Annotated in this window: 52 protein-coding genes (1 of these 52 running past the window's edge); 27 read left to right on the forward strand and 25 right to left on the reverse strand. The window is 75.4% G+C overall.

The window, feature by feature from the left end; all coding sequences use genetic code 11:
- Window positions 1-112 precede the first annotated feature (112 nt).
- From BD833_RS15210 to BD833_RS15230, 5 genes are all read right to left on the reverse strand, one after another.
- A complete protein-coding gene (locus BD833_RS15210; protein WP_166534004.1) occupies window positions 113-466 on the reverse strand; it encodes a VOC family protein in 354 nt (117 codons plus the stop codon).
- Between the two features lie 28 nt (window positions 467-494).
- Complete coding sequence (locus tag BD833_RS15215; RefSeq protein WP_166534005.1) at window positions 495-2,285, reverse strand: DEAD/DEAH box helicase; 1,791 nt, start codon at window positions 2,283-2,285, stop codon at window positions 495-497.
- Window positions 2,286-2,483: 198 nt separating this feature from the next.
- Complete coding sequence (locus BD833_RS15220) at window positions 2,484-4,571, reverse strand: xanthine dehydrogenase family protein molybdopterin-binding subunit (RefSeq protein ID WP_166534006.1); 2,088 nt, start codon at window positions 4,569-4,571, stop codon at window positions 2,484-2,486.
- The gene (locus BD833_RS15225; protein WP_166534007.1) at window positions 4,568-5,581 is read right to left on the reverse strand and encodes an FAD binding domain-containing protein; all 1,014 of its coding nucleotides are present in this window, start codon (window positions 5,579-5,581) and stop codon (window positions 4,568-4,570) included. The genes BD833_RS15220 and BD833_RS15225 overlap by 4 nt, the downstream gene beginning before the upstream one ends.
- Complete coding sequence (locus tag BD833_RS15230; RefSeq protein WP_166534008.1) at window positions 5,578-6,087, reverse strand: 2Fe-2S iron-sulfur cluster-binding protein; 510 nt, start codon at window positions 6,085-6,087, stop codon at window positions 5,578-5,580. The genes BD833_RS15225 and BD833_RS15230 overlap by 4 nt, the downstream gene beginning before the upstream one ends.
- 63 nt (window positions 6,088-6,150) lie before the next feature.
- Here BD833_RS15230 and BD833_RS15235 point away from each other — a divergent pair, with 63 nt between their 5' ends.
- The 4 genes from BD833_RS15235 (at window position 6,151) to BD833_RS15250 (ending at window position 10,680) form a co-directional block, all read left to right on the forward strand.
- Window positions 6,151-6,708, forward strand: coding sequence for a GNAT family N-acetyltransferase (locus tag BD833_RS15235; protein ID WP_166534009.1), 558 nt, complete (start codon window positions 6,151-6,153; stop codon window positions 6,706-6,708).
- Window positions 6,709-6,817: 109 nt separating this feature from the next.
- Window positions 6,818-8,017: an aminotransferase-like domain-containing protein gene (locus tag BD833_RS15240; RefSeq protein ID WP_208092693.1), complete on the forward strand. Its 1,200-nt coding sequence runs from the start codon at window positions 6,818-6,820 to the stop codon at window positions 8,015-8,017.
- Window positions 8,018-8,105: 88 nt separating this feature from the next.
- Entirely contained in the window at window positions 8,106-10,250 is a 2,145-nt protein-coding gene (locus BD833_RS23290; RefSeq protein ID WP_166534010.1) for a DUF222 domain-containing protein, read from the forward strand.
- A gap of 28 nt (window positions 10,251-10,278) precedes the next feature.
- Window positions 10,279-10,680: a type II toxin-antitoxin system VapC family toxin gene (locus BD833_RS15250; protein ID WP_166534011.1), complete on the forward strand. Its 402-nt coding sequence runs from the start codon at window positions 10,279-10,281 to the stop codon at window positions 10,678-10,680.
- On the opposite strand, the gene BD833_RS15255 is transcribed toward BD833_RS15250, so the two are convergent.
- Both BD833_RS15255 and BD833_RS15260 read right to left on the reverse strand, forming a co-directional pair.
- Entirely contained in the window at window positions 10,681-12,366 is a 1,686-nt protein-coding gene (locus BD833_RS15255; protein ID WP_166534012.1) for a DNA repair helicase XPB, read from the reverse strand. It abuts the gene before it with no gap.
- Between the two features lie 251 nt (window positions 12,367-12,617).
- Entirely contained in the window at window positions 12,618-13,652 is a 1,035-nt protein-coding gene (locus BD833_RS15260) for a DUF4037 domain-containing protein (RefSeq protein WP_208092694.1), read from the reverse strand.
- Between the two features lie 132 nt (window positions 13,653-13,784).
- On the opposite strand from BD833_RS15260, the gene BD833_RS15265 reads away from it, so the two are divergent.
- A complete protein-coding gene (locus BD833_RS15265) occupies window positions 13,785-14,285 on the forward strand; it encodes a DUF1648 domain-containing protein (protein ID WP_166534014.1) in 501 nt (166 codons plus the stop codon).
- Window positions 14,286-14,290: 5 nt separating this feature from the next.
- Here the strand turns inward: BD833_RS15265 and BD833_RS15270 are convergent, their stop codons facing one another.
- Window positions 14,291-16,540, reverse strand: coding sequence for a helicase C-terminal domain-containing protein (locus tag BD833_RS15270; RefSeq protein ID WP_166534015.1), 2,250 nt, complete (start codon window positions 16,538-16,540; stop codon window positions 14,291-14,293).
- Window positions 16,541-16,592: 52 nt separating this feature from the next.
- Between BD833_RS15270 and BD833_RS15275 the strand changes: the two genes are divergently transcribed.
- The 3 genes from BD833_RS15275 to BD833_RS15285 are packed head-to-tail and all read left to right on the forward strand — an operon-like array spanning window position 16,593 to window position 19,082.
- Window positions 16,593-17,150, forward strand: coding sequence for a hypothetical protein (locus BD833_RS15275; protein ID WP_166534016.1), 558 nt, complete (start codon window positions 16,593-16,595; stop codon window positions 17,148-17,150).
- Window positions 17,151-17,199: 49 nt separating this feature from the next.
- Window positions 17,200-17,430, forward strand: a complete 231-nt coding sequence (locus tag BD833_RS15280) for a hypothetical protein (RefSeq protein WP_166534017.1) — start codon at window positions 17,200-17,202, stop codon at window positions 17,428-17,430.
- Complete coding sequence (locus BD833_RS15285; protein ID WP_166534018.1) at window positions 17,427-19,082, forward strand: AMP-binding protein; 1,656 nt, start codon at window positions 17,427-17,429, stop codon at window positions 19,080-19,082. Before BD833_RS15280 ends, BD833_RS15285 begins: the two co-directional genes overlap by 4 nt.
- Before the next feature lie 3 nt (window positions 19,083-19,085).
- Here the strand turns inward: BD833_RS15285 and BD833_RS15290 are convergent, their stop codons facing one another.
- Window positions 19,086-19,853 (reverse strand): endonuclease/exonuclease/phosphatase family protein, encoded by a 768-nt coding sequence (locus tag BD833_RS15290; protein WP_166534019.1) that lies wholly within the window; start codon window positions 19,851-19,853, stop codon window positions 19,086-19,088.
- 75 nt (window positions 19,854-19,928) lie between these two features.
- Here BD833_RS15290 and BD833_RS15295 point away from each other — a divergent pair, with 75 nt between their 5' ends.
- Window positions 19,929-20,495, forward strand: a complete 567-nt coding sequence (locus BD833_RS15295; protein ID WP_166534020.1) for a nucleotidyltransferase family protein — start codon at window positions 19,929-19,931, stop codon at window positions 20,493-20,495.
- Here BD833_RS15295 and BD833_RS23480 read toward each other — a convergent pair.
- Both BD833_RS23480 and BD833_RS15305 read right to left on the reverse strand, forming a co-directional pair.
- A complete protein-coding gene (locus tag BD833_RS23480) occupies window positions 20,482-20,727 on the reverse strand; it encodes a hypothetical protein (protein ID WP_424945174.1) in 246 nt (81 codons plus the stop codon). The genes BD833_RS15295 and BD833_RS23480 overlap by 14 nt on opposite strands.
- Window positions 20,728-20,804: 77 nt before the next feature.
- Window positions 20,805-21,161: a YidH family protein gene (locus BD833_RS15305; RefSeq protein ID WP_166534021.1), complete on the reverse strand. Its 357-nt coding sequence runs from the start codon at window positions 21,159-21,161 to the stop codon at window positions 20,805-20,807.
- 120 nt (window positions 21,162-21,281) lie between these two features.
- On the opposite strand from BD833_RS15305, the gene BD833_RS23545 reads away from it, so the two are divergent.
- On the forward strand, window positions 21,282-21,674 hold the full coding sequence (locus tag BD833_RS23545; protein WP_166534022.1) for a cold-shock protein: 393 nt from the start codon (window positions 21,282-21,284) through the stop codon (window positions 21,672-21,674).
- Here the strand turns inward: BD833_RS23545 and BD833_RS15315 are convergent.
- Both BD833_RS15315 and BD833_RS15320 read right to left on the reverse strand, forming a co-directional pair.
- Window positions 21,671-22,123: a DUF2771 family protein gene (locus BD833_RS15315; protein ID WP_243737692.1), complete on the reverse strand. Its 453-nt coding sequence runs from the start codon at window positions 22,121-22,123 to the stop codon at window positions 21,671-21,673. The two genes, BD833_RS23545 and BD833_RS15315, sit on opposite strands and share 4 nt — an antisense overlap.
- Entirely contained in the window at window positions 22,120-23,568 is a 1,449-nt protein-coding gene (locus BD833_RS15320) for an MFS transporter (protein ID WP_243737693.1), read from the reverse strand. The genes BD833_RS15315 and BD833_RS15320 overlap by 4 nt, the downstream gene beginning before the upstream one ends.
- 190 nt (window positions 23,569-23,758) lie before the next feature.
- Between BD833_RS15320 and BD833_RS15325 the strand changes: the two genes are divergently transcribed.
- Window positions 23,759-24,511 (forward strand): DUF3027 domain-containing protein, encoded by a 753-nt coding sequence (locus BD833_RS15325; protein WP_166534024.1) that lies wholly within the window; start codon window positions 23,759-23,761, stop codon window positions 24,509-24,511.
- Between the two features lie 9 nt (window positions 24,512-24,520).
- Here BD833_RS15325 and BD833_RS15330 read toward each other — a convergent pair whose 3' ends face one another.
- Window positions 24,521-24,736 (reverse strand): DUF2530 domain-containing protein, encoded by a 216-nt coding sequence (locus BD833_RS15330; RefSeq protein ID WP_166534025.1) that lies wholly within the window; start codon window positions 24,734-24,736, stop codon window positions 24,521-24,523.
- Between the two features lie 104 nt (window positions 24,737-24,840).
- Here BD833_RS15330 and BD833_RS15335 point away from each other — a divergent pair, with 104 nt between their 5' ends.
- The 5 genes from BD833_RS15335 to thpR are packed head-to-tail and all read left to right on the forward strand — an operon-like array spanning window position 24,841 to window position 29,291.
- Complete coding sequence (locus BD833_RS15335; protein WP_208092695.1) at window positions 24,841-26,409, forward strand: NCS2 family permease; 1,569 nt, start codon at window positions 24,841-24,843, stop codon at window positions 26,407-26,409.
- Window positions 26,410-26,449: 40 nt separating this feature from the next.
- Window positions 26,450-26,884, forward strand: a complete 435-nt coding sequence (locus tag BD833_RS15340; RefSeq protein ID WP_166534026.1) for a MarR family winged helix-turn-helix transcriptional regulator — start codon at window positions 26,450-26,452, stop codon at window positions 26,882-26,884.
- A 47-nt stretch (window positions 26,885-26,931) separates the two neighbouring features.
- On the forward strand, window positions 26,932-28,266 hold the full coding sequence (locus tag BD833_RS15345; RefSeq protein ID WP_166534027.1) for an MFS transporter: 1,335 nt from the start codon (window positions 26,932-26,934) through the stop codon (window positions 28,264-28,266).
- Between the two features lie 57 nt (window positions 28,267-28,323).
- Complete coding sequence (locus tag BD833_RS15350) at window positions 28,324-28,710, forward strand: hypothetical protein (protein WP_166534002.1); 387 nt, start codon at window positions 28,324-28,326, stop codon at window positions 28,708-28,710.
- A gap of 11 nt (window positions 28,711-28,721) precedes the next feature.
- Window positions 28,722-29,291, forward strand: a complete 570-nt coding sequence (thpR, locus tag BD833_RS15355) for an RNA 2',3'-cyclic phosphodiesterase (protein WP_243737718.1) — start codon at window positions 28,722-28,724, stop codon at window positions 29,289-29,291.
- Here thpR and BD833_RS15360 read toward each other — a convergent pair.
- Window positions 29,258-30,226, reverse strand: a complete 969-nt coding sequence (locus BD833_RS15360) for an aldo/keto reductase (protein ID WP_166534028.1) — start codon at window positions 30,224-30,226, stop codon at window positions 29,258-29,260. The genes thpR and BD833_RS15360 overlap by 34 nt on opposite strands.
- A 27-nt stretch (window positions 30,227-30,253) precedes the next feature.
- Between BD833_RS15360 and BD833_RS15365 the strand changes: the two genes are divergently transcribed.
- Complete coding sequence (locus BD833_RS15365; protein WP_166534029.1) at window positions 30,254-31,087, forward strand: thioesterase family protein; 834 nt, start codon at window positions 30,254-30,256, stop codon at window positions 31,085-31,087.
- Window positions 31,088-31,202: 115 nt separating this feature from the next.
- Here the strand turns inward: BD833_RS15365 and BD833_RS15370 are convergent, their stop codons facing one another.
- The 4 genes from BD833_RS15370 to BD833_RS15385 form a co-directional block, all read right to left on the reverse strand.
- Complete coding sequence (locus BD833_RS15370; RefSeq protein ID WP_208092696.1) at window positions 31,203-31,898, reverse strand: TetR/AcrR family transcriptional regulator; 696 nt, start codon at window positions 31,896-31,898, stop codon at window positions 31,203-31,205.
- Window positions 31,814-32,614 carry an ABC transporter permease gene (locus BD833_RS15375; protein ID WP_208092697.1) on the reverse strand — a complete coding sequence of 267 codons (801 nt, stop codon included), beginning with the start codon at window positions 32,612-32,614 and terminating at the stop codon, window positions 31,814-31,816. Before BD833_RS15375 ends, BD833_RS15370 begins: the two co-directional genes overlap by 85 nt.
- The gene (locus BD833_RS15380; protein WP_166534030.1) at window positions 32,611-33,330 is read right to left on the reverse strand and encodes an ABC transporter ATP-binding protein; all 720 of its coding nucleotides are present in this window, start codon (window positions 33,328-33,330) and stop codon (window positions 32,611-32,613) included. The genes BD833_RS15375 and BD833_RS15380 overlap by 4 nt, the downstream gene beginning before the upstream one ends.
- 88 nt (window positions 33,331-33,418) lie before the next feature.
- Window positions 33,419-35,449, reverse strand: a complete 2,031-nt coding sequence (locus BD833_RS15385; RefSeq protein WP_166534031.1) for a putative bifunctional diguanylate cyclase/phosphodiesterase — start codon at window positions 35,447-35,449, stop codon at window positions 33,419-33,421.
- 97 nt (window positions 35,450-35,546) lie between these two features.
- Between BD833_RS15385 and BD833_RS15390 the strand changes: the two genes are divergently transcribed.
- On the forward strand, window positions 35,547-36,353 hold the full coding sequence (locus BD833_RS15390) for a TrmH family RNA methyltransferase (protein ID WP_166534032.1): 807 nt from the start codon (window positions 35,547-35,549) through the stop codon (window positions 36,351-36,353).
- On the opposite strand, the gene BD833_RS15395 is transcribed toward BD833_RS15390, so the two are convergent.
- Both BD833_RS15395 and sepH read right to left on the reverse strand, forming a co-directional pair.
- Window positions 36,354-36,809 carry a YflT domain-containing protein gene (locus BD833_RS15395; RefSeq protein WP_243737719.1) on the reverse strand — a complete coding sequence of 152 codons (456 nt, stop codon included), beginning with the start codon at window positions 36,807-36,809 and terminating at the stop codon, window positions 36,354-36,356.
- 59 nt (window positions 36,810-36,868) lie between these two features.
- Window positions 36,869-37,774: a septation protein SepH gene (sepH, locus tag BD833_RS15400; RefSeq protein ID WP_166534034.1), complete on the reverse strand. Its 906-nt coding sequence runs from the start codon at window positions 37,772-37,774 to the stop codon at window positions 36,869-36,871.
- Between the two features lie 250 nt (window positions 37,775-38,024).
- On the opposite strand from sepH, the gene BD833_RS15405 reads away from it, so the two are divergent.
- Together BD833_RS15405 and BD833_RS15410 are read left to right on the forward strand one after the other, a co-directional pair.
- Window positions 38,025-39,920, forward strand: coding sequence for a S9 family peptidase (locus BD833_RS15405; RefSeq protein ID WP_166534035.1), 1,896 nt, complete (start codon window positions 38,025-38,027; stop codon window positions 39,918-39,920).
- Complete coding sequence (locus BD833_RS15410; RefSeq protein WP_166534036.1) at window positions 39,917-41,392, forward strand: circularly permuted type 2 ATP-grasp protein; 1,476 nt, start codon at window positions 39,917-39,919, stop codon at window positions 41,390-41,392. The genes BD833_RS15405 and BD833_RS15410 overlap by 4 nt, the downstream gene beginning before the upstream one ends.
- A 12-nt stretch (window positions 41,393-41,404) precedes the next feature.
- On the opposite strand, the gene BD833_RS15415 is transcribed toward BD833_RS15410, so the two are convergent.
- From BD833_RS15415 to BD833_RS15425, 3 genes are all read right to left on the reverse strand, one after another.
- On the reverse strand, window positions 41,405-44,065 hold the full coding sequence (locus tag BD833_RS15415) for an ATP-binding protein (RefSeq protein ID WP_243737694.1): 2,661 nt from the start codon (window positions 44,063-44,065) through the stop codon (window positions 41,405-41,407).
- A gap of 83 nt (window positions 44,066-44,148) precedes the next feature.
- Entirely contained in the window at window positions 44,149-45,261 is a 1,113-nt protein-coding gene (serC, locus tag BD833_RS15420) for a phosphoserine transaminase (protein WP_166534037.1), read from the reverse strand.
- A gap of 22 nt (window positions 45,262-45,283) precedes the next feature.
- Window positions 45,284-46,402, reverse strand: coding sequence for a citrate synthase 2 (locus BD833_RS15425; protein ID WP_166534038.1), 1,119 nt, complete (start codon window positions 46,400-46,402; stop codon window positions 45,284-45,286).
- 153 nt (window positions 46,403-46,555) lie between these two features.
- Here BD833_RS15425 and pdxH point away from each other — a divergent pair, with 153 nt between their 5' ends.
- Window positions 46,556-47,200: a pyridoxamine 5'-phosphate oxidase gene (pdxH, locus tag BD833_RS15430; protein WP_166534039.1), complete on the forward strand. Its 645-nt coding sequence runs from the start codon at window positions 46,556-46,558 to the stop codon at window positions 47,198-47,200.
- Window positions 47,197-48,522, forward strand: coding sequence for an MFS transporter (locus BD833_RS15435; protein WP_166534040.1), 1,326 nt, complete (start codon window positions 47,197-47,199; stop codon window positions 48,520-48,522). Before pdxH ends, BD833_RS15435 begins: the two co-directional genes overlap by 4 nt.
- A 128-nt stretch (window positions 48,523-48,650) precedes the next feature.
- Here BD833_RS15435 and BD833_RS15440 read toward each other — a convergent pair whose 3' ends face one another.
- Window positions 48,651-49,319 (reverse strand): UdgX family uracil-DNA binding protein, encoded by a 669-nt coding sequence (locus tag BD833_RS15440; protein WP_166534041.1) that lies wholly within the window; start codon window positions 49,317-49,319, stop codon window positions 48,651-48,653.
- A 111-nt stretch (window positions 49,320-49,430) separates the two neighbouring features.
- On the opposite strand from BD833_RS15440, the gene BD833_RS15445 reads away from it, so the two are divergent.
- The 5 genes from BD833_RS15445 to ppc form a co-directional block, all read left to right on the forward strand.
- Window positions 49,431-50,348 carry an ABC transporter ATP-binding protein gene (locus tag BD833_RS15445; RefSeq protein WP_166534042.1) on the forward strand — a complete coding sequence of 306 codons (918 nt, stop codon included), beginning with the start codon at window positions 49,431-49,433 and terminating at the stop codon, window positions 50,346-50,348.
- A complete protein-coding gene (locus BD833_RS15450; RefSeq protein ID WP_166534043.1) occupies window positions 50,345-51,577 on the forward strand; it encodes an ABC transporter permease in 1,233 nt (410 codons plus the stop codon). Before BD833_RS15445 ends, BD833_RS15450 begins: the two co-directional genes overlap by 4 nt.
- A gap of 49 nt (window positions 51,578-51,626) precedes the next feature.
- Window positions 51,627-52,607 carry a TIGR03557 family F420-dependent LLM class oxidoreductase gene (locus tag BD833_RS15455; protein ID WP_208092698.1) on the forward strand — a complete coding sequence of 327 codons (981 nt, stop codon included), beginning with the start codon at window positions 51,627-51,629 and terminating at the stop codon, window positions 52,605-52,607.
- Window positions 52,608-52,722: 115 nt separating this feature from the next.
- Window positions 52,723-53,583, forward strand: a complete 861-nt coding sequence (locus BD833_RS15460; RefSeq protein ID WP_166534044.1) for a tetratricopeptide repeat protein — start codon at window positions 52,723-52,725, stop codon at window positions 53,581-53,583.
- Window positions 53,584-53,656: 73 nt separating this feature from the next.
- On the forward strand, window positions 53,657-56,204 hold the 5' portion of the coding sequence (gene ppc / locus BD833_RS15465; RefSeq protein ID WP_166534045.1) for a phosphoenolpyruvate carboxylase. Its footprint extends 254 nt past the window's final position; only the first 2,548 of its 2,802 coding nucleotides appear in the window; its start codon is at window positions 53,657-53,659; its stop codon lies beyond the right edge, outside the window.

Here is a 56,204-nt window from a genome sequence, read left to right on the forward strand (position 1 = left end):
CCGGGCGGATGTGGGCCTTAGACAAGCCACACCCCACTCGGAGGTTCTCCTGCGTTCAAGCCCGACCGCCGTCACCAACGTCATGGCCGGGTACACCTAGGCCCGGGTCGCCTCAGTCGCGGTGGCGGACGACGTTGATCACCGTGCCGTCCGGGGCCCGGACGAAGAACCGGCGCACGCCCCACGGCTCCGTCGTGAGGGGGTGCACGATCTCGTAGCCGAGCTGCTGGGCCTCGGCGTAGGCCGCGTCGACGTCGTCGGTGGACACGGAGATGGCCGGGACCTCGGGCGCCGAGGCGTCCCGGGAGACCAGCTGGAGGGTCGCGCCGGTGTCCGGGGAGGTGTACCGGGCGACCCAGCCCAGGTCGAACTCCTCGGTGCCCAGGCCCAGGTAGCCGGTGTAGAAGCCCTTCGCCGCCTGGACGTCGGCGACCGGGAGGTCGGCGATGATGCGGGTGACTCGCATGCGGTCCTCCTGGGAGCGGGTCCGGTGCTCAGAGCATCGTGCGCAGCCGCTCCCGGCGCGCGCGGAGGACGTCGACCGACGCCGACGCCGACGGCGGTCCGGGCACCGACTGGCGCAGCTGGGTGTGCACCACGGCCTGCGGCTGCGCCGTCCGCGCCGCCACCCGGTTCACCAGCCGGTTGATCTCCCGGCGCAGCTCGGCGGCGTCGCGCCAGGAACGGCCGGTGTCGTCCTCGTCGGGGTGGTCCTCGACGACCATGAAGTCGTCGGCGTCGTTCCGGTGGCTCGCCGCGATGCGCAGCCGCAGCTCGTCGTCCCGCTTGGCCAGCAGCGACGCGGTCTGCTCCGGGGTGAGCAGCCCCGGGATGCCGAGGAAGTCCTCCTCCTCGGGCGCCGCGACCGCGATACCGCCACCCGACCCGCCCGAGCCCTCGCCGGTGTGCGCCGTCCCGCCGTGCAGGACGTGCGCGAAGCGGGCGTCGGCCTCCAGGGCCTCCCACTGCTTCAGCTCGCCCTCGCGCGGCTCGCGCGGCGGCAGGTCCAGCGCCTCGAGCTCCTCGTCGGGCTGGCTCCGCGGCGGCGGCATGACGTGGTTGCGCTGCTCCTCCATGGAGGCGGCCAGCGACAGCAGCGGCCGGACAGCGGGCAGGAACACCGTCGCCGACTCGTGCGAGGCCCGGGAGCGGACCACGCGGCCGACGGCCTGCGCGAAGAACAGCGGCGTCCGGTAGGAGGTCATCCAGGCCAGGACGGCGGCCCGCGGGACGTCGACGCCCTCGGAGATCATGCGGACGCAGACCGCGATCCGCGCCGACCCGGTGGCGAACTTCTCGATCTTCTTCGACGCCTTCGGGTCGTCGGAGAGGATCAGCTCCGGCGACTTGCCGGTCACCCGGCGGACGATCTTGGCGTAGTCCCGGGCGTCGTCCTGGTCGCTGGCGAGGATCAGGCCGGCGGCGTCGGGCATGCCGCCCTCCTCGCGCAGGTGGGTGATCCGGTCGTCCATCGCGGCGATGACGTGCGGCACCCACTGGCCCTTGGGGTCCAGGGCGGTGCGCCAGGCCTGCATCTCGACCGACTTCGTCCCGGCGTCGGACAGCGAGGCGGCGACGACCTCACCGGCGGAGTTCCGCCAGCGGGAGGTGCCGGTGTAGGCGGCGAAGACGACGGGGCGGACGACGTTGTCGGCCAGCGCCTCCTTGTAGCCGTAGGTGTAGTCGGCCCGGCTGACCAGCCCGCCGGCCTCGCCCTCGAAGGTGTCCTCCTCGTACCGGACGAAGGGGATGCGCTCGTCGGGCTTGGTGCGGAACGGCGTCCCGGTCAGGCACAGCCGCCGGGCGGCCATGCCGTAGGCCTCCTCGACCGCCTCGCCCCAGGAGAGCCCGTCGCCGGCGTGGTGCACCTCGTCGAGGATCACCAGCGACTTCACGGCGGTCGCGCGGGCGGCGTGCAGCATCGGCTTGCCGGCGACCTGCGCGTACGTCGTCACGTAGCCCTGCGTGCCGGCGCGCACCGGCCCGACGGCGTTGGTGAGGTTCGGGTCGAGGACGATCCCCATCGCGTCGGCGGCCTCGGCCCACTGCAGGCGCAGGTGGTCGGTCGGGGCCACGACCACGACGCGGGCGACCTCGCGGCGGGCCAGCAGCCGGGCGGCCAGCGTCAGGGCGAAGGTGGTCTTCCCGGCGCCCGGCGTCGCGGTGACGAGGAAGTCCTTGGGGGAGGCCTCCTCGTACTGGGCGAGGGCGGCCTGCTGCCATGCCCGGAGCGGTCGGCTGGTCGTCTGCGGGGCCCGGGCCGCCGCTGCTGCTGCAGTCGCCATGTCGGGGCCCATTCTGGTCGGCGGCGGGGCAACACGCCCAACGGGGTCCTCCCGCGCGCCTCCGCCGTCCCGACGTATGGGCGCCGGCGGGCGAGCCACTGACCTGCGTGTTCACCGGAGGGGGCCGCGCCTGTGGGATGCGTCATGCCCGTGCCGGACCGACCCGTCACGCCCCGTCGGTCACGCCCGCCGCAGGAGTCAGGGCAGCCCCGGGAGGAGCTTGTCCAGCGTCACGGGGAGGTCGCGCACCCGCACGCCGGTGGCGGCGTGGACGGCGTTGACGACGGCGGCCGCCGTGCCGGTGATGCCGATCTCGCCGATGCCCTTGGTGCCCATCACGTTGACGTACGGGTCGTGCTCGTCGATCCACAGCGCCTCGATCTCGCCGACGTCGGCGTTGACCGTGATGTGGTACTCGGCGAGGTCGTGGTTGGCCACCTGGCCGATCCGCGGGTCCCAGACGCTGTTCTCGTGCAGCGCCATCGACAGCCCCATCGTCATGCCGCCGATGAGCTGCGACCGTGCGGTGCGCGGGTTGACCACCCGGCCGACGCCGAAGACGCCGAGCAGCCGGGGAAGGCGGATCTCGCCGGTGTCGGCGTGCACCCGCGCCTCGACGAACTGGGCGCCGAACGCGTAGGGCGCGTGCGCGTCGTCCTTCGCCGCCTGGTCGACGTCGCCGGAGACCTCGTCGCCGTCGGCCGGGGAGCCGCCGAACTTGTCGCGGAACGCGCGGGCGGCCACCACCAGGGCGGAGCCCCAGGTGTTGGTGCCCGAGGAGCCGCCGGCCACCGAGGCGGTGGGGTAGCGGGTGTCGCCGATCCGCACCTCCACGTCGGCGACGTCGACGTCGAGGGCGTCGGCGGTGATCTGCGGCAGGATCGTCCACGCGCCGGTGCCGAGGTCCGCGGCGCCGATCTCGGCGACGTAGCGGCCGTCCTCGAACCGCAGGGTCGCGGTCGAGGTGGCCTGGCGCATCGTCGGGTAGACCGACGACGCGACGCCGTACCCGACCAGCCAGTCGCCGTCGCGGCGGCCGCGGGGGCGGTCGGCCCAGCCGAACCGTTCGGCGCCCTCGCGCAGGCAGCGCACCAGGTTCCGGCTGGACCAGGGCTTCTTGGTCTCCGGGTCGACCTCGGGCTCGTTGCGGATGCGCAGCTCCACCGGGTCGATGCCGAGCTCCTCGGCGAGCTCGTCCATCGCCACCTCGGGGCCGAACATGCCGGGGCACTCCCCGGGCGCGCGGAACCACGAGGGCACCGGGACGTCGAGGGCGGCCAGCCGGTGGGTCGAGCGCCGGTTCGGGGCGGCGTACATCATCCGGGTCGGGACGCCGGTCTGCTCCGCGAATTCCTTGATCCGCGAGGTCTGCTCGACCACGTCGATCGCGATCGCCTGGAGCCGGCCGCGCCGGTCGGCGGCCAGCTGCAGCTGCTGGATCGTCGGTGTGCGGTAGCCGGCCAGGAAGAACATCTGCTGCCGGGTGAGCGCCAGCTTCACCGGCCGGCCGGGCAGCGCGCGGGCGGCCATCGCCGCGAGCATCACGTTGGCGTGCGGCCGGCCCTTGGAGCCGAACCCGCCACCGACGTAGGGGCAGACCACCCGGACCTGTTCCTGGTCCAGGCCGAACACCTCGCAGACCGCGGCGCGGTCGGGGTGGACGCCCTGGGTGGAGTCCCAGAGGGTGAGGAACTGCGCGTCGGCGTCCCAGAGCGCCGTCGTCGCGTGCGGCTCGAGGGGGTTGTTGTGGTACATCGCCGTGGAGTAGGTGCGCTCGATGCTCACCTCGGCGGTGGCCATGGCGGCGGCGACGTCGCCCTCGGCGGTGTCCGTCTCGTGCCCGGCGTTGACCTGCTCGGGCGCGTAGAGGTCGTCCCGGTCGACCGCGAGGGTGGAGTCGTGCTCCTGCTCGGCGTAGGTGACGACGACGGCGTCGGCGGCCTGGCGGGCCACCTCGGAGGTCTCCGCGATCACCACCCCGACCAGCTGCCCGCGGAAGGCGATCTCCGGGCTCTGCAGGACGGCGTACTCGGCGTCCTCGGTGCTCGCCAGCCGCTCGGCGTCGAACGGGGTGAGGATGCGCAGCACGCCGTCCAGCGCAGCGGCGGCGGTGGTGTCGACGGCGGTGACCCGGCCGCGGGCGATCGTCGCCTGCACCGGGTGGCAGTAGGCGGGGTCCTCGACCGGCGTCTCGTAGGCGTAGGTGGCGGTGCCGCGCACCTTGGCCTCGCCGTCGCGACGGACCAGCGCCTGCCCGATCGCGCGCGGCTCCAGCAGGTCGGTCATGGCTGCTCCTCGGTCAGGCCGCGCAGGGTGGCCGCGACGGTGCGGGCGACGAGCGGGATCTTGAAGCCGTTGCCGCTCTCCACCCCGGGCTGCGGCTGCGCGGCCGCCAGCTCGGCGTCCATCGCGGCGCGGACGGCGTGCTCGGTCAGCGGGCCGCCGCGGAGGATCTCCTCGGCGCGGCTCGCCCGCCACGGCTTGTGGGCGACACCGCCGAGGGCGATCCGGACGTCGCCGTCGTCCACCACGGCCGCGACGCTGACCAGCGCGAACGCGTAGGACGCCCGGTCGCGCACCTTCCGGTAGGCGCTCCGCGTCCCCTCCGGCAGAGGGGGCAGGTCGATGGCGGTGATCAGCTCGCCGTGCTCGAGCACGGTGTCCCGCGACGGGTCGTCGCCCGGCAGCCGGTGCAGGTCGACGAACGGGATGGTGCGCACGCCGGCCGGCCCGATGGTGTGCACCCGCGCGTCGAGGGCGGCGAGTGCGACGGCCATGTCGGAGGGGTGGGTGGCGATGCAGGTCTCGGGTGCGGTCGGGTCGGGGAGCGCACCCGGCGTCCCGAGGATCGCGTGGTAGCGGACGTAGCCGCCGACGGCGGAGCACCCGGTGCCGGGCTCGCGTTTGTTGCAGGGCGTCGTGACGTCCTGGAAGTACGGGCAGCGGGTGCGCTGCAGCGGGTTGCCGCCGGTGGTGGCCATGTTCCGCAGCTGCCCGGTCGCGCCGGCCAGCAGCGCCTGGGCGAGCACCGGGTAGCGCTCCCAGACCCGGCGGTCGGCGGCGACCTCGCTGTTGGTGCTGGCGGCACCCAGCCGCAGGCCGCCGTCGTCGAGGTCGGTGATCTCCCGGGAGGTGAGGGTGCGGACGTCGACGACCAGCTCGGGGCGGGCGACGCCCAGCCGCAGGTGGTCGACCAGGTTGGTGCCGCCGGCGAGGAAGACGGCGTTCGGCTCGGCGGCGACCTCGCGGACCGCCTCGGCGACGTCGCCGGGCCGCGCGAAGGCGAACGGCTTCACCGCTGGGCCGCCGCGTCCTGGACGGCGGGGGTGATGTTCACGTAGGCCGCGCAACGGCACAGGTTGCCGCTCATCCGCTCGGCGACCTCGTCGTGCGTCATCTCCGGGTCGGCGGTGAGGTCCTCGGTCACGTGGCTCGGCCAGCCCTGCGCGAACTCCTCGATGACGCCGACCGCCGAGCAGACCTGGCCCGGGGTGCAGTAGCCGCACTGGAAGGCGTCGCGCTCGAGGAAGGCCCGCTGCACCGGGTGCAGCTCGCCGTCGCGGGCCAGCCCGTCGGCGGTGGTGATCTCCGCGCCGTCGTGCGCGACCGCGAGCGCCAGGCAGGACAGCGCCCGCTGCCCGTCGAGCAGGATCGTGCAGGCCCCGCACTGGCCGTGGTCGCAGCCCTTCTTCGGGCTGGTGTTGCCCAGCCGCTCGCGCAGCGCGTCGAGCAGCGAGGTGCGGGTGTCGACGGTCAGCCGGCGGGCCTCGCCGTCGACCCGCAGGGTGATGTCCGCGTCCATGGGCCGCCGGTGCCCGGTCCGGTCGCCGTCCAACCGCCGGTGTCGGCCTGCGAGGCTGCCCCGGTGGCCGCCGCACCGATCCTCCGCTGGTACTCCGCCCCGGAGCAGGTGCCCGCGACGTTGCCCGGGGAGCTCGCCACCTGCTGGCGGGACGTGGCGAACGCCGGGGGAGCGGTGGGGTTCGCGCAGCGGCTGCCGGTGGGCGACGACGTCGTCCGCCCGGTGGTCGACGAACTGGTCGCGGGGCTGGACCCGCGGCTGCGCCGGCTGCTGGTGGCGGTGGGCGACGACGGGCCGGCCGGATGGCTGGTGCTCACCGGAAACGCCGACCCGGTGGTCGCGCACTGGGGCCGGGTGACCCACGTGCAGACCGCGCCCCCCGCCCGCGGTACGGGGGTCGCCCGGCTGCTGATGGCAGAGGTCGCCCGCGCCGCGCGGGACGAGCTCGGGCTCGCGTCGCTCCGGCTCGAGGTGCGCGGCGGGGTGGGGCTGGAGGCCTTCTACGCGCGGTTCGGCTGGGTGGTCACCGGCTGCTGGCCCGGCGCCCTGCAGATCACCGCCGACGACCGCCGCGACGAGGTGCTGATGGGCCTGGACCTGCTGGTGTCGCGCAGGACGTAGGCTCTGCCTGGCCCCTCGACCAGGAGGCCCGATCGGCCCGGCTCCCAGCGGGACACCCCCCGCTGCCCGGCGCCGCCATCCCCGTCGCGTGCTGCCTCCTGGAGTCCTCGTGTCCGCTGCCGTCCTCTCCCGTGTCCTCCCCCCGCTGGCCCAGCGGCTGCGCGGCGTCGCCGGCTCGCCGGTCCGCGAGCTGCTCGCCCTGCAGGACCGGCCCGAGGTCATCTCCTTCGCCGGTGGCCTGCCCGCCCCGGAGCTGTTCGACCTGGACGGGGTCCGGGCCGCCTACGACAGCGTGCTGTGGGGGCCCTACGCCCGCCGCGCGCTCCAGTACGCCCCGACCGAGGGTGACCGCCAGCTGCGGGCGCGGGTGGCCGCCCGGCTGACCGCCCGGGGCATGCTCAGCTTGATCGACGACCTCCTGGTCACCTCCGGCTCGCAGCAGGGCCTCAGCCTGGTCGCCACCGCGCTCCTCGACCCGGGCGCCGTCGTCCTCGTCGAGGACCCGACCTACCTGGCCGCCCTGCAGTGCTTCCAGCTCGCCGGCGCCCGGGTCGTCCCGGTGGCCACCGACGAGCACGGCATGGACCCGGCGGCCCTGGCGGAGACGATCCGGCGGGAGCGGCCGGCGCTGGTCTACCTGGTGCCCACCTTTGCCAACCCGACCGGGCGCACCATGCCCGAGGACCGGCGCGCCGAGGTGGTGGAGCTGACCGCCCGGGAGGGCGTCTGGCTGGTGGAGGACGACCCCTACGGGGAGCTGCGTTACCGGGGTGCCGACGTCGTGCCGCTGGCTGCCCAGCCGGGGGCCGACGAGCACGTCGTCCACCTGGGGAGCTTCTCCAAGATCGCCGCCCCGGGGCTGCGGCTGGGCTGGCTGCGGGCGCCGTCCCGGCTGCTCCCGGCGCTGACCGTCGCCAAGCAGGCGGCGGACCTGCACACCTCGACGGTCGACCAGGCGGCCGCGGCGGCCTGGTTCGCCGCCGCCGACGTGGAAGCCCACCTGCACGGCCTGTGCCGGGCCTACCGGCTGCGCCGGGACGCGATGGTGGCCGCGCTGCCGGCGACGCTGCCGCCGGGCAGCACGTGGACCGAGCCCGACGGTGGGATGTTCCTCTGGGTGCGGCTCCCCGGGGGCGTCGACACCGCCGACCTGCTGCCGCGGGCGCTCGCCGCGGACGTCGCCTTCGTGCCGGGCGCGGCGTTCTACGCCGGGACGCCGGACCGCGCCACGCTCCGCCTCTCGTTCACCACGCACGAGCCGGCGCGTATCCGGGAGGGGCTGGAGCGCTTGCGGACCGCGCTGCGCTGACGCCGGCCGCGGCCGGACCTCTTCCGGAGCCGGGCGGCGTCCCGCTGCAGGCACGGTTCTGTCAGTGGTCGAACATACGATCGACCACATGACGGACGCCGCCCCTCCGACCCGCGCCCGGCCCGGTGCGCCGGCGGCGGGCTGGGCGTCCGGGCCGCTGGGTGCCGTGCAGGCCGCCGGCCGGGAGATCGCCCGGCAGACCGCCCTGCGGGCGCGGGCGGTGGCCGAGTTCGCCGCCAGCCGGCCCGCGTCGGCCGACCGGCAGCCGGGGGAGCCCGGCGCCATGGGCGCCGACCGCCGGGCGGTCCGTCCGGACGTGCTGGCCGGGGTCAGCGAGTGGGCGGTCCAGGAACTGGCCCTCGCCCAGGAGATCTCGTCGCAGGCGGCCGAGGCGCTGCTCACCCGCTCGCTCACCCTCGTGCACCGGCTGCCGCGCACGCTCGACGCCCTGGAGGCCGGCGCGCTCCACGAGGGGCACCTCTGGCCGATGCTCAGCACGGTCGCGCCGATCGCCGACGCGAAGCTCCGCGCCGCGGTCGAGTCCGAGGTGCTCGCGTGGGCCGCCGGGCGGATCACCACGCCCGCGCAGCTGGGGGACAAGGCGCGGCGGGTGGTGCTGAGGCGAGATGCTCGCGACGCCGCAGGACGGCTGGAGCGGGCGCTGCGCGGCCGGGGGGTCTCGGTCCGCCCTGACTCCGAGGACGGGATGGCGGTGCTCAGTGCGCTGCTCACCGTGCCCGAGGCGCAGGCGCTGCTCGATGCGCTCGGCCGGTACGCCGACGCCCTGGCGGCCGATCCGGACGACACGCGGACCCGCGGCCAGCGGATGGCCGACTGCCTGCTCGACCTGGTCCTGCGGCCGGGCGAGAAGGACCACGCACCGGTGCAGGCGCAGCTGACCGTGGTCGCCGGTGTGCGCGCCCTGCTGGGCAGCGATGAGCCGGGCGAGATCGGCGGCCAGGTGGTGCCCGCCGAGCTGGTGCGCGCCCTGGCCCGCGCGCTGGGCCTGTTCCCCGGGGATGCGGCAGCCGAGGTCGGCCCGCCCGCGCCGGGCCCCGCCGACCCGGCCCCCGCACCGCAGCGCCGGTACCCCACCGAGGAGGAGGAGCTCGCCGACTGGTGGGCGGCCACGGAGGCGCTGGTGTTGCGGGAGTGGGGCGGCGAGCCCGACCCGCCACCGGAGGTGGTGGAGCGGCACCGGGCCGAGCAGGCGCGGTTCGACCGCATGCCGACTCCCGTGGAGATGGGGGTGTTCGACGCGCCGCCCGATGGCACGTCCTGGCCGGGCGGAGCGTTCTGGCACGAGAAGTTCTGGGAGGAGGAGTCTGGGCACGACGCCTCCTGGCAGGACGAGTCGCCACCCGACGGATGTCCGTATGACGAGTCGCCGCGTGACGGGTCGCCTTTCGACGGTTCGCGCCTCGACGGGTCTTCGCTCGGGTCCCGGCCCAACGGGGTACCGCCGGCCGGTGCTGGGCCAGCAGTGCACGACGGGCCCGGGCCGGCCCCGGGAACCTGGGCGGCGGCCGACCGTGCCCTCGACGGCGCGGGCACGGCGCTGCTCGATCTGCAGCGAGCGGTGGGCCGGGCCGAGCGCGCGGTCACCGACGCCCAGCGGGCAGACGCCGCCGACGAACAGGCCTGGGAGCGAAGCCCGGCGGGCCGCGTGACCGCCGCCGACGACACGCTGGCAGCCCTCGCCGCCGCCACCGCGGCCCAGCGCACCGCGCTGGCTGACCTGCTGCAGGCAACGGGCGGCGGCGGGCTGGTCGACCGCCCGCGGATCGCCGTCGTCGACGAGCTCACCGGCGCGCTGCTGGCGCTCACCGACGCCCGCGAGCTGCGTCGGCTCGGCACCTGCGGGGCCACCGGCTGCCGCCGGCACCCGGGGTCCTGCACCCACGACCTGACCGGCCGGCCAGGACTGGGTCCGCCACCACCCACGCGGGGCTACCGCCCCGGCGCCGTCCTCGACCGGCGCGTCCGCGCCCGTGACCGCCGCTGCCGGTTCCCCGGTTGCCGCCGGCCGGTGCCCCGCGGCGGCGAGCTCGACCACGACCGCCCGTACCCCGACGGCGAGACCAGCGCGGCCAACCTCGTGGGCTACTGCACGCCGCACCACCGGGGCAAGCACCAGGCACCCGGCTGGCGGAACGAGCTGGCACCCGACGGCGCCCTCACCGTCACCACGCCGAGCCGCATGGTCGCGACCACCACGCCGCCGCCCTACTGACGCGCGGGCGGCACTACGGTCCAGCCGCATGACGCGATTCGTGATCGACGCGCCCACGATGCTGCACCTGGTGGCCGAGGGCATCCCCGTGGCCGCCGGCCACCAGCTGGTCGCGCCGCAGGTGCTCCGCTCCCAGGCGCTGGACCTGCTCTTCGCCGCCGTACGTCGTGGTGAGCTGACCGAGCGGGAGGCCCTGGCGCAGCACGACGCGATGACCCGCGTGAAGATCCGCTCGCTCGGCGACCGCGTCTCCCGTCAGGTCGCCTGGGCGATCGCCCGCGAGCACGGCCTGGACTCGACGGCCGACGCCGAGTACCTCGCCGTCACCCGGCTGCAGGCCGACCTTTTCGTCTCCGTCGACCCGGCCGCCCGGTCGCGCGCCGAGCAGGTCGTCCCGGTGGGAACGGTCGACCAGCTGGCGGCGGTGTGATCAGTCGGCCGGCTCGTCCACCCAGTCGGGGCCGTTGACCTCACCCGGGCCGGCCAGGTCGGCGGCGTCGACGATCGTGTACGCGTAGCCCTGCTCGGCGAGGAAGCGCTGCCGGTGCGCGGCGTACTCGCTGTCGAGGGTGTCCCGGCTGACCACCGTGTAGAAGTGCGCCTGTCGACCGTCGGCCTTGGGGCGCAGCACCCGGCCGAGCCGCTGGGCCTCCTCCTGCCGAGAGCCGAACGTCCCCGACACCTGCACGGCGACCGCGGCCTCGGGCAGGTCGATGGAGAAGTTCGCGACCTTGGAGACGACGAGGGTCTTGACCTCCCCGGCGCGGAAGGCGTCGAAGAGCTTCTCCCGCTCGCGGTTGGTCGTCGAGCCCTGGATCACCGGGGCGTCCAGCGCCGTGCCGAGCTCCTCGAGCTGGTCGAGGTAGGCCCCGATGACCAGCTTCTGCTCGTCGGGGTGGCGCTCCAGCACCCGCCGGATCACCGCCAGCTTCGAGTGCGCGGTGGCCGCGATCCGGTACCGCTCCTCGGGCTCGGCGACGGCGTAGGTCATCCGCTCCTCGTCGTCGAGGGCGACCCGCACCTCCACGCACTCGGCCGGCGCGATGTAGCCCTGGGACTCGATGTCCTTCCAGGGCGCGTCGTAGCGCTTGGGGCCGATGAGGGAGAAGACGTCGTCCTCCCGCCCGTCCTCGCGCACCAGCGTGGCGGTGAGCCCGAGCCGGCGGCGGGACTGCAGGTCGGCGGTGAGCCGGAAGATCGGCGCGGGCAGCAGGTGCACCTCGTCGTAGACGATCAGGCCCCAGTCCTGCGCGTCGAACAGGTCCAGGTGCCGGTACTCGCCCTTCCGGCGGGTGGTGATCACCTGGTAGGTCGCGATGGTGACCGGCCGGATCTCCTTGCGCTCGCCGGAGTACTCGCCGATCTCCTCCTCGGTCAGCGAGGTGCGCGCGATCAGCTCGCGCTTCCACTGCCGGCCGGAGACGGTGTTGGTCACCAGGATCAGCGTGGTCGCCTTCGCCTCGGCCATCGCCGCCGCGCCGACCAGCGTCTTGCCGGCGCCGCAGGGCAGGACGACCACTCCCGAGCCACCGGCCCAGAAGCCCTCGACGGCCTCCTGCTGGTAGTCGCGCAGGTGCCAGCTCGACTGATCGAGCTCGATCGGGTGCGCCTGGCCGTCGACGTAGCCGGCGAGGTCCTCCGCCGGCCAGCCGACCTTCAGCAGCGCCTGCTTGAGCCGGCCGCGCTCGGAGGGGTGGACGACGACGGTGTCCTCGTCGATGCGGGCGCCGAGCATCGGCGCGACCTTCTTGCTGCGCACCACCTCGGCCAGCACGGCCTTGTCGGTGGTGGTGAGCACGAGGCCGTGCACCGGGTTGTTCGCGAGGGTCAGCCGGCCGTAGCGGTCCATCGTGTCGGCGATGTCGACCAGCAGCGCGTGCGGCACCGGGTAGCGCGAGAAGCGCACCAGGGCGTCGACGACCTGCTCGGCGTCGTGCCCGGCGGCGCGGGCGTTCCACAGCGCGAGCGGCGTCACCCGGTAGGTGTGCACGTGCTCCGGCGACCGCTCCAGCTCGGCGAACGGCGCGATCGCCGCCCGGCACTCCCGGGCCAGCGGGTTGTCGACCTCGAGCAGCAGGGTCTTGTCCGACTGCACGATCAGCGGGCCGTCGCTCAACGCGGGAATCCTTCGTTCGGGGATTGGCGGCGCGGCAGGCGCCACCGGACTGTCCACGGTAACGCCGGACGGCGACGGTCCCTTCCGGGTGCGGCACGGTGCTCGTGAGTACGGGTGCCCGCCTCGCTGCTCGTCGGCATGCTCCCCGCGGGGTGGCGGCCGGGCCACTGGTGGTCGTGCGCGGACACCGGGCTGCAGGGTTCGTTGGCCCGTTGGCCGGTTGGCAGCCGACAGGAAGGTGCGTTGAACGGCTACGTGAGCGGGTCGGCCGAGCGCCATAGCGTCGCAAGGCGTCGGTAGTGAGCGGGGGTGCTGAGCACCTCCGCGTGGTCGGTGACGTGGTCGACGCTGCCGATCGGCGGCAGGCCCTGCAGGAACGGGTCGGTGACGGTGGACAGCAGCGCGCCGGTGAATCGGTCGGCCATGAGCACCTGCGCCGGCCGTCGGTGGTACGTGCCGATTCGGACGGGGACCGGTGTGGTCAGCCCTGCGGCGTTGTGCCGGTTACCGAGGGCGACCCAGGCATCGGCCAGGGCGGCCTCCCGATCCGGTGCCGCGTCGGCGGACAGCACCCGGTTCAGGTGCTCGGGCAGTCCGTCGGCGTGCGCTCCGCCGGCGAAGGCGGTGCCCAGCCACTTGTCGTAGGGCGCGTAGCGGCGGTCGAGCAGCAGAGCCAGCCGCATCATCTCGCGTACCAGCCGCGCTGCGACCACCGCGGAGCCGGTGGCGTCGCCGACCTCAGCGGTGCGGGCGACGAACGCCTCGTCCTGGGCCAGGCGGTGCCACTGGCACGCCAGCAGCCACCGCCACACCTGCTCGGGGTACCAGGAGAGCGCACTCCGGACGGCGGCCAGGGAACCGCACCCGTCCGTGTGTCCGGCACCGGAAACCACGCCGAGCAGCCGTTGCTGCGGGGTGAGCAGCCAGTCCAGGGTGCTCATGCCGCCGGTGGCGTCGATGCCGAGGAAGTCGGTCAGCCACCGGTGCAGCGTGGTGACGGTGACGTGATGGCGCGGGGTGACATCGTCCCAGCCGAACCGTACCGGCCAGCCGGCGAAGGACTCCGGGAGTTGGGCGTCGAGCAGGCGTCTGACGTCGGGCGCGTGCTCGCCCTCGGACAGGAACACCAAGAGGCGGGGGCCCCAGCCGTGATCCGTGGAGCGCTCGGTGTCGTATCCGAGCACGTCAGAACCCCAGCCCAGCAGACCGGCTGCGTGCGGCTCCCCGGCGAGCAGCGGCGCAACGGCGTCCCAGTAGAAGGCGGCGGAGAGCTCTGTGGCGGGCACGAACCGGACGGCATCCACCGGGGGAACCCTGCCAGGCAGGACCGGCTGCGCCCGTGGATTTTCCCCTGCGCGTCGCCGTCCACGGTGCCGAGGACGACATCTCTTGCCGGCGAAGGGCGCTAGGTTCGACCTATGGGCAGCCCGCGGGCGTGGTTCACCGTCGCCGCCGGCCTGTACGTCGCCGTCTGGGCGTGGTCGTGGACCAGGCTGCCGGAGCGGGTGCCCGTCCACTTCGGCGCCGGTGGAGAGCCTGACGACTGGAGCAGCCGCGGCGCCGCGCTGCTGACGACCGGGCTCCTGGGCCTGGGCACGGCGCTGCTCTTCGTCGGCTGCGTCCGGCTGGTGCGGCGGACTCGGGGGGAGTGGCTGAACGTCCCCAACCCCCGCTACTGGAAGCATCCCGAGAACCTCGCCCGGCTGCGGGAGCTGGCGGCCGGGGACCTGTGGCTGTTCGGCGCCTGGACGGTGCTGCTGCTCGCCGGCGTCGACTGGCTGATCGTCCGGGCGGCGACGGCGGAGGACCCCGGCCTCGGGTGGTGGCCGCTGGCGCTGGTGGCCGGCTACCTCGCCGGCGTCGTCGGCCGGACGGTGTGGATGTACCGGCGCCGCTACGCGGTGCCCGAGGACGGCTGAACGGGTCAGCCGGCGTCGTCGGTCTCGACCAGGGCCACCGAGGTGATCCGGTGGACGGCGAACGTGCGGTTCTCCCCGCGCCGCTCGTCGTAGCCGGAGAGGAAGCCGCCGGCCAGCGACACCGGCTGCACGACCCGCTGGCTCCCGCTGCCCTGGGCGTCGACGTAGCCCAGCCACACCGGCACGCCCTCGCGGACGGCCCGGGAGAGCAGTTCCAGCGTCGAGGCGGTCGTCACCCCGGGCACCTGCCGCACCGCCTCGCCGCGGCGGGCGGCCAGCGCGGCATCCCCGGCGCGGATCTCGCGCACCGTGGCGGCCACCTCCTCCGGGCCCAGGGGCCGCGGCGGGGGGTGCGACTCGCTGCCCGTGCGCCGGCCGGCGGCCCGCGGCCGCGCGGGCGGCCGGGTCAGGACCGCGCCCCCGGGGTTCTCGCCCGCCGGCGCGTACCCGGCCTCCCGCAGCACGGTGAGCACCTCGTCGGCGCCCAGCCCGCTGACCAGCACCCCGGGCGCCAGCCGGCGCAGCTCCGCCGACGCCGTCCGCCGGTCGTTCTGCACCTGGGACAGCAGCCCGTGGTCGTCCGAGCGCACGTACGACTCGATCGCGCCGACCCGCAGCCGGCCGTGCTGGCGGGCGACGTCGGCGATCAGGTAGTCCAGCGCCTGCGGCACGGGCGTGCGCGACGCCCGGGCGAAGAAGTCGTGCAGCTCCGTCGCCGACCAGCCGGCGTCCAGCGTCCGCCGCACGCTGCCCTCCGACACCCGGAACACCGTCGCCCCACCCGAGGACTCGACGTCGGCGACGACGGCGAGGGTGTCGGCGAGCTCGGCGACCAGCGGCCCCGGTGCGACCAGCGAGAGGTCGGGCTGGGCGAGCACGTGGTCGACCGGCTCGGGCAGCAGCCCGCGCATCCCGTCGGCGGCGCCGTCCTCCCCGGCGGCGAGCAGCCCGCGGCCGGCCGTGGACAGCACGCCGGACACCAGCACACCGAGCCGGGCGGCCTCGGTCAGCATGTCGGGCACCGGCGCCAGCCGGTCGGCCCGCCGGGGGGTGCGCCACCGCAGCAGCGCGGTGAGGTCCTCGGGCGCCAGCCCCGACCCGGCCGGCTGCTCGGCGAGCACGGCCAGCGCCGAGCGGCGGATCGCCGGCGCGGTGTGCCGCACCAGCTCGGGGGAGAGCGGGTTGGTCGACTTCCCCGCCAGGTCCCGGACCCCCACCAGCGAGGGCAGCCGCACCGCCTCCAGCCAGCCCGCGGCCAGCACGGCCCACCGGTCGGCGAGGTCCTGCTCCCGCCACACGTCGTACGCCCGGGTGGGCAGCCACTCGTCGCGGTGCGGGCCACCCACGTCCAGCAGCCCGGCGGTGAACGCCAGCTCCAGCAGCCAGGCCACCTCGGGCTCGGCCACGTGCAGCGCCTTCGCCAGCCGCTTCTGGTCGCGCACGCCCACGCCGCCGCTGCGCAGCAGCCCGGCCGGCTCCTCCTCCAGCAGCACGAGCAGCTCGCCGACCCGGCCCACGCTCTCCAGCGCCGCCCCCGCCGCCCGGCGGTCGAGCGTCGCCGGGTCCTTCGTCACCACCGCCGGCTCGGGGCGGCGCCGCGGCGGGCCGTAGGGGGCGGTGCCGCGCAGGAGCAGCCCGATCTCGCGGGGCAGCTCGACGTTCAGCGCGTCGATGCGGGCCAGCAGGCCGCGCTGCAGCAGCCGCCGGGCCGGGGTCGAGGCGCCGTTCGGGCTGTCGGGCAGGTGGCCGACCGGCCGGTCACCGGCCAGCTTCTCCAGGACGGTGCGCTCCTCCGGGGCGAGCTCGGCGACCGCGACGGGCAGGTCGGCCGGCAGCGGCACCCGCAGGTCGGCGGCGCGGCGGCCCAGCCCGGCCGGGTGCCGGACGGCGCGGCGCACCGGCTCGGGGGCGTGCAGGACCTCGTCCCCCCACAGCAGCGCCCGGGTGGTGAGCCGGTCGACCGCGGCGGTGAGGACGTCGTCGGGCACCCCCGGCAGCGCCGCGACCAGCTCGTCGGGCGGCAGCCCGTCGGTGGGCGCGAGCAGCACGACGTCGAGCACCTGGAGCGTGGCGGCGTCGAGCTCGTCGAGCGCGCGGTCGACCGACACCGGCACCGCCAGCCGGCTGGCCAGCGCCACCACGTCGGACGGCGCGGGGCGGGCGACGTCGGGCCGCGCCGCCAGCAGCGCGGCCAGGTGCTCGTCGCTGCGGGTGCGCAGCCAGGCGGCGAGCGTCGCGGGGGCTTCCGGAGACATCCGGTCCACGCTACGTCGGGGCATCCACCGGCGCTGCTGCCAGCATGGTCGGGTGCACCCAGCGAGTGAGGACCCCGCCACCCGGACCGCCCTGGACGCCCACCAGGTGGGCGCCCTGCGCTGGCTCGGCGGCGGGGTGATCGCCGTCGTCCTCGGCGCCCTGCTGGCCGTCGCGGCCGTGGCGGTGGCCGGGAACGGGGACGGGCGGATCCCGGGGGCCGGGCTGGCCGTGGTCGTCCTGGTCACCGGCGGGCTCGTCGCCGTCGTCGTGGGCACCGGCGCGCTGCTGCGCACCCACCGCTGGCGCCGCGCCCTGGCCGGCACCTCCTGGCGGGTCGGCACGCTGCGGATCGCCGGACCGGGCGCGCTGTCCTTCGAGCCGGCCGGCTACGACGAGCTGACCGGCGACCCGGTCCGGCTGCGCCTGCTCAGCACGGCGGTGTGGCGCACGCGGGCGGTGCAGGCCCTCGACGGCGGCACCGTCCGCGCCGCCCCGGTCGGGGGGAACCGGTGGGTGCTCACCGCCGAGGGCGCGGGCACCGTCTACGGCGCGCGGGAGGTCGCGGCGGGGCGGCGGCGTGCGCCGGGGGAGCCCGATCGGCCAAGATGAGGGGGAACGGTGCGCCGAGCGGTGCACCCGTACCGCAGACGGAGGCGTCATGGCCAAGCGCAACGAGAAGCAGGCGCACCTGGTGGAGCCCACCTGGGGCGAGAGCGAGGACGGCGGCCCGCCGCTGACCGAGCTCTCCGCGTCGGTCGCCGGATCGCTCAACCCGTTCGGGCAGGACCACAGCTTCCCGCTCCCGGCCGACCGGCTGCGCTACGCGCACCCGACCGACAAGCCGAACCGGGCGGGACTGCAGACGCCCGAGGGGCGGCGTCGGCGGTGAGCACCCCCGCGCTGCCGTCCTACAGCAGCGGGACCTCCACGGTCCCCCTCCTCGGTGACACGATCGGGGCCAACCTGGACCGGACGGCAGCGCGGGTCGGCGACCACGAGGCGCTGGTCGAGTGCGCCACCGGCCGCCGCTGGACCTATCCCGAGCTCGTCGCCGACGTCGACGCCTGCGCCCTGGGGCTCGACGGCCTCGGCGTGCGCAAGGGCGACCGGGTCGGCATCTGGGCGCCCAACTGCGCGGAGTGGGTCTTCGTCCAGTACGCGACGGCGAAGCTCGGCGCGATTCTGGTCAACATCAACCCGGCCTACCGCACCCACGAGCTGGCCTACGTGCTGGAGCAGGCCGGCATCTCGGTGCTGGTGTCGGCCCCGGAGTTCAAGACCAGCGACTACCGGGCGATGGTCGCCGAGGTGCGCGGCGACTGCCCGGAGCTGCGCGAGGTGCTGTTCCTCGGCTCGCCGGAGTGGGACGCGCTGATGGGCGCCGGGCGGGCGGCGGACCGCGGGCTGCTGGCCGAGCGCGAGACCGAGCTCTCCGCCGACGACCCGATCAACATCCAGTACACCTCCGGGACGACGGGCTTCCCCAAGGGCGCGACGCTCACCCACCACAACCTGCTCAACAACGGGTTCTTCGTGGGCGAGGGCTGCGGCTACACCGAGGCCGACCGGGTCTGCATCCCGGTGCCCTACTACCACTGCTTCGGCATGGGGATGGGCAACCTCGGCGCCACCTCGCACGGCGCCACCATGGTCATCCCGGCGCCGGGCTTCGACCCCGCGCTGACGCTGAAGGCCGTCCAGGACGAGCGGTGCACGTCGCTCTACGGCGTCCCGACCATGTTCATCGCCGAGCTGGGGCTGCCCGACTTCGCCGAGTACGACCTCTCCAGCCTGCGCACCGGCATCATGGCCGGCTCCCCGTGCCCGGTCGAGGTGATGAAGCGGGTGGTCGCCGAGATGGGCATGACCGAGGTGACCATCTGCTACGGCATGACCGAGACCTCCCCGGTGTCCACCCAGACCGGCGCCGACGACGACCTCGAGCGGCGCACCGCCACCGTCGGGCGGGTGCACCCGCACCTGGAGGTCAAGGTGGTCGACCCGGCCACCGGGCTGACCGTGCCGCGCGGCATCCCGGGGGAGTTCTGCACCCGGGGCTACTCGGTGATGCTCGGCTACTGGGAGGAGCCGGAGAAGACCGCCGAGGTCATCGACCGCGCCCGCTGGATGCACACCGGCGACCTCGCCGTCATGGACGACGCCGGCTACCTCAACATCGTCGGCCGGATCAAGGACATGGTGATCCGCGGCGGCGAGAACGTGTACCCGCGCGAGATCGAGGAGTTCCTCTACACCCACCCCGACGTGGTCGACGCCCAGGTCATCGGCGTCCCCGACGAGCGCTACGGCGAGGAGCTCATGGCCTGGGTGCGGCTGCGGGAGGGGGCGGAGCCGCTCACGACCGAGGCGCTGCGCGAGTTCTGCGCCGGCAAGCTGGCCCACTACAAGGTGCCGCGGTACGTGAAGGTCGTCGACGAGTTCCCGATGACGGTCACCGGCAAGATCCGCAAGGTCGAGATGCGCCAGGTGTCGGTCGAGGAGCTGGGCCTGCAGTCCGCGGCGGCGGTCAGGAACGCCTGAGGGTCAGGCCGCTTCCACGGGGACGACGAGGGCCTGGTGGTCCGACAGCGGCAGCCGCACCGCCTCCGCTGCCGCGGTCGCGCGCAGGCCGCCGCGCACGAGGACGTGGTCGAGCTGCCGGGTCGGCCGGGGCGCCGGGAAGGTGGCCGCGGTGGCGATCGGCCGGAGGCCGCTGTGCCGGGCGGCCGCCCGCTGCTGCATGTTGAGGTCGCCCATCAGCACCAGCGGCTCGCGGGTGCCCTGCAGCGAGCGCACCAGCGTGCGCAGCTGCCGCCCGTTCCAGCCGGGGATGAACGACAGGTGGGTGTTGCACACGGTGAACTGGCCGAACGGCCCGTCCAGGACGGCGGCCACCGCGACCCGCGGCTCGTCCCGCGCGAGGAACGGCCGGCGGGACTGCGGCGACCACAGCGGCACGCTGACCTGCAGCGGCGCCAGGCGGACCACCCGCCACGACACCACCGGGTAGCGCGACAGCAGCGAGATGCCGTAGCTGGCCGACCCCGGCTGCTCCTCGCCGGTGGCGGCCATCCAGGTGCCGCCGGGCGTGCCGGAGAGCGCGGCGACGAACTGCGAGTCCACCGCGCCCATCGCCTCGGCGGCGACCGCGGTCAGGTCGGCACCCAGCGAGCGGGGCTGGTCGCGGTCCACCTCCTGCAGGCCGAGGACGTCGGCGTCCAGGCTCTTCACCGCCGCGGCGAGCCGGTCGACGTCGACCCGGCCGTCGTCGAGCGAGCGTCCGTGCAGGAGGTTGAAGGTCGCGATGCGCACCCGCTCCCTGTGCCCCGCGGCCCGGCGGATCTACCCCTCCGTGTGCCGTCGGCCCGTACGGGTAGCAGGCGCTGGGTGCAGACGTCCCCCCGCGAGCAGGTGCACGACCTCCTCAAGCGCACCGCCGTCGCGCTGAAGCAGGCCGACGTGCCGTTCGCGCTCTGCGGCGGCTACGCCGCCTGGGTGCGCGGCGCCCCCGAGCCCGACCACGACGCCGACTTCCTGGTGCCGGCGGGCGAGGCGGAGCGGGCGGCGAAGGCGCTGGCCGATGCCGGCCTGCAGGTCGTCGACCCGGCGGAGGACTGGCTGCTCAAGGTGGTGCGGGACGACGTCTTCGTCGACGTCATCTGGCGGAGCTGTGGGCGCCCCGCCGAGCCCGACCTGGTCGACCGGGCCGAGGTGCTGCCGGTGCTCTCGGTGCAGATGCCGGTCATGGCGCCGACCGACATCGTCGTCTCCAAGCTGATGGCCCTCGACGAGCACTACTGCGACTTCGGCCGCCTGCTGCCGGTCGCCCGGGCCATGCGCGAGCAGGTGGACTGGGACCTGGTCGCCCGCGAGGTGGACGGCAACGACTTCGCCGTCGCCTTCCTCGTCCTGATCGACCGGCTGGGCATCGTCCCCGGGGTCAGCCGGGGATGAGGACGGCGACCGCGGCGGCCAGCGCGGTGAGCACGACGCCGGCGGTCGCGGCGCCGACCAGCACCGGGCTGGACGCGTCCACCCCCTGAGCGCCGGCGTTCCGGAGCTGCCGGGAGCGCAGCGGCACGAGGGCGCCGAGGATCGCCAGGCCGACGAGGGCCGCCAGTCCCGCGGCGACGACCAGCGCGGGCCGGTCGGCGCTGACCGCACGGAACCCGATGAGCCCGGCCACCGCCAGGACGCCGAGCCCGGTGCGCTGCCACGCCAGGTCGGTGCGCTCGCCCGCGACCCCGGGCGCCTCCTGGCCGGTCAGCGGAGCACCTCCAGCGCCACCAGCACCCCCACCACGACCACCACGGTGGCGACCGACGCGGTCGCGGCGGGCACCACCCAGCCCTGGGGCAGCGGCCGGTCGGCGCGGATGGCCGCCTCGTTGGACCGCCAGCGGTGGTACCCGGCCAGGGCGGCGCCCAGACCGATCAGCACCAGCGCCAGCGCGATCGCCGCGCTGGCCCAGGCGACCCCGAGGTCCGGCGCGTAGGTGGCGACGGCGACCCCGCCGGCGACCAGCGCCAGCCCGGTGCGCAGCCAGGCCAGCAGGGTGCGCTCGTTGGCCAGGGTGAACCGGTAGTCGGGGTGGTCGGGGCCGTCCGCGGGCTCGGGCACCGGGTCAGGGTAGGTGGCGACGCGGAAAAGGCAGGTCCGGGCGGTGGCACCCGGCGGTTAACCTGTGCAGCGAGCGGCGCTCGTGCCGCCGTCGACTTCCAGCGAGGATGAGGATCCACCGTGCCCACCGGCAGAGTGAAGTGGTTCAACGCGGAGAAGGGGTTCGGCTTCCTCTCCCGCGAGGACGGCCCGGACGTCTTCGTGCACAAGGACGCGCTGCCCGGCGGAACTGACCTCAAGCCCGGCCAGCGCGTGGAGTTCGGCATCGTCGCCGGCCGCCGGGGCGACCAGGCGCTGCAGGTGCGGCTGCTGGACCCCCTGCCGTCGGTGGCGGCCACCGTCGCGGCGGCGAGCCGGAAGAAGCCCGACGAGCTGGTGCCGATCATCGAGGACCTGATCAAGCTGCTGGACGACGTCTCCGAGGGGCTGCGCCACGACCGGCACCCCGACCGGGGTCACGCCCGCAAGGTCGCCTCGGTGCTGCGCGCCGTCGCCACCGACCTCGAGGGCTAACCGCCGGCGCGCAGGAAGCCGACCGGCCAGGCGGCGGTGAACTCACCGCACTCGCCGCCGGCGTCCTCCACGACGACCAGGTAGAAGGCCGCCGGGGCGACGTCGGAGGAGTTGATGCCGTCGAAGGTCTCCGTGCCCTCGGGGACGTCGACCTCGCCGATCACCTCCTGCAGCTCGTCGTCGAACACCTGCACCTGCCAGCCGCGCTCGGCGATGCTCTCGGGCACCGTCAACGTGATCGCGGTGTCGGGGGAGACCTCGACGATCGGCGGCGTGGTCTCGTAGCGCTGCCCCTCGCCGTCCAGGCAGTACTGGGTGGGCCGGGCGGTGACGTCCTGGCCGCCGGTCTGCACCCGGACGTCCTCGGCGGTGGCCGGCTCGCCCGCGCACGCGGCCAGCGAGCCGGCCGTGGCGAGGGCGATCAGGAGCGAGGGGGCGGTCGGTCTCACGACCACGACGGTCCCACCGGGGGTGCCGGCGGCTCCGGGGACCCCGTCGCGGCGGCCGGGCGCCGGCTGCGGTAGAGGCTCCAGAGGATCAGCGCCACCGCGAGCCCGAGCAGCGCGGCCGCGACGGTGAAGCCCAGCCAGCCGGTGGGCGGCAGCGCGATGCCGAACGCGCCGCCGACCACCCAGGCCAGCTGCAGCACCGTCTCGGAGCGGGCGAACGCCGAGGCGCGCAGGCGGTCGGGGACCTCCCGCTGGATGATCGCGTCCAGGGACACCTTGCCCAGCGCGTTCGCGACGGCGGCGACCCCGGCCACCAGGATCGCCATCCCGAAGCCGTAGAAGACGGCGGCGACGACCGTGACCGCCGCGGCCGCGCCGGCGGCGTAGAGGACCAGCTGGTCGGGGGCGGCGCTGTGCATCCGGGACCCGACCGCCGTCCCGAGGAAACTGCCCGCGCCGGCCGCCGCGGCGATCGCCCCCAGCGCCAGGGTGGCCTCCCAACCGTCGGAGAAGGTGGCCTGCACGAGGAACGCCGAGAAGATGGTGAGGAAGCCGCCGAGCCCCCGGAGCGCGGCGTTGGCCCGCAGCGCCAGCACGACGTGCGGGCTGACCCGGCGCCGCCGGCGACCGGCCACCGGGAGCTCGGCGGTGCGCAGCACGTCGGCGGGCTCCTCGCCGGCGGGCACGTCGACGTGCGGGGGGAGCCGGACGGCGAGCACCGCGCCGGTCAGGAACACCCCGGCGGTCGCCCACAGCTCCCAGTCGAACCCGATGAGCGCGGCGATCCCGGCGGCCAGGCCGCCGGCCACCCCCGCCGTCGCCAGCCCGAACACCGACAGCCGTGCGTTCGCCGAGGTGAGCGACATCGGGCCCGGCAGCACCCGCGGGACCACCGCCGCCCGCAGCACGTTGTGCGCCTTGGACAGCACGAGGACGCCGAGCGCCGCCGGGTACAGCCAGAGGTCGTCGAAGTGCGCGGCCATGACCAGCGCGAGGACCGCTCGCCCGGTCAGCGAGCCGGCCAGCGCCCAGCGGCGGCCGCGCTGGAGGCGGTCGAGCGCGGGTCCGATGACCGGGGCGAGCAGGGCGAACGGCGCCATCGTCACCAGCAGGTAGAGCGCGACGTTGCCGCGCTGGGCGTCGGTGGTGGCGGCGAAGAACAGGGTGCCGGCCAGCGAGACGGCGATCATGGCGTCCCCGGCCATGTGCAGGGCGTTGACCCACAGCAGCTGGGTCAGCCCGCTCTCACCCGCGCCGTCGGCCCGGCTGGCGGCCCGCACGCGCCGCGCCGCGGCGGCGCTCAGCTCACGGCTGCGCGCGGCGGCGACCCGGGTGACGGTGAGCTTCGGCGGCTGCTGGGGCTGGGCCCGGGGCTGGCCCTGGGGCTCGGTGGGGGGCTCGGGCTGGGGGTCGGCACCCGCCCGGGGCGCCGGCGCGGTGGGCATCGGCCGGGTCTGCGGCCTGGGTACGCCCAGAGGAGTGGTGTCCACCCGGTCGGGCCCCGACGGGGCCGGTCGCCGGGACAGCCGCGTCCGCCGGCGCACACCGGAGGGGCGGCGGGAGGGGGACACGCGCCCATGGTGCCGCACCGACCTGGGAGTGCGGTCGCAGACGTCCGCCCCGGCGTCGGCCACAATGGGGGACGTGTCCGAGTCCATCGCCCGCGCCGCCGCCGTCGAGACCGCCGGGAGCCCCGACCTGGTGGGGGACCACCTGGGCGCCGTCCCCGAGTCCGACGCCGGTCCGGTCCTGGGCGAGGTGCGCACGCACACCTTCGCCAGCCGGCTCCCCGGCTACGTCGGGTGGCACTGGGCGGTGACCGTCGCGGCGGTGCCCGGCGAGGACCGGGTGACCGTCGACGAGGTGGTCCTGCTCCCCGGTGACCAGGCGATCCTGGCGCCGGCCTGGGTGCCGTGGCACGAGCGGCTGCGCCCCGGCGACCTGTCGGTGGGCGACGTGCTCCCGGCCACCGAGGACGATCCCCGGCTGGTCCCGACCTACACGGTCGACGACGACTCCGCCGACGACCCGGAGGGGCGGGTCGTGGCCCGCGAGATCGGGCTGGGCCGGGAGCGGGTCATGTCCCTCGAGGGACGCTCGGAGGCGGTGGCGCGCTGGAACGCCGGTGAGTTCGGGCCCTCGTCGCCGATGGCGCGCCAGGCCCCCGGCCCCTGCGCGACCTGCGGCTTCTACCTGCCGCTGGCCGGCTCGCTGCGGCAGACGCTGGGCGCCTGCGGCAACGCCTACGCCCCCGGCGACGGGCGCGTGGTCGCCGCCGACTACGGCTGCGGGGCGCACAGCCAGGCCACGCTCGTGACGGTGGAGGAGACCGAGGTGGTCACCTCCGCCCGCTACGACACCTCGGAGTACGACGTCCTCACCGACTGACCCCACCGGTCAGTCGTGGCGCCCCCTGCGGTCCTGCAGGCGCATGACGCCCAGCCCGAGGACGGCCAGCCCGATGGCGGCGACGCAGGTCCAGGTCCACATCCGGTCGACCCGGTCGCCGAGCAGCAGCAGGACGACCAGGGCCACCGCCCACAGCGCCATCCCCGCCAGCACGACGCGGACGGTGTCGACCTGCAACGGGGGCGGGGCCTGCTTCTGTGGCACGGGGGCACCCTAGGCGTGCGGTTGGTCACGAGCGAGCCCGGCAGGCCCGCGCATGTGGCACGCTGTCGCCGCTCGTTGGCCGCCCGCACCTCCGGAGAGTCCGCATGCCGCAGAAGTCCCGTCCCTCCGGTGGCGCCACCGCCGCGGGCGCCGCTCCGGCCGCTGACGGTGGCACCCCGGCCGACGTCTCGGCCGGGACGCCCGGGCCGCGGCGCAGCGAGGGCCCCCGGGTGCGGCCGAAGAACGGCCTGGACCGCTACTTCGAGATCAGCGCCCGGCGGTCGACGGTCGGCCGCGAGGTGCGCGGTGGGCTCACCACCTTCTTCACGATGGCCTACATCGTGGTGCTCAACCCGATCATCCTGACCAGCATCGCCGGCCCCGACGGCACGCCGGGCGCCGACGTCGAGGGCACCGTGCTGCCGTTCGGCTCGATCGCCGCGGTGACCGCGCTGCTCGCCGGCGCGCTCACGCTGCTCATGGGCGTCGTCGGCCGCTACCCGTTCGCGCTCGCCACCGGACTGGGCATCAACGCGCTGGTCGCCGTCTTCGCCGCCACGCAGCTGACCTGGCCGGAGGTCATGGGCCTGGTCGTGCTCGAGGGCCTGCTGATCACCGTGCTGGTGCTCACCGGCTTCCGCCGGGCGGTGTTCGAGGCCATCCCGGCCCAGCTGAAGACGGCGATCGCCGTCGGCATCGGCTTCTTCCTCGCCATCATCGGCCTGGCCGACGCCGGCATCATCCGGCCGGGCAACCCGCTGATCAGCTTCGGCATCGGCGGCCAGCTGGCGGGCTGGCCGATGCTGGTCTTCGTCGTCGGCCTGCTGCTGTCCAGCCTGCTGGTCGTCCGCAAGGTCAAGGGCGCGCTGCTCATCGGGATCGTGGTCACGACCGTGCTGGCCATCGTCGTCGAGGCGATCGCCGAGGTCGGCCCGCGGTTCGGTGCCGACGGCGCGGAGAACGCGCGCGGCTGGGCGCTGCAGGTGCCGGCCCTGCCCGAGGACGTCGTGGGCAGCCCCGACTTCTCGCTGCTGGGCAACTTCTCTCTGTTCGGCGGGTTCGAGCGGATCGGCGTCCTCGCCGCACTGCTCATCGTCTTCTCGATCATGATCGCCGACTTCTTCGACACCGTCGGCACGGTGACCGCCGTCGGTGCCGAGGGCGGCATGCTCGACGAGAACCGGAACCTGCCCCGGTCGCAGCCGGTGCTGCTGGTCGACTCCCTGGCCGCCGCCGCGGGTGGCGCGGGCAGCGTCTCGTCGAACACCACCTACATCGAGAGCACCGCCGGGGTGGCCGACGGCGCCCGGACCGGGCTGGCCAGCATCGTCACCGGCCTGCTGTTCCTGGTCGCGGTCTTCTTCACGCCGCTGGTCGCCGTGGTGCCCTCGGAGGCCGCCGCCCCGGCGCTGGTCATCGTCGGCGCGCTGATGATCAGCCAGATCAAGTACCTCACCTGGGACGACATGTCCCTGGTCATCCCGGCGTTCCTCACCATCGCGCTCATGCCGTTCACCTACTCGATCACCAACGGCATCGGAGCGGGCGTCATCAGCTTCGTGCTGCTGCGGGTGGCGGTCGGCCGGCGCCGGGAGATCCACCCGCTCATGTGGGTGGTGGCCGCGATGTTCCTCGTCTACTTCGCCCTCGAGCCGCTGCAGCAGCTGTTCTGAGCCGACGGGCCGCGGCCGAAGGTTAGGTAGGCTAGCGATCGTGGGTCGGACGACGCTCGACACCGCCGCGCTCGCGCACGAGCTGCGGCTGGCCGTCATGCGCTTCTCGCGCCGGCTGCGCAACCAGCGGGTCGACACCTCGGTGACCCTCACCCACCTCGCCGCGCTCTCCACCCTCAAGCAGCACGGGCCGATGAGCCCGGGGGAGCTGGCCGGGCACGAGCGGGTGCAGCCGCCGTCGATGACCCGCGTGGTCGTGGCCTTGGAGACCGCCGGTCTGGTCACCCGGACCCCGCACCCCACCGACGGCCGGCAGGTGGTCATCGAGCTCACCCCGGCGGCCGAGGAGATGCTCACCGCCGAGGCGCAGGCGCGCGAGGCGTGGCTGGCCGGCCGGCTGCACGAGCTCACCGTCGAGGAGCGCGCGGTGCTCCGCGAGGCGGCCGAGATCATGGGCAAGCTCGCCGGTGGGTGACCTGCACGAGCACTGACCAGCGGACGACGTCGGAGCAGGGGAGCGGCATGTTCCGCGCCCTCCGGGTGCGCAACTACCGCCGCTACGCCTCGGCGAACCTGCTCAGCCTGACCGGCACCTGGATGCAGCGGATCGGCCAGGACTGGCTGGTGCTCCAGCTGTCCGACGACAACGGGGTCGCCCTCGGCCTGATCACCGCGCTGCAGTTCGGCCCCTCCCTGCTGCTCAGCATGTACGGCGGGGTGCTGGCCGACCGCTACTCCAAGCGCCGAATCCTGCTGGCCAGCCAGGCGGCCATGGGCCTGCTCTCCCTGGTCCTCGGCATCCTCGTGGTCACCGACGCCGTGCAGCTGTGGCACGTGTTCGTGCTGGCCGGGGCGCTGGGCTCGGTCTCGGCCGTCGACGCGCCGGTCCGGCAGGCGTTCGTCTCCGAGATGGTCGGCCCGGCCCTGCTCACCAACGCGGTGAGCCTGAACTCCACGATCTTCAACGGCGCCCGGCTGATCGGCCCGGCCCTGGCGGGGCTGCTCATCGGCGCGGCCTCCGGGGACACCGCGCCGGCCTTCTTCCTCAACGCGGCCAGCTTCGCCTTCACCATCTACGCCCTGGCCGGCATGCGCACCGACGAGCTGCAGCCCAGCCCTCCGGTGGCGCGCGGCAAGGGTCAGCTCCGGGCGGGCCTGGCCTACACCTGGGCGCACCCGGACCTGGTGCTGGCCATGGGGCTGGCCTTCGTCGTCGGCACCTTCGGCTTCAACTACCAGGTCACCATCGCCCTGATGGCGCGGGAGACCTTCGACCTGGGCGCCGAGGCGTTCGGGCTGCTGTCCACCGCCTTCGCCGTGGGGTCGCTGTCCGGCGCGCTGCTGTCCACCCGCCGCAGCGTCCGGCCCCGACAGCGGTTCCTGGTCGGCTCGGCGGTGCTGTTCGGGACGATGACGGTGGTGGCCGGCCTGATGCCGAGCTACCTGACCTTCGCCCTGCTGCTCGTCCCCACCGGTGCGGCGGCGCTGGTGTTCAGCGTGGCGAACAACAGCTTCGTGCAGCTGGGCGTCGAGCCGCAGATGCGCGGCCGGGTCATGGCGCTGTACTTCATGTGCTTCATGGGCGGCACGCCCGTGGGCGCCCCGCTCGTCGGCTGGATCTCCGAGCACCTCGGGGCGCCCTGGGGGCTGATCCTGGGCGGCGGGGTCTGCGTCGTCGCCGGGCTGGGCGCCGCCGCCCTGCTGGCCCGCCGCCGGTCGGTGCGGGTCGAGCTCGGACGGCGCCCGCTGCAGGCGCGGCTGGTGATCGGGCCGCAGCGGCCGGCCGTCCCGCCCCCGCAGGTGCGGGCCGTGGCGGAGAAGGCCGCCGAGCAGGCGCCGGGCCAGCAGTCGGTCTGAGCCCGCCCGCGCGCGTACCGTCGAGGCCACCGATCCACCCGCGCGCTGGGGGACGACATGGCCACCGCACTGCTCGAGCTCGTCGCGCTGCTCGCCGTCTTCGCCGCGCTGGTCGCCGGCGCTGGCCCGCTCGCCCGGTGGGCGGAGGAGTGGACCGCCCGCCGTCGCGCCGCCCGTTCCCCGGCGCCGACCGCCCGGCCGCTGCAGGCGGTCGCCGCCGACCTGCGCCGGCTCGGCCGCCAGGTGGAGCTGGTGCCCCCCGGCTCGTCGATGGTCCGGCGCCGCGCGCTGATGGCGGCCTACGACGACGTGCTGGCGGAGGCGGCAGGCATGGTGGGCGTCGACTGCCGGCTGGCCACCGTGCCCGAGGGCCGGGCGCGGGAGGTCGAGCGGCTGCGCGTCACCTGCGCGCTGCGGGCGGCCGGGCTGCGGGTGGAGGGCTGAGCGCCCACCGGCTGTTCGTCGCCGTCGACCCGCCGGAGGCCGCCCGGCGGCACCTCGACGCCGCGCTCGACCCGCTGCGGGACGCACCCGGTGCGCCGCGGTGGGCCCCGCCCGCGACGTGGCACCTCACGCTGCTCTTCCTCGGCCAGGTGCCCGATCCGGTGCTGCCCCGGCTGGTCCCCGCGGTGGGCGCCGCCGTCGCCGGAGCGCCGGCCATGAGCCTGCGGCTGGCCGGCGGCGGGCGGTTCGGCCCGGCCCGGCGCCCGCAGGTGGCCTGGGCCGGTGTGGAGGGGGACGTCGCCGCGCTGGCCGAGCTCGCCGACCGGCTGGCCGGCGCCGCGCGCGCCCTCGGGCTCGCGGTCGAGGAACGCCCCTTCCGCGCGCACCTCACGCTCGGCCGCTGGCGCCCCGGCCGGCCCGCCGACGGCACCCTGCCCGACCGGCTGGCCGGCTACCGCGGCCCCGGCTGGCCGGTCCGGGAGGTCCGGCTCGTGGAGAGCCGGCTCGGTGCCGGCGCCCGCCACGAGACCCTCGCCGCCTGGCCCTGCTACCAGGCGTACTCCACCGGTGCGGGCCGGTAGCCGGGGAAGATCTCGTCCAGCGCGGCCAGCTGCTCGTCGTCCAGGCGCACCTCCAGGGCCCGCAGGGCGCCCTCGAACTGCGCCATCGTCCGGGGGCCGACGATCGGCGCGGTGACCGCCGGCTGGTGCAGCAGCCAGGCCAGGCCGACGTCGGCGGGGTCCTGCCCGACCTCCCGGCAGAGCGACTCGTACCGCTCCAGGGCGGGGCGGTGCCGCTCCACCCGCTTCTGCTGGCGCTCCTCGTAGCGGCGTCCGCCGTCCTGCTTGCCGAGGACGCCGGCCAGCAGGCCGCCGGCCAGCGGGCTCCACGGGATGACGCCGATGCCCAGGTGCTGGGCCGCGGGCAGCACCTCGAGCTCCACGTGCCGGGTGAGCAGGTTGTAGTGCGACTGCTCGCTGACCAGGCCGAGGAAGTGCCGGCGGTCGGCTGCGCCGTTGGCCGCGACCAGCTGCCACGCGGCGTGGTTCGACGACCCGACGTAGAGCACCTTGCCCTGGGCGACCAGCGTCTCGCAGGCCTGCCAGATCTCCTCCCACGGCGTGGCCAGGTCGACGTGGTGGAACTGGTAGAGGTCGATCCAGTCGGTCCGCATCCGGCGCAGCGAGGCCTCGCAGGCGCGCACGATGTTGCGGGCGGAGAGGAACGTGTCGTTGGGCCAGTCGGACATGCCTCCGTAGACCTTGGTGGCCAGCACGGTCCGCTCCCGGCGCTCGCCGCCCTGGGCGAACCAGCTGCCCAGGACCTCCTCGGTGCGGCCCTTGCCGGCGTCGAAGCCGTAGACGTTGGCGGTGTCGACGAAGTTGACCCCCTCGGCGAGCGCCCGGTCCAGGATCGCGTGGGAGTCGCCCTCCTCGGTCTTCCAGCCGAAGTTCATCGTGCCCAGGCACAACCGGGAGACCTGCAGGCCGCTGCGGCCCAGGTGGGTGTAGTCCATGCCCGGCACCCTGGCACCCTGGTCGCCGTGCCGCAGGACGACCAGCTCCCTCCCACCGACTCCGAGTTCGACCGCGCGACCGCCGTCCGCCGGGCCGAGGGCGGCGGCTTCACCGCCGATCTCCAGCCCGGCTGGGATGTCGGCAGCGGCATCCTCAACGGCGGGTACCTGCTCGCGGTGACCGCGCAGGCCGCGCTCGCCGACAGCCCGCACCCGCACCCGGTCGCGGTGTCGGCCAGCTACCTGCGGGCGACCCCGCCCGGCCCGGCCACCCTGGCCGTCACGCCCGGACCGGTGGGTCGCACGCTGGCGCACACCGCCGTCGTCCTGAGCGGCGCCGCGGGGCCCACGCTGAGCGTGCAGGTGACGACGGCGACGCTCGGCGACGACGCCCCGCTGCGCGCGGTGCCGGCGCCCGACGCACCCCCGGTGGAGGAGTGCCTGGAGGCCGTGCCGGGCGCCGAGATGGGTGGGCACCCCGTGCCGGCCGTGGGGCTGCGGCACCGCGTCGAGACCCGCCTGGACCCGGCCACGGCGGGCTGGGCGACCGGCAACCCGTCGGGGGAGCCGGTGATGCGGGCCTGGCTGCGGCTGGCCGACGGGCGCGAGCCCGACCCGCTGGCGCTGCTGCTCTTCGCCGACGTGCTGCCGCCCACCAGCTGGTCGATGGGTCTCATGGGCTGGGCGCCGACGGTGCAGCTGCAGGTGCTCGTGCGGGCCCGGCCGGCGCCCGGCTGGTGCCTGGCCGAGGCGCGGGCCAACGAGGTCGCCGGCGGCTGGCTGGACGAGGAGTACCGGATCTGGGACTCCACCGGCCGGCTGGTCGCGCAGAGCCGCCAGCTCGCCCGCGCCCCCCGCTGACCGCGCCCCGGAATGATCAGGTCGCCTGATCGTTCCGGGTCCTGGCTCACGGTGGACGGTGAGCCAGGACCCGTCATGGTGAGCCAGGACCCGTCATGGTGAGCCAGGACGCCGGTCAGCGCCGGGGCAGCTCGATCTCGCCGGTCAGGTAGCGCTGCACGGTCGGGCCGACATTGGCGACCAGCTCCTCGGCGGTGGCGGTGGCCAGCGGCTCGATCCGCAGCACGTACCGGCCGACGACGAGGCCGATCAGCTGCGAGGCGGCCAGCGAGCCGCGGATCTCGGCCTCGCGGGGCGGCAGGCCCAGCGTGCCCACGACCCGGCGGAGCACCTGGCTGACCAGGAACTCGCGCAGCAGCCGCGCCGACCACTCGTTGGTGATCGCCGACCGCACCAGCGCGAGCGCCGCCGGCCGCGTCGGGCCGTCCCACACCGTCAGCAGCAGCCGGACGACGTTGCGCCCGAGGTCGTCCCGGCCGCCGGCCAGCAGGTCCGGCAGCAGCTCGGCCGGATCGGCCGGCGCCTCGATGGCGGCGAGGAAGAGCTTGTCCTTGCTGCCGAAGTAGTGGTGCACCAGCGCGGGGTCCACGCCGGCCGCCGCGGCGATCTGCCGGATGGTGGCGCCGTCGAACCCCCGCTCGGCGAAGGCCTGCCGGGCAGCGGCGAGGACGGCGTCCCGGGTGTCGGGGTTGCCGGGGCGCCGTCCGGTCGGCCGGTTGCGTGCCGTCAGCTGGTCCTCCTCCGCAGGGTCGCCGCCGCCAGGGCGAGGGCGAGCAGGGCCGCGCCGGCCACGATGCCGACGTCGGCCCACATCGTGCCCGTCGCCTCCGCGGACCGCCCGACCTCCTGCAGCGCCTCGACCGCGTAGGTGAGCGGGAGGACGTCGCTGACCGCCTGCAGCCAGCCGGCCATCTGCTCGCGCGGCACGAGCAGGCCGCAGAGGAAGAACTGCGGCAGCACGATCACCGGCATGAACTGCACGGCCTGGAACTCGCTGCGGGCGAAGGCGCTGGCCAGCAGGCCCAGCGCCACGCCCAGCACCGCGTCGACGACGGCGATGAGCACGACCAGCCACACCGAGCCGGTCACCTCGAGGTCGTAGACCGTGGTGGCCACGCCGACCGTGACCACCGCCTGCAGCGCCGCGGCCGACCCGAAGGCGAGGCCGTAGCCGAGCAGCAGGTCGAGCCGGGACACCGGCGTCGTCAGCAGCCGCTCCAGCGTGCCGGAGGTGCGCTCGCGCAGCATGGCGATGCTCGTGACCAGGAACATCACGACGAAGGGGAAGATCCCGAGCATCGTGAGCCCGACCCGGTCGAAGGTGCCGGGCTGGCCCGGCAGCGTGGGCACGTCCTTCCAGAGCAGGTAGAGCAGTCCCAGGAGCAGGCTGGGCAGCACCAGCAGCATCGCGATGGTGCGGTGGTCGTGCCGCAGCTGCCGGAGGACCCGGCCGGCGGTCGCCGTGGTGAGCCGGGGGCTCAGGTGCGCCGCCGTGGTGCGCGGGCGGTCGGTCGTCGCGGTGGTCATGCCGGGCTCCCCTCGCGGGCGCGGACGACGTTGAGGAACGCCGCCTCCAGGTCGTCGGACCGCCCGTCGGCGCGCAGCCGGGCGGGCGTGGTGTCGGCGAGCAGGGCGCCGTCGCGGAGCAGGAGCAGCCGATCGCACCGGGCGGCCTCGTCCATCACGTGGCTGGAGACCACCAGCGTCGTCCCGGCGCGGGCGAGGGCGTGGAACTGCTCCCAGAGCTCGACCCGGAGCACCGGGTCCAGGCCCACGGTCGGCTCGTCGAGCACGAGCAGCTCGGGGTCGCCCACCAGCGCGCAGGCGAGCGAGGCCCGCCCGCGCTGACCGCCGGACAGGTCGGCGACCAGCTGGCCCGCGGCGTCGGCGAGGCCGACGTCCGCGACCGCGGCGTCCGCCGCCCGGGCGCCCCTGCCGTAGAGGGCGGCGAAGTAGCGGGCGTTCTCCCGGACGGTCAGGTCGGCGTAGACGCTCGGCGCCTGGGTCACGTACCCGACGCGGCTGCGCAGGGCGGCGGAGCCGGCGGGCCGGCCCAGGACGGTGACCGTGCCGGAGCGCACCCGCTGCACGCCGACCAGCGCGCGCATCAGGGTGCTCTTGCCGCTGCCGCTCGGGCCGAGCAGGCCGGTGACCCGGCCCGCGGGCACCGTGAACGACAGCCCGGGCAGCACGCGCCGCCGGCCGCGGTCGACGACGAGATCGGTGACGGTGACGGCGTCCATGACGCGCCCTCCAGACAACTCAACGGCTGATGAACTCAACGGTAGATGAGTTGCTTCGGAGCGGTCAAGCGCCCGTGGCGCCGGACCCTCAGCCGGGCAGGGCGGCGGGACGGCGCCCGGTCAGCCACCGGGTCAGCTCGTCGGCCGGCAGCGGGCGGCCGAAGAGGTAGCCCTGGCCGACGTCGCAGCCCAGCGCCTGCAGGGACGCAGCCGTGCCGTCGTCCTCGACGCCCTCGGCGACCACCGTCAGCCCCAGCCGGTGGCCCAGGTCGATCGCCGACCGGACCAGCGCGGCGTCCTCCGCGCACTCGGCCAGGGCCGCGACGTAGCTGCGGTCGATCTTGATCTCGTCGACCGGGAGGTGCCGGATGCGGCCCATCGAGGAGTAGCCGGTGCCGAAGTCGTCGATGGAGATCCGGATCCCGGCGGCGCGCAGCCGGGTGAGCACGTCCCGGGCGCGCTCGGGTTCGGTGAGCAGCGCGGTCTCGGTGAGCTCCAGGCACAGCATGCCGGCCGGCACCCCGTGCCCGGCGAGTGCGGCGAGGACGCGGTCCGGCAGGTCACCGCGGTGGACCGACCGCGCGGAGAGGTTGACCGCGACGGGCACCTCGAGCCCCTGGGCGGCCCAGGCCCGCGCCTGGGCCAGGGCGAGGTCGAGCACCCGGTCGGTGAGCGGCTCGATCAGGCCGGTCCGCTCCACGGCCGGCACGAACTCGCCCGGGCCCAGCAGTCCGCGGGTCGGGTGCGCCCAGCGGACCAGCGCCTCGACGCCGGTCACCGCGCCGGTGGCCAGCGCGACCTTCGGCTGGAAGTGCACCACCAGGTCGCCCTGGGCGAGCGCGCGCCGGAACTCCGACAGCAGCACCAGCCGCCCGCGGTCGTGCCCGTCGGCGGCCGGGTCGTAGACCTCGACGCCGCTCTGCCGCTCCTTGGCGGTGTACATGGCGATGTCGGCCTGCCGCAGCAGCGCGTCGATGTCGCCCGGCCCGGGAGGGGAGACGGCGACGCCGATGCTCACGTCGACGTCCAGCGCCAGCCCGTCCACGACGAACGGCTCGCCCAGGGCCCTGCGCGCCCGGACGGCGGCGGCGCGCGCCCCCTCCGGGGTCACGTCCGGCAGGACGAGGAGGAACTCGTCGCCGCCCAGCCGGGCGACGACGTCCACCTCGCGCACGTGCGGCCGCAGCCGGGGGCCGACCTGCGCGAGCAGGCGGTCGCCGTAGGCGTGGCCCAGGGTGTCGTTGACCTCCTTGAACCGGTCGAGGTCCAGGAGCAGCACGGCGACCTGCGTCCCGCCGCGGCCGGGAGCCAGCAGCTCGGCGCCGCGGGCGAGCGCCGCGGCCCGGTTGGGCAGCCCGGTGAGCTCGTCGTGGGTGGCCTGGTGGGCGATCCGGTCCTGCAGCTCGATCCGGTCGGTGACGTCGCGCGCGGTGAGCAGCAGCCCCTGGATCACCGGGTCGGCCCGGCGGTCGGCGGAGGTCACCTCGAGGTGCCGCCACGTGCCGTCGCGGTGCCGGACCCGCACGGTCGCGCCGCCGCCGGCCAGGTCGTCGGGGTGGACGAGGTCGTCGGGCACCCGGCCCAGCAGCTCCTCGGGGGACCGGCCGAGCAGGTCGGTGACCGAGTCGGAGACGAAGGAGATCCGGCCGGCCAGGTCGATGATGACGATGACGTCGCTGGTCGCGTGCACGACCGAGCGGAAGCGCCGCTCGCGCTCCAGGGCGCCGAGCATCGCGTTGAACGCCGCGGCCGTCCGCCCGAGGTCGTCCGCGGAGTCCACCGGCAGGCGCAGGTCCGGGCGCGGGCCGCCCGGCGCGGTCAGCGCGGCGCCCGCGGTGTCGGCCACCTCGGTCAGCCGGGTCGCCAGCAGGCGCAGCCGGGAGCCGATCACGCGGCGCGCCAGCAGCCAGTTCGCGGCCCCGAGCACCAGGCCGGCGGCCAGGCAGGCCGAGCGGAAGGTCGCGGCCCGGGAGTGGCTGCTCGGGACGCCGAGCAGCTCGGCGAAGTACGGGAACACCGCACCCACGCCGATGCCGAGCGCGGCCATCCCGATGGCGAGGAGGGGGAAGACCCCCCACCGCGCGGGCGCGGCTCCGGCGCCGCCTGTGTCTGGACTCACCCCGGCAGGATCGGCAGGCGGCCGGTCGCGCTGAAGGCCGGCCCCGCGGGCTCCCTCCCGCGGGTGGAGCCGGACGGGGCGGGCAGAATCGGCGAGCGTGCCGGCACCCGTCCTCATCACCGACCCCGCCGACCCGCGGGTGGCCGACTTCCGCGACCTCAAGGCCGGCGACCGGCCGGCCGGGCGGGAGCGGGGGACCGGGCCGGTGATCGTCGAGGGCGTTCCGGCGGTGCAGCGCCTGCTGGGCTCGCCGTACCGGGTGCGCGCGGTGTTCGGCGTCCCCGGCCGGGTGGCGGCGCTCGGCCTGCCCGACGACGTCGCCGCCTACGAGGCGGACAAGTGGGTCCTCTCCGAGGTCATCGGCTTCCGGCTCACCCGCGGGGTCGTCGCCTCCGCCGACCGGCGGCCGCCGGCGGACCTGGACGCGCTGCTCGCCGGCCCCGGGCCGGCGGCGCCCCGCCGGCTCGCCGTCCTCGAGGCGCTGAACGACGCCGAGAACCTGGGGTCGATCGCCCGCTCGGCGGTGGCCCTCGGGATCGACGGCCTGCTGCTGGACCCGCAGTGCGCCGACCCGCTCTACCGCCGGTCGGTCCGGGTCTCGATGGGGCACGTGCTGTCGCTGCCGTTCGCCGTGCTGCCCGACTGGCCCGGCGGCCTGGACCGGCTGCACGAGGCCGGCTACCTGACGGTCGCGCTCACCCCGGCGGCCGACGCGGTCGACCTCGCCGACGTCGATCCCCGGGCGCACCCGCGCACCGCCGTCCTGCTCGGGGCGGAGGGGCCGGGGCTCACCGCGGAGGCGCAGCGGGCCGCGCGGGTGCGCGCGCGCATCCCGATGCGCTCCGGGGTGGACTCCCTGGGGGTCGCTGCCGCCGCGGCGGTCGCCTTCGCCGCGTTGCGGTAGCTAGCCGCGGAGGGAGAAGCGGGCCAGCAGGGCGCGGGCCTCCTCGGCGTGCGCGGGGTGGCACATGACGTCGTACCGGCTGGCGGTGATCTTGCTGGTGCTGGTGAAGTCGCGCTTGCCGCGGGTGGCGGCGTAGCCCATTCCACCGAAGGCGGCGCCGAACGCCAGACCGATCAGCAGACCGGTCAGCACCGAGCCGAACCAGTTCCCGCCGTCCTCGGCGAAGATGCCGAGCAGCAGGCCGACGAACAGACCCCACCAGGCGCCTCCGGCGGCGCCCGCGGCGACCGCCCGGCCGGTGGTCATGCGCCCGGTGACGGTCTCGACCATGCGCAGGTCGGTGCCGATGATGGTGACGTTCTCGACGGCGAACTTCTCGTCGGACAGGTAGTCGACGGCGGACTGGGCCTGCTCGTAGCTGTCGTAGGACCCGACCTGCACGCCGCCCAGGGGCATGGACACCGAAGCACTCATACCTGGAGAACTACCGGCCGCGGCGGCGTGTTCCCCGCGGTTCAGCGGTTGCGGCGGACGCCGAAGACGATGTCCTCCCACGCCGGGATCCGGGCGCGGGGGTCCTCGTCGTCCGGCGTCTCGCCACTCCGCCCGAGGACGACGGTGTCGTGCTCGGCGACCTCGTCCAGCAGCGCGGTCATGTCGTCGTCGGAGCCCGGGGTGCCGTCCGGTGCGTGCACGTCTCGGACGTGCTCCTCCACCGGGGCGGGAGCGGGCTCGGCGGGCGGCTCGGGCTCGGGGTCGGGCACGACCGCCACCGGCCGGTTCCGCGGAGCCGCGACCGGGGGGCCGGCCGGGACCTCGGGGACCACCCGGACCAGCCGGGTGCCCTCGGCGAAGTCGGTGGTCGTGGCGTCGGCCGGGGTCACCGTGCGGGACGGGACGTCGTAGGTCCACCGCGCCGTGCCGGACTTGGCGCCCGCCCGCCAGGCGCCGACGACGACCCAGGCGCCGTCCTCGCCCCGGAAGGCGTCCCACTGCACGGCGTCGATGTCGGTGTCGATGAGGCGGAGCCGCTCGACCATGAACTGGGAGAGGACCGCACCCGGTGCGCCCTCGGTGAGCCGCACGCGGGCATCGCGCGCCTGCCCGGCCATGCGCTCGCGCTCCTGCAGCACCGGGTGGGCGAACCGCATGATCCGCTCGACCCGGGCGCCGGTCGCCGCGGCGACCTGCTCCGGGGTCTCGCCGGAGCGGATGCGGGCCTGGATGACCCGCGGGGGGAGCTCGGTGCCCAGGTCGACGTCTATCTGGGTCAGCCGGCGGGCGTCGCCGCGGGCGGCCGCGCGCAGGCGGTCGTCGATGGGCAGCTCGAACCGGTCACCACCGTCGGCATCGGCGCCCTCGGCGGAGAGGATCAGGCTCTTCCCGTCGTCGGAGAGCGCCACGAGGCGCAGCGTGCGCATGGGGGCGACCTCCTGCTGCCGGCGCGGCGGGCCCGGACGAGACCCCGGTCTCCGAGGCTATCGGGGTCCGGCGGGCAGCGCGCGGAGGTGGCGCGGCGTGGCGCGCGGGGCGCGCAGTCCGGATCCCCCTCCGGCGGGTGGTGCGGGCGGGGTGTTTCCACGCCGATGACACCGCTGACATCTGCCGGCAACGCGGGTCCGAGACAGTGGGCCGCTCGCCGGCGGCGCCGCACCGAGCCGAGGAGGAGCGATGGCCGGTCCCCTGACCGACCCGTGGACGGCCGCGCCCGCGGGGTTCCCCGCGCTGGAGTCCCTCGCCCCGCCGGAGGCGCTGCCGGCCGAGGTGCACGCGGCGGTCGCCCGGATCGCCGGCGCCACCGCCCTGTGGTGTCCGGCGCCGTCGCCCGACGGCCGGCGGATCGCCTACGTCACCGACCGGTCCGGCCTGCCGCGCCTGGAGGTCGCCGCGCTGGACGGCCGGAGCCGGCCGGTGCAGGTGTCCGGGGCCGATCAGGAGGTCATCTCGGTCGCGTGGTCCCCCGACGGGGCCTGGCTGGCCTACCTGGTCAGCCCCGGCGGGTCGATCTGCGCCGAGCTGCACGTGGTCCGCCCCGACGGGACAGGGGGCCGGCTGCTGGCCGGCGCCGACCCGCGGGCGGCCGTCTTCGCCGGCTGCTGGGCCGGTCCGGGGCACTACGCGTGCTCCATCGCAGACGGCGCCGGCCCCGACGCCGACGTCGTCCTGGTCGACGTGGTCACCGGCGAGCGGCGGACCCTGGCCTCCGGCGGCTTCCTCCTGGTCACCGCCGTCTCCGCCGACCACCGCACCGTCCTCGCCCGCCGCGGCCCGCGGGCCTACCGGCACGTCGTCGTCATCGACGTGCCCACCGGCGTGCAGCGTCGCGTCCTGCCGCTGGACGCGCCGGGCGGCATCGCCTCGGAGGACGGGCGGTTCTCCGCGGACGGCGGGACGGTCTTCGTGCGGGCCGCGCTGCCCGGCCCGCCCGGCGCCGACCGGGCCGGCCTGGTGGCCGTCCCGGTGGACGGCGACGGGGGGCGGGGCCGGACGGTCCTGAGCCGGCCCGACGCCGACCTGGACGGCTACGTGGTGCGCCCCGACGGCACGGTGCTCGCGCTGTGGAACAACTCCGGGATCAGCCAGCTGTGGCTGCACGCGCTGTCCGACGGGTCCGTCGTCCGGCGGATCCCCCTGCCGCAGGCGGTGCTCTCCGGGTGGGCGCCGGCATCCGACGGCGATGCGCTGGTCGCCGAGCTGAGCGGCCCGCGGGCGCCCCGGGCGCTGTGGCGGGTGCCGCTCGACGGCGCCGGCGACCCCGAGCCGCTGGCCTGCTCGCCGGCCCCGCCCGACCCGCGGGGGCTCGTGCGGCCGGTCCGGCACGAGTACGTGGCGCCCGACGGCGTCCGGCTCTCCGGCTGGCTGTACGTGCCCGAGGGCAGCCGCGGCCCCAACCGCACGGTGGTGAGCTTCCACGGCGGCCCGGAGGGCCAGGCGCGGCCGAACTGGTCCCCGATCACGCAGAGCATGGTGGCGGCGGGGCTGACCGTCTTCGCGCCGAACGTGCGGGGGTCCGGCGGGTTCGGGCGGGCCTTCATGACCGCCGACGACGGGCCGGCGCGCGAGTCCTCCTTCGCCGACGTCCGGACGACGGTGGACGAGCTGGTGACCGCCGGCATCGCCGCGCCGGGGCAGGTGGGCGCCCACGGGTGGTCCTACGGCGGCTACCTGACCCTGGTCGCGCTCACCCGGTGGCCGGAGCTCTTCGCCGCCGGCACCTCGCTGGCCGGGATGAGCGACCTGCGGACCTTCTTCGCCGGCACCGAGCCGTGGATGGCCGCGGCGTCGGTGACCGAGTACGGCGACCCCGTCGCCGACCGCGAGCTGCTCGCCGCGATCTCGCCGATGACGGCGCTGCACCGGCTGAGCGCGCCGGTCCTGCTGGTCCACGGCGACCGGGACACGAACGTGCCGGTCGCCGAGTCGGTGCAGGCCCACCAGGCGCTGCAGGCCCGCGGGGCCCGGGCCGATCTGCTGCTCTTCCCGGGGGAGGGGCACGCCATCGTGGGGCGCCCGAACCTGGTCGAGCTGGGCGTGCGCCTCGCCGCCTGGTTCGATCGGTGGCTGTGAGCGAGGAGCTGTTCGCCGGCTACTCCACCTCCCGCACCGACGAGGCCGTCGGCCCGGACGGCCGGGTGCGGCCCGGGTGGGTCGAGCTGGCCGGTGCGCTGGAGGCGGTGGGCGTGGCCGGGCTGGCCGCGGCCGCCGACGACCTGGCCGCCCGGCGGCGCGAGCGGGGCATCGCGGAGTCGGTGTGGGTGGACGGCCGGCAGGAGCTGCGCCCGGTGCCCATGGACCCGGTGCCCCGGCCGGTGGACGCCGGCACGTGGGCGGCGCTCTCCCGCGGGGTGACCCAGCGGCACCGCGCCCTGAACGCCTTCCTGGCCGACGCCTACCGGCCGGCCGGGCGGCGGCGCGGCGACACCGACCGGGCGGCGGAGATCGTGCGGGCGGGGGTGCTCCCGGAGTGGGCCGTGGCGCACGCGCCCGGCCGCGACCCCGCCGCCATCGCCGCGGCCTGGCCGGGCCAGCCGCGCGCGGCGCTCGCCGCGTCCGACGTGGTGCGGACCGCGGACGGCCGGTGGGTGGTGGCGCGGGACGTGCTGCAGGGCCCCTCGGGCATCGGGTACGCCCTGACCGACCGGGAGAGCGCCCGGGCGGTGACCCCCGCGCTGCTCGCCCGGTTCGGCCGGCGCCTGGTGGATCCCGCCGAGGCGGTGCCGCTGCTGCGGGCGGCCCTGGCGGCCGCGGCCCCGCCGGCCTGCCCCGGCGCACCGCGGATCGCGGTGCTCACCCAGGGCGAGAGCGACGGCGCGTGGTTCGAGCACCAGGTGCTGGCCGAGGCGCTGCGTGCGCCCCTGGTGCGCGCCGCCGACCTGTGGCCGCGCCGGGACGGCGGGGTCGAGGCGGCGGTGGACGGCGGCCGGCTGCCGGTCGACGTCCTCTACCGGCGGTTCGACGACGCGCTGCTGGGCGTCTTCCCGACCGGGGCCGGCGTGCCCCTGGACCAGGCGCTCACCGAGGCCGTCCGGGCCGGCCGGCTGGGCGTGGCCAACGTGCCCGGCAACGGGGTCGCCGACGACGCCGCCGGGTACGCCTGGGTGCCGGAGATGATCCGCTTCTACCTCGGGGAGGAGCCGCTCCTGCCCTCGGCGCGGACCTGGGTGCTGGCCGACCCCGCCGCGTGGACCGAGGTGCGGGACCGCCTGCACGAGCTGGACCTCGAGGAGGTGGCCGGCTACGGCGGCCGGCGGGTCGTGCACGGTCCCGGCTGCTCCGCCGCGGAGGTCACCGCGCTGCACGCCGAGATCGCCGCGGCGCCGCACCGGTTCGTGGCCCGGGAGCCGCTCGCGCCGGCCACCGTCCCGGCGCTGGTCGACGGGGTGCTCCGGCCCCGGTCGGCCGACCTGCGGGTGTTCTCCGTGGCCGCCCCGACGCCGGCCGTGCTCCCGGTCGCCCTCACCCGGGTGGCACCCGGCGACGACCCGGGCCCGGTGGACGCCGCCGGGAGCGGCAGCAAGGACACCTGGCTGCTGCGCTGAGCCGCCCGGCGGTCAGCCGGTGATCGCGGAGCGGATCCGGACGGTGGTGCCCTCGGGGCTCGGCGTCGCGGCGACGTCGGCGAACGCGCTCATCAGCGTCGAGCCGCGGCCGCGGTCCATGCTGGGCACCCGCTCCCGCCACTGCCCGTAGTCACGGACGGTGATCTCGACCTGCCCCGCCGCCACGGCCCCGGTGACCTCGACGAACGGTTCCGCGGGCTCCTGGGCGTGCTCGATGGCGTTGCTGGTGGCCTCGCAGGCGGCCAGCAGCAAGTCGTAGGCCTGCTCGGCGCCGACCCCGGCGTCGTCGAGGAACCGGCGCAGCCGGCGGCGGATCACCGGGATCGAGGAGAGCTCGGCGGGCACCCGCCACTGCTCGTGGCGGCGGTCCGCCGGCCGGGGCGCGGCGCGCGGCGCGGGCACCGGCTCGGCGCGCCGGTCCGGGGCGGCGGGTGCCGCCGGCGGTGGCCCCGGGGGCTCGACCCGCCGGAGGGCCGCCCGGCCGGCCGGGGGAGCGGGGCGGGCGGCCGCCCGCTCCAGCGCCACGCGCACGCGGGCCTGCAGCTCCGCCGCGCGGAAGGGCTTGGCGAGGTAGTCGTCCGCGCCGGCCTCCAGGCCCTCCACCGACGCCTCCTGGCCGGCCCGGGCGGTCAGCATGATGACCGGGATGTGCCGGGTGGCCGGGTCGGCGCGCAGCGCCCGGAGCAGCTCGAAGCCGTCGACCCGCGGCATCATCACGTCGGTCAGCACCAGGTCCGGCGGCTGCTCGGCCACCGCGGCGAGGGCCTCCTCGCCGTTGGCGGTGGTCCGCACCCGCCACCGGGGAGCGAGCAGCCGGGTCAGGTAGGCCCGCATGTCCGGGTTGTCGTCGACCACCAGCACGCACGCGCCGTCCGGGTCGCCCGCGGCCCCGCCCGAGGGCCGGGAGGTCTCCTCCACCCAGCTCGCCGCCTCGCCGTGCGCCGCCTCGGAGGGCGCCGCGGCCGGGCCGGACGGGGCGGCGTCGGGCCGGCCGAAGGGCAGCGCGACGGTGAACGTGCTGCCGCGGCCGGGCTCGCTGGTCACCGTGACCGTGCCGCCGTGCAGGGCGACCAGCTCGTGCACCAGGGCGAGCCCGATCCCGGTGCCCTCGCGGGTACGCGCGGTCGCCCCGGGGACGCGGTGGAACCGCTGGAACAGCCGCGGCAGCTCGTCGGCCACGATGCCGACGCCGGTGTCGGCGACGGTCAGCACGAAGCCGTCGTCGGCGGCCCGCAGGGTGACGTCGATCCGGCCGACGAAGGTGTACTTCACCGCGTTGGCCAGCAGGTTGACGACCACCTTCTCCCACATGCGCGGGTCCACGAAGGCCGGGCGGTCCAGCGGCGGGCAGTCGACGGCGAGCCGCAGCCCCGCCCGTTCCGCCGCCGAGCGGAAGATCCCGACGAGCTCCGCGGTGAAGCCGGCGACGTCGGTCTCCACCCGCACGGGGGTCGCCCGCCCGGCCTCGATGCCGGCGAAGTCCAGCAGGTCGTTGACCAGGCGCTGCAGCCGCTGGCCGTTGCGCGCCGCCAGGGAGAGCTGCGCGCGGACGTCGTCGGACAGCGGCGGCTCCGTGCCCTCCAGGACGTCGCGGATCGGCCCGAGCAGCAGGGTCAGCGGGGTGCGCAGCTCGTGGCTCACGTCGGCGAAGAAGGTGGTCTTCGCCCGGTCCAGCTCGGCCAGCTGCTCGGCCCGCCGCCGCTCGGCCTCGAACGCCCGGATGTTCACCACGGCGCCGGCGAACTGGCCGGCCACCAGCTCGTGGAAGGAGCGGTAGTCCTCGTCCAGGGCCCGGTTCGGGCTGACGCCCAGGAGCAGGAGGCCGACCGGTGCGCCGTCCCGGCTGGCCGTCAGCGGCAGGACGACGGACCCGGTGACCGGGTCACCCCACGGGCCCCCGGTCGCCCGCAGCGCCGCCGCGTCGCGCGGCAGCTCCGCAGCGCCGGGCACGCTCGCGGGGAGCAGCTCGGGGTCGCAGCCGGACGTCGCGACCCGCTCGAACCGGTCCTCGGGGCCGGCGAGGTAGACGGCCGCGAAGGGCGTGTCCGCCCCGTCCTCGGCGAGCGCCTGGCACATCGCCGTCACGACCTCCCGCTCGTCCCCGAGCCGGCCGCTGACCGTCGCCAGGGCGTGCAGGAGCCGCTGGCGGCGAGCGCCGAGGACCTGCTCGGTCACCTCGGTGCACACGCAGTGCATGCCGGCGACCTCGCCGTCGTCGCCGAACGCCGGTGCGTGGGAGACGGTGAAGTACGTCTCCTCCCGGTAGCCCGCCCGCTCCAGGGGCAGGAGCAGCTCGGGGAGCCACGACGCCTCCAGGGTGGTCATGGCGTGCTCGATCGGCGGCCGCAACGCCTCCCAGCTCTCGGACTGGGTGACCCGGATGTCCCTGCCCAGCGCCGCCGGATGCTTCGCCCCGATGAGCGGGATGTAGGCGTCGTTGTAGAACTGCAGGAAGTCCGGGCCCCAGGTGAGCACCATGGGGAAGCGGGAGACCAGGACGGTGCGCACCGCGTGCCGGAAGCTCGCCGACCAGCTGCTCATCGGTCCGACCGAGGTGGATGCCCAGTCGAAGGCGGCCATCAGCCGGCCGGCCTCACCGCCGGCGGCGAACAGGTCGCCGCCGCCGGGGTTCGACGCACTACCGGGGCCCACGCCCACCTCCAACCGGGAGATCACTCATCACGCACCGCCTGCGGCCCGACCCCGGCCCGTGACGGGTGGGGCGGACGCCGCTGTCAGAGACGTTCGACCACGTGGTCGATGCAGGCGGTGAGGGCGGAGACGTCGTCGGGGTCGACGGCGGGGAACATACCCACCCGCAGCTGGTTGCGGCCCAGCTTGCGGTAGGGCTCCACGTCGACCACGCCGTGGGCGCGCAGCGTCGCCGCCACCGCGGCGGCGTCGACGGAGGCGGCGAGGTCGACGGTGCCGACGACGTAGCTGCGGTGGGCGGGGTCGGGGACGAACGGCGAGGCGTAGGGCGAGCGCTCCGCCCAGCCGTACAGCCGGCCGGCCGACTCCCGGCTGCGCCCGACGGCGCCGGAGAGGCCGCCGAGGGAGAGCATCCAGCGGATCTGGTCGGCCAGCAGGAACAGCGTGGCGACCGCGGGGGTGTTGTAGGTCTGGTCCTTCGCGGAGTTCTGCACCGCGATCGACAGGTCCAGGAACCCGGGCATCCACCGCCCGGCGGCCTTGATCTCCGCGATCCGCTCCAGGGCGTCGGCGCTCATCAGCGCCACCCACAGACCGCCGTCGGAGGCGAAGGACTTCTGCGGCGCGAAGTAGTAGACGTCGGTCTGCGAGACGTCGACCGGCAGCCCTCCGGCGCCGCTGGTGGCGTCGATGAGCACGAGTGCGTCCTCGGTGCCCGGGGGGCGGGCGATCGGCGCCATCACGCCGGTCGAGGTCTCGTTGTGCGCCCACGCGTAGGCGTCGACGCCCCTGGTCGCCGACGGGACCGCCAGCGAGCCGGGCGGCGCGGTGACGACCACCGGCTCGCCCAGGAAGGGCGCCTCCGCCGCCGCGGCGGCGAACTTGGCCGAGAACTCGCCGTAGGTGCCGAACGCCGCGCGGTCGCGGATCAGGCCGAACAGCGCCGCGTCCCAGAACGCCGTCGTCCCGCCGTTGCCGAGCACCACCTCGTACCCGTCGGGCAGGTCGAACAGCTCGGTGAGCCCCTCGCGCACCTGCCGGACCAGGTTCTGCACCGGCGGCTGGCGGTGCGAGGTCCCCATGAGCGCCGCACCGTCCCCGGCCAGCGCCCGCAGCGCCGCCGGGCGCACCTTGGACGGGCCGCAGCCGAACCGGCCGTCCCGGGGCAGCAGCCCGGCGGGGATGGTGATGCTCATGCGGGGGAAGCGCCTCTCGCGGCTAGACCGACGCGGCCTCGTGGTTGATCGTGTCCCAGCCCTCGACCTCTTCGGGCTTGCGGGGGTCGGGCCCGATGTAGCGGGCCGACGGACGCACGAGGCGGCCGGTGTTCTTCTGCTCCAGGATGTGCGCGCACCAGCCGGCGGTGCGGGCGCAGGTGAACATCGAGGTGAACATGTGGCTGGGCACCTCGGCGAAGTCGAGGACGATCGCCGCCCAGAACTCCACGTTGGTCTCGACCGGCCGGTCGGGACGCCGCTCGCGCAGCTCCTTGAGGGCCGCCTGCTCCAGCGCGAGGGCGGCGTCGAAGCGCGGGGCGCCGAGCTCCTTGGCCGAGCGGCGGAGCACGCGGGCGCGCGGGTCCTCGGCGCGGTAGACGCGGTGACCGAAGCCCATCAGCCGGTCGCCCTTGTCGAGCAGGTCCTTGACGTACTTCTCCGCGTTCCCGGTCGACTCGACCTCGTCGAGCATGTGCAGCACGCGGGAGGGCGCGCCGCCGTGCAGCGGACCGGACATGGCGCCGATCGCGCCCGAGAGCGAGGCGGCGACGTCGGCGCCGGTGGAGGCGATGACCCGCGCGGTGAAGGTGGAGGCGTTCATGCCGTGCTCGGCCGCGGACGTCCAGTAGGCGTCGACGGCGGCGACGTGGCGGGGGTCGGGCTCGCCGCGCCACCGGACCATGAACCGCTCGACGATGGTGGAGGCCTCGTCGACCTGCGACTGCGGGACCGCCGGGGTGCCGATGCCGCGGGCGGACTGCGCGACGTAGGACAGCGCCATGACCGAGGCGCGGGCCAGCTGCTCGCGGGCGGTCTCGCTGTCGATGTCCAGCAGCGGGCGGTACCCCCAGACCGGGGCGAGCATGGCGAGCGCGGCCTGCACGTCCACCCGCACGTCGCCGCTGTGCACCGGGATCGGGAACGGCTCGGCCGGCGGGAGGCCGGGGCCGAACTTGCCGTCGACCAGCAGGGCCCACACGTTGCCGAAGGTGACCTTGCCGACGAGGTCCTCGATGTCGACGCCGCGGTAGCGCAGCGCGCCACCGTCCTTGTCGGGTTCGGCGATCTCGCTCTCGAAGGCGATGACGCCTTCCAGGCCGGGTACGAAGTCGTCGGCCATCTCGCATGCTCCTCTGCGCGCGGACCCGCGTGCACCCGGGGACGGCGCACGATTGCGTGCCGACCCTAAGGCCGCGCACGCCCCGGTGGCACACGGGGGCGGTCCCGGACGCCCTCCCGAGCCGTGCGGGCCCCGCGGTGTCAGCATGACGGCGTGCCCGACGTCTCCCGCATGCGCACCGACTACCGTGCCGGCCGGCTCACCGAGGACGATCTCGCGCCGTCGTGGGTGGAGCAGTTCGACCGCTGGTTCGGCGACGCCGTCGCCGCCGAGCTGCCCGAGCCCAACGCGGTCGTCGTCGCCACCGCCGACGCCGACGGCGCCCCCGACGCCCGGATCGTGCTGATGAAGGGCTACGACTCCTCCGGTTTCGTCTTCGCCACCAGCTACGCCTCGGCCAAGGGAGCGCAGCTGGCGGTGAACCCGCGCGCGGCGCTGGTCTTCCCCTGGCACGCGCTGCAGCGGCAGGTCCGGGTGACCGGCCGGGTGGAGCGGGTGGGGGACAGCGCCTCCGACGAGCTGTGGGACCCCCGCCCGCGCGGCGCCCAGCTGGCGGCCGCCGCGTCGGTGCAGTCGACGGAGGTCGACTCGCGGGAGGAGCTCGCCCAGCGGGTGCGGCTGCTCGACGAGCAGAGCCCCGACGGGAAGCTGCCCCGGCCCGCGACCTGGGGCGGGTACCGCGTCGTGCCGGACCGGGTGGAGTTCTGGCAGGGCGGCGGCGACCGGCTGCACGACCGGCTGCGTTTCGTGCGCGACGAGGCGGAGGGCGGCTGGATCGTCCAGCGACTTGCGCCGTGACGCAGCCGGTCGACCCGCAGGAGGGGGGCGCGCCGGTCGAGGAGCCCGTTCCGGCGCCGGTGCGCCGGCGGGGCTGGACGATCGACACCACGCCGCTGCGCGACCCCGGCTACCGCCGGCTGTTCTGGGGGATCGCGACGACCACGATCGGCCAGCAGATGACGCTGGTGGCCGTTCCCTTCCAGGTCTACGCGCTCACCGGGTCCTCGTTCCTCGTCGGCGTCACCTCGATGGTGGCCCTGGTGCCGCTGATCGTCTTCGGGCTGCTCGGCGGTGCGATCGCCGATGCCGTGGACCGCCGGCGGGTGCTGCTGGTCAGCTCGGTCGGCGCGGCGGTCACCAGCGCGCTGCTCGCGGCGCAGGCGCTGTTGCCCGGCGGCGGGAACCTCGTCCTGCTCTGGGTGCTGACCGCCGCGGTCTCCGCGTTCACCGCGGTCAACTCCCCGGCGCGCTACGCCGTCATCCCGGCGCTGGTCGGGCCGGCCGGCGTTCCGGCGGCCAACGCGCTGGCCATGACCGTCCGCCAGATCGGTGTCATCGTCGGCCCGCTCGTCGCCGGCCTGCTGATCGGCCTGGGCTCGCTGTTCGCCGCCTACGCCATCGACGCCGTCGGCTTCCTCGTGGCCGTCCTGCTGCTGCGCGGGCTGCCGCCGCTGCCGCCGGGCCGGGACGCCGGCCCGCTGCGGCTGCGCGCCACCCTGCAGGGGGTGTGGGAGGGCTTCGCGTTCCTGCGCACCCAGCCGGTGCTGCTGATGACGTTCGTCGTCGACATCATCGCGATGCTCTTCGCCTGGCCGCAGGCGGTGTTCCCCGAGCTGTCGGAGACCCGGTTCGAGGGCGCGCCGAACGCGCTGGGGTGGCTGTTCGCCGGCATCTCGATCGGCGCGCTGGCGATGGGGCTGACCTCCGGCTGGGTGTCCAAGGTCGACCGGCAGGGCGCGGTGGTGATCGTCTCGATCGCCGCCTGGGCGGTGGCGATCATCGGCTTCGGGTTCGCCCCGACGCTGTGGCTGGCGGTGCTGTGCCTGGCCGTCGCGGGCGCCGGGGACATGGTCAGCGCCGTGCTGCGCTCGGCGATGCTGCAGCTGGCGGCGCCGGAGGAGATGCGCGGCCGGATGCAGGGCGTCTTCATCGTCGTCGTCACCGGCGGCCCCCGGCTGGGCGACCTGCGGGCCGGCGGGCTGGCCAGTGCCGCCGGCGTCACCTTCGCGATGGCCTCCGGCGGCGTGATCGTGGTGCTCGCGATGGTCGCCGTCGCGCTGCTGGTGCCCTCGTTCTGGCTCTTCCGCGCCTCCCGGGCGACGGGGAGCGAGCGGGTCTGAGCGAGGTGGCCCGGCCGGGCTCGCCCGCCCCCGAGAGTGGCGAGTGCCGACCGGGCCGGGTCCTGCACTATCCCGGTCGGCCCCTTCCTACTCGCCGGTAGCCGGATTCCGGCCGGATCGGTACCGCGTCAGGCCAGCGTGGCGGCGACCACGCGGAGGTCGGCGACCAGGGCGTCGTAGGCGGCCGCCCGCCCGTCGTCGGGGGTGCGCAGGATCGCCGAGGGGTGGGTGGTGGCGAGGATCCAGGTCTGGTGCGGCGCGTCCTCGTCGTCGTCCTCCGTCGGCGCCGGGGCGCCCGGGGGCGTCCAGGGCAGGAGCTGCCCGTGCTCGCGGGTGATCCGGAACGACGGCGAGATCAGGGACTTCGCCGCCGTGGCGCCCAGGGCGACGACCACCTCGGGCTGCAGGACGGCGAACTCGGCCTCCAGCCAGGGCCGGCAGGCCCGGAGGTGCTCCGGCCGCGGCGTCTGGTGGATCCGCCGCTTGCCCTTGGTGACGTGCCCGAAGTGCTTGACCGCGTTCGTGACGTAGGCGGTGCCCCGGTCGATGCCGGCCTCGTCGAGCGCCTTGTCCAGGAGCCGGCCGGCCGGGCCGACGAACGGCTCGCCCCTCCGGTCCTCCTGGTCGCCGGGCTGCTCGCCGACCAGCACCACCCGCGCGGTTCCCGGGCCCTCGCCGAACACCGTCTGGGTGGTGTCCTGCCACAGCTCGCAGGCGCGGCAGCCGGCCGCCGCGCTGCGCAGCCCGTCGAGCCCCACGCCCTCGGGCGGTCGCGCGATCCCCTCGTCGGAGGTCATGACCTGATGACACCGCAGCGGCACGGCATGCGCGAGGCGGGGCCGATGCGTCCCTGGAGAGCGACCGACCGATACGGTCGGGCGCAGTTTCCCCGAACGGCAGGAGGACCGGTGCTCGAGTTCGACGGGCTCCGCAAGAGCTACGGCGCCAACCAGGTGCTCGACGGCGTGGGTTTCACGGTGCAGCCGGGCTCGATGTTCGGTTTCTGCGGCTCCAACGGCGCCGGCAAGACGACGACGATGCGCATCGCCATGGGCCTGGTCCTGTCCGACGCCGGGGAGGTGCGCTGGCAGGGCCGCCGCCTGGACCAGGAGCTGCGCCGCCGGGTGGGCTACATGCCGGAGGAGCGCGGGCTCTACCCGAAGATGAAGGTCGGCGAGCAGGTGGCCTACTTCGCCCGGCTGCACGGGCTGACGGCCGCCGCGGCGAGCAAGGCGTCCGAGGAGTGGGTCGAGCGGCTGGGCCTGGGTGCCCGGCGCGGCGACGCCGTGGAGAAGCTGTCGCTGGGCAACCAGCAGCGCGTCCAGCTCGCCGCCGCCCTGGTCAGCCGGCCCGAGGTGCTGATCCTCGACGAGCCGTTCTCCGGCCTGGACCCGGTCGGGGTCGACTCCCTGGCCGAGGGGCTGCTGGACCAGGTCCGCACCGGTGTGCCGGTCGTCTTCTCCAGCCACCAGCTCGACCTGGTCGAGCGGTTGTGCGACTCCGTCGGCATCCTCGCCCGCGGCCGCATGGTCGCCACCGGGACGGTCGACGAGCTGCGCCGCCGCGAGGCCGGCCGGCTGCTGCGGGTGGTCGTCCCCGACGCCGTCCCCGGCTGGGCCGCGGCCCTCCCCGGTGTGCGCGTGGTCTCCGAGCAGGCCGGTGACACGTTGCTCGACCCGGCGCCCGGCACCGACGACCAGGCCGTCCTGGCCGCGGCGCTGCGGACCGGGCGGGTCACCCACTTCGCCTGGCGCGAGCCCACGCTGGTCGAGCTGTTCCGCGGCGCGGTCGCCGATCCGCGCACCGACGAGGAGGTGGCGGCATGAGCGCCCCGACGAGCACCCCGCCCCGCACGACGGCCGGCACCCCGGCTCCGGAGGGCCCGCGCAGCCCGGGCAGTGCCGAGCTCGTCCGGCTCGTCGCCGGCCGGGAGATCTCCACCCGGCTGCGGGACAAGAACTTCATCGTCGGGGTGGTCCTCACCGTCCTGCTCCTGGTCGGCTTCATGGCCTTCCAGATCGCCATGAGCTCCGGCGCCGACGAGGCGCGGCTCGGGATCGTGGGCGACGCCGCGCAGCTCGGCCCGGCCATCGAGGCCCAGGGCGAGGCCGTGGACGTCGACGTCACGGTGGTGGAGCTGGACGACGAGGCGGCGGCCCGGGCGGCCGTGGAGGCCGAGGACGTCGACGGTGCGCTGCTGGCCGGCGGGCCGGCCCCCGAGCTGATCGTCCAGGACCGTGACTCGACGATGGAGGCGGTGGTCAACGGCGCGGTCGGCGGGGTCGCTGTCGCCGAGCAGCTGGCCGAGGCCGGCGTCGACCTGAGCGCCGTGCCGGAGGTCCAGGTCACGGCGCTGGCCGGTGACGACGGCAACGAGGAGCAGGTCCTCGTCGCGATCATCGGTGTCCTGCTGCTCTACGGCCTCCTCATCATGTTCGGCCAGTTCATCGCCCAGGGCGTGGTGGAGGAGAAGTCCAGCCGCGTCGTGGAGCTGCTGCTGGCGACCATGCGCCCCTGGCAGCTGCTCGCCGGGAAGATCATCGGCCTGGGGGTGCTGGGGCTCGGGCAGATCGTGCTGATCGGCGTCATCAGCGTCGGTGGCGCGCTGGCCTTCGACCTCGTCGCGGTCCCGGGTGACCTGATCAGCACCGTCGTCTCCGTGGTGCTCTGGTTCGTGCTGGGCTATGCGTTCTTCGCGGCGGCCTTCGCCGTGGCGGCGTCGCTGGTCAGCCGCCAGGAGGACCTCGGCACCGTGCTGACCCCGATGATGGTGCTGCTCGTCGGCGGCTTCTTCGTCGGCATCCAGGCCGCCACGGACCCGGACGGCACGCTCGCCGTCGTCACCTCCTACGTGCCGGGTCTCTCGCCGCTGGTCATGCCGGTGCGGCAGGCGGCCGGCGAGGTCGCGGGGTGGGAGATCGCGGTCTCGGTGGCCCTCATGCTGGTCGCCATCGTCGTGGCGGTCCGCATCGGCGGCCGCGTCTACGCCGGCGCGCTGCTGCGCACCAGCGGGAAGACCAAGCTGCGGGACGCCCTCAAGGCCGCCCGGACCTGAGAGCGCACCCGATCGGTTGTGCGCCGCCCGGTGCGGGTAGCCGGGCGGCATGGTGATGCAGCTGGGCTACACGATGATGACCGAGCAGGCCGGCCCGAAGGAGCTGGTCGGGCACGTGGTGGGGGCCGAGGAGGTCGGCTTCGACTTCGCGGTGAGCAGCGACCACTACTTCCCGTGGCTGAAGGAGATGGGGCACTCGCCCAACGCGTGGGTGACCCTCGGCGCGGCCGCGCAGGCCACCAGCCGGATCCCGCTCATGACCTACGTGACCTGCCCGAGCTTCCGGTACCACCCGGCGGTCGTGGCGCAGCAGGCCGCGACGCTGCAGATCCTGTCCGGCGGGCGCTTCACGCTGGGTCTGGGCGCGGGGGAGAACCTCAACGAGCACGTCGTCGGCGCCGGCTGGCCGCCGGCCGACGTCCGCCACGAGATGGTCATGGAGGCGATGCAGATCATCCGCGACCTGTTCGACGGCGAGGGCTACACGAACTTCCGCGGGGAGCACTTCGACGTCGAGTCCGCGAAGCTCTGGGACCTCCCGGAGAAGCGGGTGCCCATCGGGTTCGCGGCCGGCGGCAAGCAGGCGGCCACGATCGCCGGCGAGCTGGCCGACGTGCTGATCGCCACCGACCCGATGTCCGAGCTGGTCGAGGCGTTCGAGTCCGCGGGGGGCGCCGGCAAGTCGAAGGTCGCGCAGATGCCGATCAGCTACGGCACCGACAAGGGCGCCGCGGTGACCCGGGCGCACGAGCTCTTCCGCTGGTTCGGCCTGGGCTGGAAGGTCAACGCCGAGCTGCCCGGCCCGGCCGCCTTCGACGGCGCCAGCCAGTTCGTGCGGGAGGACGACGTCGAGAGCAGCATCCCGTGCGGCGACGACGTCGGCGCGGTCATCGAGGCGGCGAAGGCCTACGCCGACGCCGGGTTCACCCACCTGGCCCTCGTGCAGATCGGCGGGGACCAGCAGCAGCCCTACCTGGAGTGGACGCAGCGGGCCCTGCTGCCCGCGTGGCGGGAGGCTTTCGGCGGCTGATCGGCGCCGGGGGGCCACTGATCGGGTGACCAGGGCGTTCCAGGGCGCTCCGTTGGGGTGAGGTCGCCGCACGGAGGGGCGCGGAACCGGTCGTGCCGCCGCGATCATCGGCGGCATGACCGAGGACCTGGACGTGCGGCTGCGGCGGCTGCTCGCCTCCGACGACGCCGACGCGCTGATCGACCTCGGCTGCGACCTGGCCGACGCCGGCCGGCAGTCCGACGCCGAGGCGTGCTTCCGCCGGGCCTTCGACCTCGGTGACTCCGTGGCCGCGTTCAACCTCGGCAACTCGCTGGCCGCGCAGAACCGCTGGACCGAGGCGGTGGACGCCTACGAGGTGGCGCTGCGCGGCGGCGAGGCCGACGCGTGGCGCAACCTCGGCCTGGTGCTGGAGGACCTCGGCGACCTGGCCGGCGCCATGCGTGCCTACCGGGGCGCCGCGGCGGCCGGGGACCTGGAGGGCGGCCTGCAGCTGGCCTTCCTGCTGCGCGAGCAGGGCGAGCGCGACGAGGCCATGGCGGTCGCCGAGGAGTTCGCCGCGGCGGGGGACGAGGAGGCCGCGGCCGTCGTCGCCTGCTGGCGCTGGTGCACGACCCTCGACCCGGCGCTGGAGGCCGACCTGCGCGCCGGCCAGCACCACTTCCCGGCCGCCCGGGCCGACCTCGCCCACCTGCTGCGCGAGACCGGCCGCTCGGCCGAGGCGCGGTCGGTGCTGGAGCGCGGCGCGAAGCTCGGCGAGCAGGTGGCCTGGCTGCCGCTGGGCAACCTCTACCGGGAGGACCTCGGCGACGAGGAGGCCGCCGAGGAGGCCTACCGCAGCGGGATCGCCGCGGGGGACGTGTACTGCCACCAGAACCTCGGGGTCCTGCTCGCCGACCGCGGCGACCTCGAGGGCGCCGTCGAGGAGTTCCGGCTCGGCGCCGCGGCGGGCGACCAGCTGGCGGCCCAGTGCCTGCGGGAGCTCGAGCACGACTGAGGAACACCTCCTGCCGGGGGCCGGAGCGCGGGGCCGTAGCCGAGGCGTAACGCGCGTCCCGGATACTGCGGGTGTGTCGGAAGCCACTGTCGACGTCGCTGACCTCCGTTCCTCCGGATCCGGTGGATCCGCCGATCGCGCGGACGACGCCCCGCTGCGCGCGGACATCCGGCTGCTGGGGCGCGTGCTGGGCGAGGTGATCGGGGAGCAGGCCGGGCCCGACGTCCTCGACCTGGTCGAGTCCACCCGGGTGGAGGCCTTCGGCGTCCGCCGCTCGGAGGTCGACCGCGCCGAGCTGGCCCAGCGGCTGGCCGGGCTCGACGGGCGCTCGGCCAACCACGTCATCCGGGCCTTCAGCCACTTCTCCCTGCTGGCCAACCTGGCCGAGGACATCCACCACGAGCGCCGCCGGCGCCACCACCGGCGGGCCGGTTCCCCGCCGCAGCGCGGCAGCCTGGCCGCCACCTTCGCCGAGCTCGACCGGGCGGACGTCCCGGCCGGCACGGTGTCCCGGGAGCTCGCCGGCGCGCTGGTGTGCCCGGTGGTCACCGCGCACCCCACCGAGGTGCGCCGCAAGACCGTCTTCCAGGTGCAGCGGCAGGTCACCGAGCTGATCCGGCAGCGCGACCGCGCGGGTGGCGACGAGGTCGACGAGGCGTGGTCGGCGCAGCTGTGGCGCTCGGTCCTGACGCTGTGGCAGACGGCGCTGCTGCGGCTGTCCCGGCTGCGCCTGACCGACGAGATCGACGAGGCGCTGCGGTACTACGAGCTGTCGCTGTTCGACGTCGTGCCGGCCATCAACGCCGAGCTGCGCCGGGCGGTGGAGCAGCGGTGGCCCGGCGCCGGGGTGCTGCGCCGGCCGATGCTGCTGCCGGGGTCGTGGATCGGTGGCGACCGCGACGGCAACCCCTTCGTCACCGCCGAGGCGCTGCGCCGGGCGACCACCCGGCAGGCGGAGACGGCGCTGGGACGCCACCTGGCCGAGCTCGCCGAGCTGCGCAACGAGCTGTCGATGTCCGACCGGCTGGTGGCGCCCACCCCGGAGCTGTACGCCCTGGCCGAGGCCTCCGGCGACGACTCCCCGTTCCGCGCCGACGAGCCCTACCGGCGGGCGCTCACCGGCATGGCCGCGCGGCTGTCGGCCACGCTCGCGGGGGTGCTCGGCGAGCCGGCGCCGGAGCCGCTGCCGCCGTACCGCGACCCCGACGACCTGCTGGCCGACCTCGACGTCGTGGACGCCTCGCTGCGCAGCCACGGCGCCGGTGCGCTCGCCGACGACCGGCTGCGGCGGCTGCGCGAGGCCGTGGAGGTGTTCGGCTTCCACCTGTGCGGGCTGGACCTCCGGCAGAACTCGTCGGTGCACGAGGAGGTGGTCGCGGAGCTGCTGGCCTGGGCCGGGGTGTGCGAGGACTACACCTCCCTGGACGAGGCGGCCCGGGTCGAGCTGCTGGCCGGGGAGCTGACGCGACGCCGGCCGCTGGTCCGGCCCGACGCGGAGCTGTCCGAGGGCACCCGGAAGGAGCTCGACGTGCTCGTGGCCGCCGCCGGGCAGGTGGCGCTGCTGGGCCCGCGGACCGTCCCGAACTACGTGATCAGCATGTGCGAGTCGGTGAGCGACGTGCTCGAGGTCGCCGTCCTGCTCAAGGAGGTCGGCCTGCTGGACCCGGCGGCCCCGGACGGCCCGGCCTGCCCGGTCGGCATCTCGCCGCTGTTCGAGACCATCGGCGACCTGCAGGCCGCCGGCCGCACGCTCGGCGCCATGCTCGACCAGCCGCTGTACCGGTCGCTCGTGGCCGGCCGGGGGGACGCCCAGGAGGTCATGCTCGGCTACTCCGACAGCAACAAGGACGGCGGCTACCTGGCCGCCAACTGGGCGCTGTACCGGGCGGAGCTGGAGCTGGTGGAGGTCGCCCGGCGCGAGGGGGTCCGGCTGCGGCTGTTCCACGGCCGCGGCGGCACCGTGGGCCGCGGCGGTGGCCCGAGCTACGAGGCGATCCGGGCGCAGCCCCCGGGCGCGGTGGCCGGCGCGCTGCGGATCACCGAGCAGGGCGAGGTGATCGCCGCGAAGTACGCCGACCCCGATCTCGCCCGCCGCAACCTCGAGGCGCTGGTCGCGGCGACCCTGGAATCCACGCTGCTCGACGTCGAGGGCCTGGGGGACGGCGCGGAGGAGGCCTACGCCGTGCTCGACGACCTCGCCGCCCGCGCCCAGGGCGCCTACCGGGAGCTGGTGCACGAGACGCCGGGGTTCGTGGAGTGGTTCCGCGCCGCGACCCCGATCGGTGAGCTGGCCGAGCTGAACATCGGCAGCCGCCCGCCGTCGCGCAAGGCCGGGAACTCCATCGCCGACCTGCGGGCCATCCCGTGGGTGTTCAGCTGGTCGCAGACCCGGATCATGCTGCCGGGCTGGTACGGGACCGGCTCGGCGCTGGAGTCGTGGGTCGGCGGGTCGCAGGAGCGGCTGGAGACGCTGCGGGAGCTGCACCGGCGGTGGCCGTTCTTCCGCACCGTGCTCTCCAACATGGGCATGGTGCTGGCCAAGACCGACCTCGGCCTGGCCGCCCGGTACGCCGAGCTGGTGCCCGACGAGGAGCTGCGGGCCCGGGTGTTCGACCGCATCC

It is taken from the genome of Blastococcus xanthinilyticus (genome assembly GCF_008124835.1).
Taxonomy (GTDB): domain Bacteria; phylum Actinomycetota; class Actinomycetes; order Mycobacteriales; family Geodermatophilaceae; genus Blastococcus; species Blastococcus xanthinilyticus.

Excerpts from the sequence above, each read along its gene's own strand:
- BD833_RS15210 (WP_166534004.1), bottom strand. The coding sequence starts at position 466 with ATGCGAGTCACCCGCATCATCGCCGACCTCCCGGTCGCCGACGTCCAG.
- BD833_RS15460 (WP_166534044.1), top strand. The coding sequence starts at position 52,723 with ATGACCGAGGACCTGGACGTGCGGCTGCGGCGGCTGCTCGCCTCCGAC.
- BD833_RS15250 (WP_166534011.1), top strand. The coding sequence starts at position 10,279 with ATGACGCGATTCGTGATCGACGCGCCCACGATGCTGCACCTGGTGGCC.
- BD833_RS15220 (WP_166534006.1), bottom strand. The coding sequence starts at position 4,571 with ATGACCGACCTGCTGGAGCCGCGCGCGATCGGGCAGGCGCTGGTCCGT.
- BD833_RS15440 (WP_166534041.1), bottom strand. The coding sequence starts at position 49,319 with ATGACCTCCGACGAGGGGATCGCGCGACCGCCCGAGGGCGTGGGGCTC.
- BD833_RS15280 (WP_166534017.1), top strand. The coding sequence starts at position 17,200 with ATGGCCAAGCGCAACGAGAAGCAGGCGCACCTGGTGGAGCCCACCTGG.
- BD833_RS15405 (WP_166534035.1), top strand. The coding sequence starts at position 38,025 with ATGGCCGGTCCCCTGACCGACCCGTGGACGGCCGCGCCCGCGGGGTTC.
- BD833_RS15455 (WP_208092698.1), top strand. The coding sequence starts at position 51,627 with ATGGTGATGCAGCTGGGCTACACGATGATGACCGAGCAGGCCGGCCCG.
- BD833_RS15230 (WP_166534008.1), bottom strand. The coding sequence starts at position 6,087 with ATGGACGCGGACATCACCCTGCGGGTCGACGGCGAGGCCCGCCGGCTG.
- BD833_RS15325 (WP_166534024.1), top strand. The coding sequence starts at position 23,759 with ATGGGGGACGTGTCCGAGTCCATCGCCCGCGCCGCCGCCGTCGAGACC.
- BD833_RS15395 (WP_243737719.1), bottom strand. The coding sequence starts at position 36,809 with ATGCCCCTGGGCGGCGTGCAGGTCGGGTCCTACGACAGCTACGAGCAG.
- BD833_RS15375 (WP_208092697.1), bottom strand. The coding sequence starts at position 32,614 with ATGACCACCGCGACGACCGACCGCCCGCGCACCACGGCGGCGCACCTG.
- serC (WP_166534037.1), bottom strand. The coding sequence starts at position 45,261 with ATGAGCATCACCATCCCCGCCGGGCTGCTGCCCCGGGACGGCCGGTTC.
- BD833_RS15350 (WP_166534002.1), top strand. The coding sequence starts at position 28,324 with ATGGCCACCGCACTGCTCGAGCTCGTCGCGCTGCTCGCCGTCTTCGCC.
- BD833_RS23290 (WP_166534010.1), top strand. The coding sequence starts at position 8,106 with ATGACGGACGCCGCCCCTCCGACCCGCGCCCGGCCCGGTGCGCCGGCG.
- BD833_RS15215 (WP_166534005.1), bottom strand. The coding sequence starts at position 2,285 with ATGGCGACTGCAGCAGCAGCGGCGGCCCGGGCCCCGCAGACGACCAGC.
- BD833_RS15380 (WP_166534030.1), bottom strand. The coding sequence starts at position 33,330 with ATGGACGCCGTCACCGTCACCGATCTCGTCGTCGACCGCGGCCGGCGG.
- BD833_RS15425 (WP_166534038.1), bottom strand. The coding sequence starts at position 46,402 with ATGGCCGACGACTTCGTACCCGGCCTGGAAGGCGTCATCGCCTTCGAG.
- BD833_RS15265 (WP_166534014.1), top strand. The coding sequence starts at position 13,785 with ATGGGCAGCCCGCGGGCGTGGTTCACCGTCGCCGCCGGCCTGTACGTC.
- BD833_RS15270 (WP_166534015.1), bottom strand. The coding sequence starts at position 16,540 with ATGTCTCCGGAAGCCCCCGCGACGCTCGCCGCCTGGCTGCGCACCCGC.
- BD833_RS15345 (WP_166534027.1), top strand. The coding sequence starts at position 26,932 with ATGTTCCGCGCCCTCCGGGTGCGCAACTACCGCCGCTACGCCTCGGCG.
- BD833_RS15360 (WP_166534028.1), bottom strand. The coding sequence starts at position 30,226 with ATGGACTACACCCACCTGGGCCGCAGCGGCCTGCAGGTCTCCCGGTTG.
- BD833_RS15320 (WP_243737693.1), bottom strand. The coding sequence starts at position 23,568 with ATGCCCACCGCGCCGGCGCCCCGGGCGGGTGCCGACCCCCAGCCCGAG.
- BD833_RS15335 (WP_208092695.1), top strand. The coding sequence starts at position 24,841 with ATGCCGCAGAAGTCCCGTCCCTCCGGTGGCGCCACCGCCGCGGGCGCC.
- BD833_RS15450 (WP_166534043.1), top strand. The coding sequence starts at position 50,345 with ATGAGCGCCCCGACGAGCACCCCGCCCCGCACGACGGCCGGCACCCCG.
- sepH (WP_166534034.1), bottom strand. The coding sequence starts at position 37,774 with ATGCGCACGCTGCGCCTCGTGGCGCTCTCCGACGACGGGAAGAGCCTG.